This window comes from Kitasatospora sp. NPDC056531, assembly GCF_042794375.1.
Lineage (GTDB): Bacteria > Actinomycetota > Actinomycetes > Streptomycetales > Streptomycetaceae > Kitasatospora.
The window spans coordinates 198,486-247,875 of sequence record NZ_JBHTTU010000003.1 but is presented as its reverse complement, the minus strand read 5'-3'; the positions used below and the strand labels follow the sequence as shown (position 1 = coordinate 247,875).

The 49,390-nt window shown below is 72.4% G+C and carries 37 protein-coding genes; 15 read left to right on the top strand and 22 right to left on the bottom strand.

Features of this window, described 5'->3' with window-relative positions; genetic code table 11:
• Positions 1-459: 459 nt before the first annotated feature.
• The 9 genes from ACFQ87_RS05805 (at position 460) to ACFQ87_RS05765 (ending at position 12,631) form a co-directional block, all read left to right on the top strand.
• Positions 460-1,449 (top strand): NAD(P)H-dependent flavin oxidoreductase, encoded by a 990-nt coding sequence (locus ACFQ87_RS05805; protein ID WP_380609318.1) that lies wholly within the window; start codon positions 460-462, stop codon positions 1,447-1,449.
• Positions 1,450-1,546: 97 nt separating this feature from the next.
• Positions 1,547-2,137: a YciI family protein gene (locus tag ACFQ87_RS05800; RefSeq protein ID WP_380609317.1), complete on the top strand. Its 591-nt coding sequence runs from the start codon at positions 1,547-1,549 to the stop codon at positions 2,135-2,137.
• 112 nt (positions 2,138-2,249) lie between these two features.
• Positions 2,250-3,680: an FAD-binding protein gene (locus ACFQ87_RS05795; protein ID WP_380609316.1), complete on the top strand. Its 1,431-nt coding sequence runs from the start codon at positions 2,250-2,252 to the stop codon at positions 3,678-3,680.
• 32 nt (positions 3,681-3,712) lie between these two features.
• Positions 3,713-4,648: a hypothetical protein gene (locus ACFQ87_RS05790; RefSeq protein ID WP_380609315.1), complete on the top strand. Its 936-nt coding sequence runs from the start codon at positions 3,713-3,715 to the stop codon at positions 4,646-4,648.
• The gene (locus ACFQ87_RS05785; RefSeq protein WP_380609314.1) at positions 4,645-5,421 is read left to right on the top strand and encodes an alpha/beta fold hydrolase; all 777 of its coding nucleotides are present in this window, start codon (positions 4,645-4,647) and stop codon (positions 5,419-5,421) included. Before ACFQ87_RS05790 ends, ACFQ87_RS05785 begins: the two co-directional genes overlap by 4 nt.
• Positions 5,422-5,787: 366 nt before the next feature.
• A complete protein-coding gene (locus ACFQ87_RS05780; RefSeq protein WP_380609313.1) occupies positions 5,788-7,569 on the top strand; it encodes an isocitrate/isopropylmalate family dehydrogenase in 1,782 nt (593 codons plus the stop codon).
• A complete protein-coding gene (locus ACFQ87_RS05775) occupies positions 7,562-8,422 on the top strand; it encodes a DUF6282 family protein (protein ID WP_380609312.1) in 861 nt (286 codons plus the stop codon). Before ACFQ87_RS05780 ends, ACFQ87_RS05775 begins: the two co-directional genes overlap by 8 nt.
• A 389-nt stretch (positions 8,423-8,811) precedes the next feature.
• Positions 8,812-11,523, top strand: a complete 2,712-nt coding sequence (gene ppc / locus ACFQ87_RS05770) for a phosphoenolpyruvate carboxylase (protein WP_380609311.1) — start codon at positions 8,812-8,814, stop codon at positions 11,521-11,523.
• 46 nt (positions 11,524-11,569) lie between these two features.
• Positions 11,570-12,631 (top strand): MBL fold metallo-hydrolase, encoded by a 1,062-nt coding sequence (locus tag ACFQ87_RS05765; protein ID WP_380609310.1) that lies wholly within the window; start codon positions 11,570-11,572, stop codon positions 12,629-12,631.
• A 6-nt stretch (positions 12,632-12,637) separates the two neighbouring features.
• Here the strand turns inward: ACFQ87_RS05765 and ACFQ87_RS05760 are convergent, their stop codons facing one another.
• On the bottom strand, positions 12,638-13,492 hold the full coding sequence (locus tag ACFQ87_RS05760; protein WP_380609309.1) for an ABC transporter permease: 855 nt from the start codon (positions 13,490-13,492) through the stop codon (positions 12,638-12,640).
• Positions 13,489-16,290, bottom strand: a complete 2,802-nt coding sequence (locus ACFQ87_RS05755; protein ID WP_380609308.1) for an alpha/beta fold hydrolase — start codon at positions 16,288-16,290, stop codon at positions 13,489-13,491. The genes ACFQ87_RS05760 and ACFQ87_RS05755 overlap by 4 nt, the downstream gene beginning before the upstream one ends.
• Positions 16,291-16,417: 127 nt before the next feature.
• On the opposite strand from ACFQ87_RS05755, the gene ACFQ87_RS05750 reads away from it, so the two are divergent.
• Entirely contained in the window at positions 16,418-17,437 is a 1,020-nt protein-coding gene (locus ACFQ87_RS05750) for a mechanosensitive ion channel family protein (protein ID WP_380609307.1), read from the top strand.
• Positions 17,438-17,551: 114 nt separating this feature from the next.
• On the opposite strand, the gene ACFQ87_RS05745 is transcribed toward ACFQ87_RS05750, so the two are convergent.
• The 4 genes from ACFQ87_RS05745 to ACFQ87_RS05730 form a co-directional block, all read right to left on the bottom strand.
• Positions 17,552-18,013: a GNAT family N-acetyltransferase gene (locus tag ACFQ87_RS05745; protein ID WP_380609306.1), complete on the bottom strand. Its 462-nt coding sequence runs from the start codon at positions 18,011-18,013 to the stop codon at positions 17,552-17,554.
• Position 18,014: 1 nt separating this feature from the next.
• Positions 18,015-18,953 carry an RluA family pseudouridine synthase gene (locus ACFQ87_RS05740; RefSeq protein WP_380609305.1) on the bottom strand — a complete coding sequence of 313 codons (939 nt, stop codon included), beginning with the start codon at positions 18,951-18,953 and terminating at the stop codon, positions 18,015-18,017.
• Positions 18,954-19,022: 69 nt separating this feature from the next.
• A complete protein-coding gene (gene lspA, locus ACFQ87_RS05735; protein WP_380609304.1) occupies positions 19,023-19,595 on the bottom strand; it encodes a signal peptidase II in 573 nt (190 codons plus the stop codon).
• A gap of 238 nt (positions 19,596-19,833) precedes the next feature.
• Entirely contained in the window at positions 19,834-20,298 is a 465-nt protein-coding gene (locus ACFQ87_RS05730) for a TraR/DksA family transcriptional regulator (RefSeq protein WP_380609303.1), read from the bottom strand.
• A 639-nt stretch (positions 20,299-20,937) separates the two neighbouring features.
• Here ACFQ87_RS05730 and ileS point away from each other — a divergent pair.
• Positions 20,938-24,069, top strand: coding sequence for an isoleucine--tRNA ligase (gene ileS, locus ACFQ87_RS05725; protein ID WP_380609302.1), 3,132 nt, complete (start codon positions 20,938-20,940; stop codon positions 24,067-24,069).
• A gap of 339 nt (positions 24,070-24,408) precedes the next feature.
• On the opposite strand, the gene ACFQ87_RS05720 is transcribed toward ileS, so the two are convergent.
• The 16 genes from ACFQ87_RS05720 to rsmH form a co-directional block, all read right to left on the bottom strand.
• Entirely contained in the window at positions 24,409-25,752 is a 1,344-nt protein-coding gene (locus ACFQ87_RS05720; RefSeq protein WP_380609301.1) for a DivIVA domain-containing protein, read from the bottom strand.
• Between the two features lie 59 nt (positions 25,753-25,811).
• A complete protein-coding gene (locus tag ACFQ87_RS05715) occupies positions 25,812-26,093 on the bottom strand; it encodes a YggT family protein (protein WP_030282903.1) in 282 nt (93 codons plus the stop codon).
• 98 nt (positions 26,094-26,191) lie between these two features.
• Complete coding sequence (locus tag ACFQ87_RS05710; protein ID WP_380609300.1) at positions 26,192-26,803, bottom strand: cell division protein SepF; 612 nt, start codon at positions 26,801-26,803, stop codon at positions 26,192-26,194.
• 303 nt (positions 26,804-27,106) lie between these two features.
• On the bottom strand, positions 27,107-27,916 hold the full coding sequence (locus tag ACFQ87_RS05705; RefSeq protein WP_380609299.1) for a YggS family pyridoxal phosphate-dependent enzyme: 810 nt from the start codon (positions 27,914-27,916) through the stop codon (positions 27,107-27,109).
• Positions 27,916-28,647: a peptidoglycan editing factor PgeF gene (gene pgeF, locus ACFQ87_RS05700; protein ID WP_380609298.1), complete on the bottom strand. Its 732-nt coding sequence runs from the start codon at positions 28,645-28,647 to the stop codon at positions 27,916-27,918. The genes ACFQ87_RS05705 and pgeF overlap by 1 nt, the downstream gene beginning before the upstream one ends.
• Entirely contained in the window at positions 28,644-29,876 is a 1,233-nt protein-coding gene (gene ftsZ / locus ACFQ87_RS05695) for a cell division protein FtsZ (protein WP_380609297.1), read from the bottom strand. Before ftsZ ends, pgeF begins: the two co-directional genes overlap by 4 nt.
• A gap of 364 nt (positions 29,877-30,240) precedes the next feature.
• Positions 30,241-31,017: a cell division protein FtsQ/DivIB gene (locus tag ACFQ87_RS05690; RefSeq protein ID WP_380609296.1), complete on the bottom strand. Its 777-nt coding sequence runs from the start codon at positions 31,015-31,017 to the stop codon at positions 30,241-30,243.
• Positions 31,010-32,116, bottom strand: a complete 1,107-nt coding sequence (gene murG / locus ACFQ87_RS05685; RefSeq protein WP_380609295.1) for an undecaprenyldiphospho-muramoylpentapeptide beta-N-acetylglucosaminyltransferase — start codon at positions 32,114-32,116, stop codon at positions 31,010-31,012. The genes ACFQ87_RS05690 and murG overlap by 8 nt, the downstream gene beginning before the upstream one ends.
• A gap of 6 nt (positions 32,117-32,122) precedes the next feature.
• Positions 32,123-33,493, bottom strand: a complete 1,371-nt coding sequence (gene ftsW / locus ACFQ87_RS05680; RefSeq protein WP_380609294.1) for a putative lipid II flippase FtsW — start codon at positions 33,491-33,493, stop codon at positions 32,123-32,125.
• Positions 33,494-33,632: 139 nt separating this feature from the next.
• A complete protein-coding gene (gene murD / locus ACFQ87_RS05675) occupies positions 33,633-35,084 on the bottom strand; it encodes a UDP-N-acetylmuramoyl-L-alanine--D-glutamate ligase (RefSeq protein ID WP_380609402.1) in 1,452 nt (483 codons plus the stop codon).
• Positions 35,084-36,145, bottom strand: coding sequence for a phospho-N-acetylmuramoyl-pentapeptide-transferase (gene mraY / locus ACFQ87_RS05670; RefSeq protein ID WP_380609401.1), 1,062 nt, complete (start codon positions 36,143-36,145; stop codon positions 35,084-35,086). Before mraY ends, murD begins: the two co-directional genes overlap by 1 nt.
• Positions 36,145-37,548, bottom strand: coding sequence for a UDP-N-acetylmuramoyl-tripeptide--D-alanyl-D-alanine ligase (gene murF / locus ACFQ87_RS05665; RefSeq protein WP_380609293.1), 1,404 nt, complete (start codon positions 37,546-37,548; stop codon positions 36,145-36,147). The genes mraY and murF overlap by 1 nt, the downstream gene beginning before the upstream one ends.
• Entirely contained in the window at positions 37,545-39,110 is a 1,566-nt protein-coding gene (locus ACFQ87_RS05660; RefSeq protein ID WP_380609292.1) for a UDP-N-acetylmuramoyl-L-alanyl-D-glutamate--2,6-diaminopimelate ligase, read from the bottom strand. Before ACFQ87_RS05660 ends, murF begins: the two co-directional genes overlap by 4 nt.
• A 93-nt stretch (positions 39,111-39,203) precedes the next feature.
• Entirely contained in the window at positions 39,204-41,423 is a 2,220-nt protein-coding gene (locus ACFQ87_RS05655) for a penicillin-binding transpeptidase domain-containing protein (RefSeq protein WP_380609291.1), read from the bottom strand.
• Entirely contained in the window at positions 41,420-41,947 is a 528-nt protein-coding gene (locus ACFQ87_RS05650) for a cell division protein FtsL (protein ID WP_380609290.1), read from the bottom strand. Before ACFQ87_RS05650 ends, ACFQ87_RS05655 begins: the two co-directional genes overlap by 4 nt.
• 126 nt (positions 41,948-42,073) lie before the next feature.
• Positions 42,074-43,048 carry a 16S rRNA (cytosine(1402)-N(4))-methyltransferase RsmH gene (gene rsmH / locus ACFQ87_RS05645; protein WP_380609289.1) on the bottom strand — a complete coding sequence of 325 codons (975 nt, stop codon included), beginning with the start codon at positions 43,046-43,048 and terminating at the stop codon, positions 42,074-42,076.
• A 539-nt stretch (positions 43,049-43,587) separates the two neighbouring features.
• Here rsmH and ACFQ87_RS05640 point away from each other — a divergent pair.
• The 4 genes from ACFQ87_RS05640 to ACFQ87_RS05625 all read left to right on the top strand — a co-directional run bounded on the left by ACFQ87_RS05640 (position 43,588) and on the right by ACFQ87_RS05625 (position 49,298).
• A complete protein-coding gene (locus ACFQ87_RS05640; protein ID WP_380609288.1) occupies positions 43,588-44,130 on the top strand; it encodes a beta-class carbonic anhydrase in 543 nt (180 codons plus the stop codon).
• A gap of 362 nt (positions 44,131-44,492) precedes the next feature.
• Complete coding sequence (locus tag ACFQ87_RS05635) at positions 44,493-45,539, top strand: AAA family ATPase (RefSeq protein ID WP_380609287.1); 1,047 nt, start codon at positions 44,493-44,495, stop codon at positions 45,537-45,539.
• Between the two features lies 1 nt (position 45,540).
• Positions 45,541-46,863, top strand: a complete 1,323-nt coding sequence (locus tag ACFQ87_RS05630) for a DUF58 domain-containing protein (RefSeq protein ID WP_380609286.1) — start codon at positions 45,541-45,543, stop codon at positions 46,861-46,863.
• The gene (locus ACFQ87_RS05625) at positions 46,860-49,298 is read left to right on the top strand and encodes a transglutaminaseTgpA domain-containing protein (RefSeq protein ID WP_380609285.1); all 2,439 of its coding nucleotides are present in this window, start codon (positions 46,860-46,862) and stop codon (positions 49,296-49,298) included. The genes ACFQ87_RS05630 and ACFQ87_RS05625 overlap by 4 nt, the downstream gene beginning before the upstream one ends.
• Positions 49,299-49,390 lie beyond the last annotated feature (92 nt).

Below are 49,390 nucleotides of genomic sequence, written 5' to 3'. Positions count from 1 at the left end.
GGGGGGGTCAACAGGGGGCGGTTGTTTTTTCCTCGCGGGGGACCCCCCCCCCCCTCGGTCCCGACCCACACCCCCCACCGACCCGGCCCCTGGCCGGCGTGTGATCCGGGTCTCCCCCTACCCGGATCACACGCCTTTTCGCGTTTCCGTCAATCCTCCGGTGTCCAGCCGGTATAGCACCGCCTTATGGCGGTCACACGGTTTACGTCTTGGACGCCGTTCGAATCCCCTGGCTAATGTCTTCACCAGAGCGCAGCACCGGGCAGCACCGGGCAATGAAGCTCGGTACGAAGCAGCTCAGTACAGCTCAGTACAACGCGGGCCCCCTTCCGAAACGGTTCCGATCCGTGGAATACCCCGGCCCCGCCGCGCGGAATTCAGCGTCGAATTCTCCGCGCCACCCGTCCTCCTCGGCCCGCCGGGCCGGGCCATGCCACCGAACCGGACCAAGGGAGCATCGTGATCTCGACCAAGCTGACGGAACTGCTCGGCATCGACCACCCGGTCGTCTGCGCCCCGATGGGCGGAGTGACCGGCGGCCGACTCGCCGGCGCCGTGACGGCTGCGGGCGGCCTCGGCCTCGTCGGCGTCAGCTACGGCGACCCGGCGTTCATCGACGAGCACCTGCCGCAGGCCGCCGAGACCGGCGGCGTCTGGGGTGTCGGGTGCGTCATGTTCACCTTCGACGAGCGGCCCGGCCTGTGGGACAAGGTGCTCGGCTACGCCCCGCCGGTCGTCGAGCTCTCCTTCGGCAGCGCCACCCAGGTGCAGAAGTACGTCGCCTCCGCGACCGAGGCCGGCTCCAAGGTCGTCGTCCAGGTGCACGACCCCGCCCAGGCCGCCATCGCCCTTCGGGCCGGGGCCCATGTGATCGTCGCCCAGGGCGCCGAGGCCGGCGGCCACCACGCCTCCCGCGCCACCCTGCCCCTGATCCCGGCCGTCCTGGACGTCACCCGGGGCCAGGTGCCGGTGGTCGCGGCCGGCGGCTTCGCGGACGGCCGCGGCCTCGCGGCGGCCCTCGCGCTCGGCGCCGACGGCGTGATGATGGGCACCCGCTTCGCCGCGACCGAGGAGTCGATGGCCTCCCCCGGCTTCAGGTCCCACCTGGTCTCCGCGAGCACCGCGGACACCGTCAACACCCGTTCCTTCGACGTCGTGCGCGGCATCCCGTGGGACCAGGTCTACACCGCCCGCGCCGTCGTCAACGACTTCACCCGCACCTGGACCGGCCGGGACGCCGAACTGGCCTCCCGCCGGGGCGAGATCGAGCCCGCATGGAACACCGCCGTCGCCCGCGACGACACCACCCAGCGCGCCATGCTCGTCGGCGAGAACCTCGACCAGATCCAGGACATCCGGCCCGCCGCCCAGGTCGTCCACAGCGTCGTGGCCGACGCGGAGCGGATCATCTCCGGGCTCTCCCGGCACCTCGGCGCCCCCACCGCCTGAGCCCGCCGCCCCTCCCCTGCCCCCCGCCGGGCCCGCACCCGGCACCTCCCCCACACCCCCCGACCACCAGATCCATCCACACAACCCGGAGAACCCGTTGATCCACGTACTGACCCTCACGTACCTGACCCCGCGTGAGACCGTCCTCGCCCACATGGCCGAGCACAAGGCCTGGCTGCGCGAGCACGGCGACCAGGGCCGCATCCTGCTCAGCGGCCCCCGCCCCGACGGCGGCGCCGTCATCATCACGGCCGACCTCGACGACATCCAGGTGCGCGAGCTCATCGAGAGCGACCCCTGGCACAAGCTGGGCATCGCCTCCTACGCCCAGCTCTCCTTCGAGGGCCGCAACGCGAGCCCCGGCGTGATCACCTCCCCGGTGCAGGACGACGGCGTCCTGCTGATCAACGTGGCCACCACCGACGACGCGGCCGCCAGCGTGGACGCGCTCGCCTCGGCCGTCGACCACGTCGCCGCCACCGCCGACGGCTTCCGCGGCTCCCGCCTGCTGACCAGCGTCGACGGCGACGCCATGGTCAACTTCGCGGCCTGGTCGAGCCGGGCGGAGTTCGACGCGATCTTCCAGGACCAGGAGTTCATGCGCCGCTACCAGGCCTTCGCCGAGACCACCACCGGCGCCAAGTTCCGGCTCTACCGCACCAGCCGGGTCATCACGCCCAACCGCTGACCCCGCACCAGCCCGCGAGGACCCCCGGAAGAACCCTCAGGCGACTCGCGAGAACCCCGCAGGAACCCCTCAGCAAACCCCGAACCTTCCACCCCGCTTGGAGGAGAAGCACATGTCCGACGCGAACACCCAGGCCCAGTACGACCTCATCGTCATCGGCTTCGGCGCCGCCGGCCTGTCCGCCGCGCTGTCCTACGCCGAGGCCGCCGAGGGCCGCGAGACCCCGGCGAAGATCGCGATCCTGGAGCGCTCCAGCGAGGAGGAGCGCGGCGGCGCCACCCGCTGGACCGGCGCGTTCCTGCGGATCAACGAGGACAAGCAGCTGGACACCGACTGGGCCGAGCACGTCAGCCGGGTCTCCGGCGGCCTCGCCGACATCGAGTACTGCCGCACCGTCGAGCGCGAGACCAAGCAGACCCTGGAGTTCGTCGAGAAGCACGGCGTCGAGATCGCCTTCGAGCACTTCCCGCTGCCGCACACCTTCGCCGCCGGCCAGCCGTCCATGGCCAAGCCGGCCAGCCCCCGCGGCGGTGGCGCCTCGATCGTCGAGCACCTGGGCTCCGCCCTGGAGAACGACCCGCGCGTCGACATCCGTTACCGGACCGAGGCGCTTCGCCTGACCACCACCGAGGACGGCACCGTCGACGGCGTCCTGGTCCGCGGCGCCGACGGCCGCACCCAGCGGCTCACCGGCCGCGCCGTCGTGCTGGCCTGCGGCGGCTTCCAGGGCAACCCGGAGATGCTCACCCGCTACGTCGGCGAGAAGGCCTGCGACCTGCCGCTGATCGCCCCCGGCATCACCAACAACCGCGGCGACGCGCTGCGGATGGCCCTGGAGCTGGGCGCCGACACCGCCGGCCAGTTCGACGGCATCCACGCCGAGCCCGTCGACACCCGCACCAACAAGGCCGACTCGGTCCTGTACGGCTTCGCCACCGGCATCTTCGTCAACCGCAAGATGGAGCGCTTCTTCGACGAGGGCCGCGACACCTGGGACAACACCTTCGAGCACGTCGGCTACGAGATCTGGAAGAACCAGGACCAGGAGGCGTACTGGATCGCCGACGCCAAGACGCTGGCCATCCCCGGCATCATGACCTCGCTGCTCAGCGACGTGCCGCCGGAGCAGGCCGACAGCCTGGAGGAGCTGGCCGGCAAGCTCGGCATCGACGCCGAGGCACTGGAGAAGACCGTCGCCGAGTTCAACGCGGCCGTCGGCCCCGGCGAGTTCGACCCGACCCGGATGGACGGCAAGGCCACCGTCGGCATCGAGCCGAAGAAGTCCAACTGGGCCACCCCGCTGGACACCGCGCCGTTCATCGGCGTCCCGGTGACCTCCGCCATCTGCTTCACCTACGGCGGCATCCGCACCGACATGGACGGCCGGGTCGTCACCCCCTCCGGCACCGCCATCCCCGGCCTGTACGCGGCGGGCGAGGCCACCGGCCTCTTCTACCACGCCTACCCGCCGGCGACCTCGGTCCTGCGCTCGCTGATCTTCGGTCGGCTCGCCGCGCACCACGCCGCCGCCCAGCAGGCCTGATCCATCCCCAATCCACTGCACCTGGAGGAACCGTGAGCATCGTCAACATCGACGTCACCCTCCGTGACGGCGGTTACCGCAACGGCTTCAACTTCCCGCTGGAATACGCGCTGAGGCACGCCAAGCTCAGCGTCGAGGCGGGCTTCGACTGGGTCGAGATCGCCTACCGCAAGGGCTCGCTGGTGCCGATCCCGAACCTCGGGCTCACCGGCCGCGGCGACGACGAGTTCATCGCCGCCGTCGCCCAGGAGGTCGGCCCGGACCGGGTCGCGATGATCCTGCACCCGAAGAACATCACCGAGCAGGACCTGCCCGCGATGTACACCGCCGGCGCCCGCTTGGTCCGCATCATCCTGCCGTCCAAGGGCTACGGGAAGGGCCTGGAGTACATACGACAGGCCAAGGAGATCGGGTACACGGTCGGCGTCAACTTCGCCCGAATAAGCCAGTGGTCGGGCCGCGGCATCGTCGAGGTGGCCACCGCCGCCACCGACGCCGGCGCGGAGTTCGTCTACCTGGCCGACTCCAACGGCAGCCTCTCCCCGGTGGACACCACCGACCTCACCACCCTGACCAAGTCGGTCACCGGCGGTCCGGTCGGCCTGCACGCCCACAACAACCTGGGCCTCGCCCTGTCCAACGCGATCAGCGCGGTCGCCGCCGGCGCCACCTGGATGGACTCCTCGATCCAGGGCATGGGCAAGGGCCCGGGCAACCTGATCGCCGAGCAGTGGCTGGCGCACCTCGACCGCACCGACCCCGAGGCCTCCGCCCGCCTCCACCTGGGCCACGCCCTGGAGTTGGCGGAGCTGCTGCTCGCCACCGTCCCGGAGGGCACCCCCTCCCTCCCGCTGCCGGACCTGGTCCTGGGCCGCTACGACCTGCCGGTCGAGCACCGCAAGGACGTGGTGGGCGGCAGCCACCACGAGGGCATCGCCACCGCGCGCACCCTCGCCACCGTCCGGTGACCACCACCGGACGCACTGTGCCGGCGGCGGTCTTCGGACCGGAGGCCGCCGCCGGCGCGGCACACGCCCTCGTCCTCGCCCCCGTCACCCCCCGCTGGGACGGCGGAGCCTTCTTCACCCCCGTCACCCGGACGCTGGCCGAGGCCGGCCTGCGGGTGACGGTGGTGGACACCCTCTCCGCCTGGGACGAGGAGATCGACTCGCTGGCCGCCCTCGCCGCCCGCTGGCGCCGACTCCTCACCCAGTACGGCCCGGTGGACCTGCTCTGCGGGAACGCCCTGGGCGGAGCGGTGGCCCAGGCGCTGCTCCCCGAGCTCCCCCCGCACACCGCGGCGCTGCTCGTCTCGGGCCCGGCCCGCAGCGACACCGTCCTCCAGGCCAGGCTCACCGAGATCGCCGACCTGGCCGCCACCGGCCGCTCCGGCGAGGCCCTGGCCCTGCTCAACCGGCGCGTCCAGCCGCACGACCGCCGTTTCGAACCGGGGGCCGACACCCCCGAACCGCACGACCCGGAGGCCGGGCGCCGCCTCACCGCCGGGATGCGGATGCTGTGCGGCATCGACCTGACCGACGCGGTGCGCGCCCACCCCGGCCCGCTGCTGCAGATCGTCGGCGGTCACTCCCAGCTGGTCGGCCACCGCCACACCGCGGCGGCCGACCACCACCGGGTGCACGTCATCCCGGGGGCCGGTATGCGCCCCCACTTCGAACGCACCGCAGAGGTGTCCGCCCTGGTCGGCACCTACCTGCGGGAGAAGGGACTCAGCACTTGACATCCCCCTCCGGTTGGCACCGGAGGATTCCAACCCTCGCGGGTCGGGCTTTCTGCTTCACAGCCGGTTGCCGACCTGGGGCTACCAGCGGAGGGACGGTGTGCCGCCCATCGGTCTTACACCAGCTCCACAGACCTGACTTCCCGCCAGCCCGGCGGTAGGCCCGGCCGGAACTTGGATATCGCCCGACCAGGCGACAGACACACTACCACCCGTACTGAAACATGTGCGGGCCGTCACTGGGTGACGGCCCGCCTGGACGGCGAATCGTCGTCACTTGTCCTGCCCCGCAGGAGATCCGTTTCTCCCCCGCAAGCGGGGACCCCCACCCCCGGCTGAAGCCGGGGATATCCACGGAGGTATCAGATGAAGAGCGTCGCGGTACTCCCCGGCGACGGCATCGGCCCCGAAGTCACCTCTGCGGCCCTCGACGTCGTGGACAAGCTCGGCCTCCCACTCGACCTGCGCTTCGGCGAGATCGGCTGGGAGTGCTGGCGCCAGGAGGGCAACCCGGTCCCCCGGCGGACCTGGAAGCTGCTGGAGGAGACCGACACCTGCCTGCTCGGCGCCATCACCAGCAAGCCGCTGCGCGAGGCCGAGGCCGAACTGCCCGCCGAACTGCGCGGCACCGGGCTCACCTTCGTCTCCCCGGTCATCCAGCTGCGCCAGCGACTGAGCCTGTACGCCAACATCCGCCCGGTCATCGACCTGGTCGACGGCCGCTTCGACTTCACGGTGATCCGCGAGAACACCGAGGGCCTGTACGCCGGCTACGACTTCCACGGCCTGGACGACGCGCTCTGGAACGTGGTCCGCGACCACCCCAACGCCCAGGCCTCCGGCCCGGATTCGAGCAGCGTCACGCTGCGGCTGCAGACCCGGTTCGGCATGGACCGGCTGCTGCGCTACGGCTTCGAGTACGCCCGCTCGCACGGCTACGACCGGCTCACCCTGGTCGACAAGCCCAACGTGCTGCGCCACAGCAGCAACCACCTGCGCGAGCGCCTGGAACTGATCGCCGGCGAGTACCCGGAGATCGAGACCGAGATCCTCAACGTCGACGCGATCGCCCTGTGGCTGGTCCGCCGGCCCGAGCGCTTCGGCGTGCTGGTCGCCGAGAACATGTTCGGCGACATCCTCTCCGACCTCGGCGCCGGCGTCATGGGCGGCCTCGGCCTCGCCCCCAGCGGCAACATCGGCGACCACGGCAGCTACTTCGAGCCGGTGCACGGCAGCGCCCCCGGCATGGCCGGGCAGAACCGCGCCAACCCGATGGCGATGGTGCTCACCGTGGCCCAGATGCTCGACCACCTGGGCCTGCCCGTTCCCGGCGGCGAACTCCGGGCCGCCGTCCGGGCGGTCGCCAAGCAGCGCACCACCGTCACGTACGACATGGGCGGCACCAGCGGCACCCGCGAGGTCGCCCTGGCGGTCGCCGAGGAGCTCACCGCGGACGTGTCCCCCGAGTCCCCCCAGGGCGTGGTGGACCGGCTCGCCCGCCTCGACACCGCCTCCGTCTCCGACGCGCTGGACAGCCTCGGCGTCGGCGGCGTGCTGGCCGGCATCGCCCCCCGGGTGCCCGGCACCCGCGCCGCCGGCCGCGCCTTCACCGTCACCTACCAGCCCGTCGACAGCACCGCGGAGGGCTTCCGCAACGCCGCCAACTACCTGGACGACGTGCCCGAGGGCTCCTTCGTGGTGGTCGACAACGCCGGCGACACCAGCTGCACCAACTGGGGCTCGCTGCTGACCAAGCTGGCCCAGCGCCGCGGCGTGCGCGGCACCGCCCTGCACGGCTCGGCCCGCGACATCGCCGAGATCCGCGCCGCCGGGTACCCGCTGTTCAGCACCGGCGCCACCATGGTCAGCGGCAAGAACCGGGTGGAACTCGCCGCCACCGGCCGGGACGTCGTCATCGGCGCGGTCACCGTGCGGCCCGGCGACATCGTCGTCGCCGACGACAACGGCGCCCTGGTGGTCCCCGCCGAACACGCCGCCGAGGTCGCCGAGCGGGCCGAGCGCGTCGAGCGGACCGAGAGCGCCATCGCCGAGGCCGTCGACGCCGGCCTACGGCTCGACGAGGCCCGCCGCCGGTACGGCTACGCCAAGCCCTGGGACGACGGCGGCGCCCAGCAGTCCCATGCGTGACCCGGCGGGGAGCGTGGTGGTGGACCTCCACTACCACGCCGGCCCCGACCTCTACCGCCGCCGCCTCACCTCCCTCGGCGCGGGCCGGGCCTACCAGGACGTCGGCGGGTGGGTGGTGCTCAAGAGCCACCTCAGCTCCACCGCCGCGCGCGCCTGGGAGGCCCGACAGGAGGGGCTGCCGGTCTCCGGCACCCTCGTCCTCAACGAGCTGGCCGGCGGCGTCCGGCCCCGGGCCGTGGAGCAGGCGGTCTACGCCCACGGCCCGGACAGCCCGGCCCGCCTGGTCGTCCACCTGCCCACCCTGGTCGGCCACACCCACTGCTCACCGCTGCGCCGCACCCCGTTCCATCCCCTGCTCGACCCCGAACGGTGGCGGACCCGCCCGGTCCTCGACGACAACGGCCGGCTGCGCCGGGACGTGCGCGAGGTGCTCCGGGCGGCCCGCGACCTGCCGGTCGCGGTGGCCACCGGGCACAGCGACCGGGAGGCGGTGCTGCGCATCGTGGACGAGGCGGTCCGGCTCGACCTGCCGCGGCTGCTCCTCACCCACGCGACCCACCCCATGTCGGGCTTCACCCCCGACAACCTGACCGACCTGTCCCAGGTACCCGGCCTGTACGTCGAGATCACCGCGCTGACCCTGTTGCTGGGCCACCGCGACGCCGGGCACCTGAGCGAGCTGGTGCACGCCCACCCCCGGGTGCTGTTCAGCTCCGACCTCGGACAGCCCGACCAGCCGGACGTGAAGGAATGGCTGGACCTGAGCGCGCAGTGGTTCCGGGACGCCGGCCTGACGAACCGGGAGATCCGGGCCATCACCTGGGCCAACCCGGTGAACCTGCTGACGCCGTGAACGGACCTGCACCACTCCCCGATCAGGAGCAGTCTTGACATCTCCCCCAGCTGGAGCAGGGGGATTCTCCCCTCGCGGGTCGAGCTTTCTGCTTCACAGCCCGTTGCCGACCTGGGTTACCAGCGAGGGACGGTGTGCCGCCCATCGGTCTTACACAAGCTCCACAGACCTGACTTCCCGCCCGCCCGGCGGTAGACCCGGCCAGCTTGGTTATCGCCGACCGCGCTCACCCATCGTACAGGATCCACTACGGCTGGTGGTGCGACGGTTCTCCTTGACGGCGAATCGCCGCTTCCTACCCGTCCCCCAGTCTTCGGCCGGGGGCACCCCCATCTCGGGAAGTCCGTTTCCTCCCCCGGCCAAGCCAGGGGTATCCACGGAGGTATCAGATGAACGCCCGTACCGACCATGCCGCGCTGCACGCGGACCTCCGACACCTCGCGGACCTGCTCGACGAGACCCTGGTCCGTCAGGAGGGCCCCGAGCTGCTCGGCCTGGTCGAGCAGGTCCGCCTGCTCAGCCGCACCGACGGAGAGGCCACCGCCGAACTGCTGCGCGGCATCGGGCCGGCGACCGCGGCCAACCTGGTCCGCGCCCTCGCCACCTATTTCCACCTGGCCAACGTCGCCGAACAGGTGCACCGCGGCCGCGAACTGCGCGCCGTCCGGGAACGGGCCGGCGCCGCCCTCGCCCGCGTCGTGCAGCAGGCGGCGAGGGAGGCGCCGGAGGCCCTGAGCCGGGCGGTCGAGCACCTGAACGTCCGCCCGGTCTTCACCGCCCACCCCACGGAGGCGGCCCGCCGCTCGGTCCTCACCAAGCTGCGCCGGATCGCCGAACTGCTGGAGACCCCGGTCCCCGAGGCGGACCGCCGCCGCCACGACGCGCGGCTCGCCGAGACCATCGACCTGATGTGGCAGACCGACGAGCTGCGGGTGGTCCGCCCCGAGCCCACCGACGAGGCACGCAACGCCGTCTACTACCTGGACGAGCTGCACGCCAACGCGGTCGGCGACGTCCTGGAGGACCTCGCCGCCGAGCTGGACCGGGTCGGCGTCCGGCTGCCCGACGGCACCCGGCCGCTGACCTTCGGCACCTGGATCGGCGGCGACCGCGACGGCAACCCCAACGTCACCCCGGAGGTCACCTGGGACGTCCTGATCCTCCAGCACGAGCACGGCATCAACGACGCCCTGGCGATGGTCGACGAGCTGCGCGGCCTGCTCTCCAACTCCATCCGCTACACCGGCGCCACCGACGAGCTGCTCGGCTCGCTGGAGCACGACCTGGCCCGCCTGCCCGAGATCAGCCCCCGCTACAAGCGGCTCAACTCCGAGGAGCCGTACCGCCTCAAGGTCACGGCGATCCGCCAGAAGCTGGTGAACACCAAGCACCGGCTCGCCGAGGGCGGCACCCACGAGGACGGCCGCGACTACCTCGGCACCGCCGAACTGCTGCGCGACCTCACCCTGGTGCAGACCTCGCTGCGCGAGCACCGCGGCGGCCTGTTCGCCGAGGGCCGGCTGGGCCGCACGATCCGCACCCTCGCCGCCTTCGGCCTGCAACTGGCCACCATGGACGTGCGCGAGCACGCCGACGCCCACCACCACGCCCTCGGCCAGCTCTTCGACCGGCTCGACGAGGAGTCCTGGCGCTACGCCGACATGCCCCGCGACTACCGGCAGCGGCTGCTCGCCAAGGAGCTCACCTCCCGCCGGCTGCTCGGCCCGGCGCAGCTGGACCAGGCCGGGGAGAAGAGCCTCGGGGTCTTCCACACCGTCCGCCGGGCCCTGGACTCCTTCGGGCCCGAGGTCATCGAGTCGTACATCATCTCGATGTGCCAGGGCGCCGACGACGTCTTCGCCGCGACCGTGCTGGCCCGCGAGGCCGGCCTGGTCGACCTGCACGCCGGCATCGCCAAGATCGGCATCGTGCCGCTGCTGGAGACCACCGACGAGCTGAAGGCCGCCGACACGATCCTGGAGGACATGCTCTCCGACCCGTCCTACCGGGCCCTGGTCGCCCTGCGCGGGGACGTCCAGGAGGTCATGCTCGGCTACTCCGACTCCTCGAAGTTCGGCGGCATCACCACCTCGCAGTGGGAGATCCACCGGGCCCAGCGCCGACTGCGCGACGTCGCCCACCGCTACGGGGTGCGGCTGCGCCTCTTCCACGGCCGCGGCGGCACCGTCGGCCGCGGCGGCGGCCCCTCGCACGACGCGATCCTCGCCCAGCCCTGGGGCACCCTGGAGGGCGAGATCAAGGTCACCGAGCAGGGCGAGGTGATCAGCGACAAGTACCTGGTGCCGTCGCTGGCCCGGGAGAACCTGGAGCTGACGGTCGCCGCCACGCTGCAGGCCTCCGCGCTGCACACCGCCCCGCGCCAGGCCCCCGAGGAACTGGCCCGCTGGGACGCCGCGATGGACGCGGTCTCCGACGCCGCGCACGCGGCCTACCGCGTGCTGGTGGACGACCCGGACCTGCCCGCCTACTTCCTGGCCTCCACCCCGGTCGACCAACTCGCCGACCTGCACCTGGGTTCGCGGCCCTCACGCCGCCCCGACTCCGGCACCGGCCTGGACGGTCTGCGGGCCATCCCCTGGGTGTTCGGCTGGACGCAGTCCCGGCAGATCGTGCCGGGCTGGTACGGCGTCGGCTCCGGGCTGAAGGCGCTGCGCGAGGCGGGCCTCGGCGGCGTCCTGGAGGAGATGCACGAACAGTGGCACTTCTTCCGCAACTTCGTCTCCAACGTGGAGATGACACTGGCCAAGACGGACCTGCGGATCGCCCGGCACTACGTGGAGACGCTCGTGCCCGCTGAGCTCCAGCACGTCTTCGCGGCGATCGAGGCCGAGCACGACCTGACCGTCAGCGAGCTGCTGCGGATCACCGGCGAGCGCGAACTCCTGGACTCCCAACCGGTGTTGAAGCAGACCTTCGAGATCCGCGACGCCTACCTCGACCCGATCTCCTACCTCCAGGTCGCCCTGCTCAAGCGCCAACGGGACGCGGCCGCCGCGGGCGAGGAGCCGGACCGCATGCTCTGCCGGGCCCTGCTGCTGACCGTCAACGGGGTCGCCGCCGGCCTGCGCAACACCGGCTGATCCCCGCCACCCCCACGAACCCGCCCCCGCACGAGAAGGCCCAGCCATGACCGAACCACCCGAGCACCAGGGCGCCCCCTCCCGGCGCGGCGTGCTGCGCACCGCCGTCGTCGCCGGCGCGGCCCTGGCCGTCCCGCTCGCCGGCGGACTCCCCCAGGCCGAAGCCCGGGAGCGGACACCGGCCCGAGAGGCGTCGCAGCCCGACCACCACCGGATCGGCTCGCTCGGCGACCAGTCCGCCGTCCGCACCTTCACCCTGGGCGACGTCCGGCTCACCTATGTCGTCGACGCCGCCATGGAGTTGGACCGCACCGGCTTCCTGCCCGCCGTCCCCTCCTCCTACTGGGCGGAGCACCCCGAGGAGGTCGCCCCCTCCGGCCGGATCGCCACCTCGGCGGGCGGCGTCCTGGTCGAGCGGGGCCACCGCCGGCTGCTGATCGACGTGGGCCTCGGAGCCAACACGCTCCCGGCGTCGCTCGGTGTCTCCCGCGGCGGAGCACTGCTGCGCACCCTCCGGGCGCTGCGGGTGCGGCCGGAGACCATCGACACCGTGGCCTTCACCCACCTGCACACCGACCACACCGGCATGGGCTTCGTCACCGCGCCGGGCCGGGCGCCGCGCAAGGCGTTCCCGCGCGCCGGCTACCTGGTGGCCGGGGCCGAGTGGGAGCCGTTCTGGGAGCACCAGGTCAAGGTCGGGGCGCCGTCCTGGGACAGCTTCATGGTGCCGATGTCGAAGGTGCTGCGCCGCTTCGACGACGGCGCCCAGGTGTGGCCCGGCGTCACCGCGCTGATCACCCCCGGCCACAGCCCCGGCCACACCACCTTCGTCGTCTCGGCCGGCGGCGGGCGGCGGATCCTGGTGTTCGGCGACGCCTTCCACACCCCGGCCCAGGTGGCCCACCCCGAGTGGCCGTCCGGACCGGACACCAACGTCGACAAGGTGCTGAAGGCCCGCCGGACCCTGCTGGCCGAGCTGCGCAAGCCGCACACCTACGGCTTCGCGTTCCACTTCGGCGACCAGGCGTTCGGCCGGGTCGGGGAGGACGGCCGCTGGCACCCGGTGCCCGCCCGGGCCCTGCTGCCCACCCCGATCCAGTTGCCGTAGCAGGTGTTACGACACCACGTCCTTGCGCGCGAACCCGCGGAACGCCAGCGCCAGCAGCACCACCGCGTACGAGAGCGACAGCGAGACGCCCTGCAGCATGCCGCCCCACTCCAACTGCGGCTGCAGGGCGTCCGCCCACGCGTACTGCCAGTGCGCCGGCAGCCACTCCCGCAGGTCGCCGAGCGCGGTGACGGCGTCCAGCACCCCGGTGATGATCGAGATGAACACCGCCCCGCCGACCGCCCCCAGCGGCGCGTCCGTCGCCGTCGACAGCCAGAAGGCCAGCGCGGCGATCACCAGCTCACTCAGGAACACGAACGCCACCGCGAGCGCGATCCGGGGCAGCGCCTGCCCGGCCGGCAGACTCGCCCCGGCGGGCAGCTTCAGGTCGCCCCAGCCGTACGCGGCGGTGCCGACGGCCAGCCCGATCGCGGGCAGCATCACCACCGCCGCCGCCGAGAACGCCAGCCCGACCGCGAACTTGCGGGCCAGCAGCCGGGCCCTGGGCACCGGCGCGGCCAGCAGGTAGCGCAGCGAGGACCAGCTGGCCTCCGAGGCCACCGTGTCCCCGCAGAACAGCGCGACCGGGATCACCAGCATGAACCCGGTGCCCACGAACAGCATGGTGACGGCGAAGTTGGCCCCGGAGGCGGTGGCCAGATCGATGAAGGTGGTCCGGTCCGGACGCCCCGGGGTGCCGCCGATCTGGAACGCGGCCAGGATGACGAACGGCATCACCGCCAGCACCCCGCCGATCACCAGCGTGCGGCGCCGGCGCAGCTGCCGCATTGCCTCCACCCGCAGCGGCAGGGTCCGGCCCGCCCGGTACCCCTCGGCATGGTCCGTCGAGACGACGCTCACGCCGCACCTCCGATCAACGACAGGAACGCGTCCTCCAGGCGCCGCTGCGGTCCGGCGCTCTCCACCGGCACCCCCAGCCGCACCAGCTCCGCCAGCAGCTCGCTCGCCGCGAGCCCGTCCAGCCGGACCAGCAGCCCGCCCTCGACGGCCTCCGCCGAACCGACCCCGGCCAGCCCGCCGACCTTGGCGACCACCGACTCGGGGTCGCAGGAGGCGGCGACACCGATCATCAGCAGCTCACCGGCACCGACGATCTCCCCGACCGGCCCGGCCGTCACCAGCTGCCCGCGGTCCATCACCACCAGGTCCGTGCAGCTCTGCTCGACCTCGGCCAGCAGGTGGCTGGACACGATGACGGTCCGTCCGCCGGCCGCGTAGCGGATCATCACCTCGCGCATCTCGCGGATCTGCGGCGGGTCCAGCCCGTTGGTCGGCTCGTCCAGGATCAGCAGGTCCGGCATCCCGAGCATCGCCTGCGCGATGGCCAGGCGCTGCCGCATGCCCTGCGAGTACGTCCGCACCGCGCGGTCCAGCGCCTCGCCGAGCCCGGCGATCGCCAGCGCCTCGCCGAAGCGGGCGTCCTCCTCCGGCCGTCCGGTGGCCTGCCAGTACAGGCGCAGGTTGGCCCGGCCGGTCAGGTGCGGCAGGAAGCCCGCGCCCTCGACGAAGGCCCCGACCCGCGAGAGCACCGGCGCCCCGGGCCGCACCAGGTGCCCGAAGATCCGGATCTCCCCGGCGTCCGGCCGGATCAGGCCCATCAGCATCCGCAGCGTGGTGGTCTTGCCCGCGCCGTTCGGCCCGAGCAGGCCGAGCACCTGGCCCTGCTCCACCCGCAGGCTCAGGTCCCGTACGGCGTACCGGTCCTGCGCACCCTTGTAGCGCTTGCTCAGTCCGCTGATCTGCAACGGCACCCCGGCCAGCTCCGGATCGAACCCGGGCCCGGCGGCCGCCGAACGCCGACGGCGCAGCACGGGCACCAGCACCAGCGCGGCGGCCACCACCACGGCCGCCACCGGCAGCAGCCAGGTCCGCGTGGGCAGCGGCGCCGCCTCGGTGACCAGCTCCTCGTCGGTCGGCACGGTGAGCGCCCCGGCCGGCGCGACCCGGTAGGTGGCCGGCTCGACCGGCGAGGCGTACGCCAGGTCGGTGGACGCCAGCACCAGCCGCACCCGGTGCCCGGCCGGGAAGGTGTGGTCCACGGCGGGCAGCTGGACGGTCACCGTCTTGCCCGCGTCGGCCCCGGTCACCCGCAGCGGGGCCGCGAGTTGCTGCGGCAGCACCGACTTGCCGTCCGGCCCGACGTCGTACAGCTTCGCGAACAGCACCGCGTCCGGCCGGTCCGCCGTCACCGTCACCGGCACGGTCGGCTGCCCGGTCAGGTGCAGCGGCGTGTCCAGCGGCGCCGAGTCGAAGGCGGCGTTCTGCCCCGGGAAGTCCAGCGACAGCCCGGCCCCGAGCGAGGCCGCCTGGCTCAGCGCGCCGATCCCCGGCAGCGTCGAGATCCCCGGCGGCGCCCCGCCGGGCGGGTTGGCGAGCGACTTCTCCCCGCCCGCCAGCTCGATCGAGCGGGTGCCGGTCCCGCCCAGCCCCGGGTACCGGTCGGCGGAGGCCCCGCGCAGCACGGCCTGGAAGCCGGTGGAGTCCACGCCCCCGGTCCGGGTCACCCGGAAGGCCGGCCCGGTGTCGTTGCCATGCCCGCTCGAGCCGGGATTCTCCGAGCCGCGATTCTTCAAGAAGTGGTCGAACCAGGCCGTCACCCGCTCGTCCACCCGGGCGCTGGTGTCCGTCCCGCCGTCGTGCCCGCCCGCGAACCAGTCCACCGAGACCGGCGCGCCGTTGGCCGCCACGGCCTTAGCGATCTTGTCCCCCTGGTCCAGCGGGAACAGCGAGTCCTGCTGCCCCTGCACCACCAGGGTGGGCGCCTTGAGCTGCGCCGCCACCGAGGACGGGCTCGACTTCTCCAGCAGCGCGACGGCCTCCGGATCGGCGTGCCCGGCGGTGGCGACCCGGTCGTACATCTGGCAGAGCGAGTCCAGGAACCGCCCGCAGCCCACCTGCCCGTCCGCCTGCGGCTTGGCCCCGGCCCCGCCGCGCGGCGCCCCGCCGGAGGGCCCGAGGTCCCCGGCCGCGCCGGTGGTGAAGAAGATCCCGGCCCACAGCTTCTTGAACACGCCGTCCACCGCGCCCGAGCCCTGCACGCCCTGCGGGAACAGCGCGTCGGCCAGGTTCCACCAGGTGATCTGGGTGGCGACGGCGTCGATCCGGTGGTCGTACGCGGAGGCCAGCAGCGAGATCGCCCCGCCGTACGAGGCGCCGGTGATGCCCACCCGGGGGTCGCCGGGCCCGTCGAGCTGCACCTCGGGCCGCTGGGCCAGCCAGTCCACCAGGTGCTTGACGTCCTCGACCTCGCGGTCGGGCGCGTTCAGCCCGATCTTCCCGCCCGAGTTCCCGAAGCCGCGCGCCGACCAGGTCAGCACCGCGTACCCCTGCCGGGCCAGCTGCTGGGCGCGCTCCCGTTCGCCGTCCTTGGAGCCGCCGAAGCCGTGCGCCAACAGGACCGCCGGCCGCGGGCTGCTGCCGGTGGTGAAGAACGAGGTGTCCAGCTGGACCTGCTGAGCGCTACCGGGGGTCTCCGGCATGCTGAGGAAACGATCCTCCTGGTAGACCGCCTGCTCGCCGCCCGACGCCACCGTACCGATCCCGGCGACCGCCACCAGGGCCACCGCCCCGGCCAGCACCTTGCGCCGCACCGACCTGCCGCGGCCGCGCCAGCGACGCCATGCCCCACCGAACTCCATGGGGGCTGATCGTATCCGCCGCCCGGGTAGGCGTCCGATAAAGCCACCATCCCTTTTCGTCCGGTTCAGCCCGGTAAGCGACGGTATCGTACGGCTCACCTGGCTCTCCCCACCCCGAGAAGGTCCCGTGTTCTGGCCGCTGATCACCCTGCTCGCCACAGTCGCCGCCACCCTGGCGATCGGCTGGATCGTCGACCAGGCCCTCCAACGGATCAGCGCCGGCCACCCCGACGCCCCGCTCTGGTCACTGCTCCGCCGCTGCCGGATCCCGCTCCAGCTCACCGTCGTCACAACCCTGCTGCTCGCCGCCGACCCGCTCAAGCGGATCCTCCACTTCAAGGACGACGAGGGCGCACACCACCTGGTCCTGCTGCTCCTGCTCGCCTCGCTCGGCTGGCTCACCGTCCGGGTGGTGGCCGCCGTCCTGGAGGCCGTACTCAGCCGCTACGAGACGGTCACCGGCGACCCGGCCCGGGTGCAGCGGGTGCACACCCAGATCAGCATGCTGCGCCGGGTGGTCAGCGCGGCGATCGTCGTGGTCACCGCCGCCGTGATGCTGCTGACCTTCTCCGCCATGCGCACCGTCGGCGCCAGCCTGCTCGCCTCGGCCGGCATCATCGGCATCGTGGCCGGCATCGCCGCCCAGAGCACCCTGGGCAACTTCTTCGCCGGCCTGCAGATCGCCTTCGGCGACACCGTCCGGATCGGCGACACCGTGGTGGTGGACGGCCAGCAGGGCACCGTCGAGGAGATCACCCTCTCCTACCTGGTGGTCCGGCTCTGGGACTACCGCCGGCTGATCGTCCCGGTCTCCTACTTCGTCAACAAGCCCTTCGAGAACTGGACCCGCCGCGACCCCGGCCTGCTCGCCGCCGTGCTGCTCCACCTCGACCACACCACCCCGGTCGACGAGCTGCGCACCGCCCTGCACACCCAGCTGGAGCGGCACCCCCTCTGGGACGGCACCGAGTGGGCCCTCAACGTCACCGACACCACCCCCAGCACCATCGTCGTCCGCGCCACCATGACCGCCCGCACCCCCGACGACGCCGCCCAACTCCGCTTCGACATCCGCGAACACCTCATCGCCCACCTACGCGACCACCGCCCCCAGGCGCTCCCCCGCCTGCGCACCACCGACAGCTGACACCCCGCGCACCCCTCCCCCCTCTCCCCGGAAAAAGAATTCCCCGCGCCCCGAAAGGGGCGCGGGGAACCGCGCGAAGCGGAAGGCCGAGGCCCGCACGAGCCCCCCGACCGCCTACAGAACCCGAGTCATCGTCCGATGCGGGATCCCCGCGTCGTCGTACACCGGCCCCTCCGCCACGTACCCCAGCCGCTCGTAGAACCCGAGCGCCTGCACCTGCGCGTGCAGCTCGACCTCGACGGCCCCACGCTCAAGCCCCGCCGCCTCGATCGCCCGCACCAGCTCGGCCCCGAGCCCGGTCCCCCGCGCGGCGGCGAGGACCGCGAGCCGCCCGAGCAGCACCCGCCCCTCGACGCCCCCGGTCAGCTTCAGCGCGTGCTCACCGAAGATCAGCCGCCCGGTCCCCATCGCGACCCCGTCGGCCCCGACAGCCAGCAGGTGCACCGAGGTCCCGTCGTACTCGTCGTACTCCAGCTCCTCCGGCACGTTCTGCTCGACGATGAACACCTCACGCCGGACCTCCCGCACCAGCGCCAGGTCCGCCTCCCCCTCGGCGACCCGGATCGAGGCCGGCACGTCAGCTCTCCGCCGCGATGATGTCCAGCGCCTTCCGCAGGTCCTCCGGGTACTCGCTGCTGAACTCGACCCACTGCCCGTCCGCCGGGTGCTCGAAGCCGAGCGAGACGGCGTGCAGCCACTGCCGGGTCAGCCCGAGCCGCTTCGCCAGCGTCGGGTCGGCGCCGTACGTCAGGTCACCGACGCAGGGGTGCCGCAGCGCGGACATGTGGACGCGGATCTGGTGAGTGCGGCCGGTCTCCAGCTTGATGGCGAGCAGCGAGGCCGCCCGGTACGCCTCGATCAGGTCGTAGTGGGTGATCGACGCCTTGCCGTCACGCGTCACGGCCCACTTCCAGTCCGAGCTGGGGTGCCGCCCGATCGGCGCGTCCACCGTGCCGCTCATCGGGTCCGGGTGCCCCTGGACCAGGGTGTGGTACCGCTTCTCGGTGATCCGGTCGTGGAACTGCCGCTTGAGGTCGGTGTACGCCCGCTCGGACTTGGCGACCACCATCAGCCCCGAGGTGCCGACGTCGAGCCGGTGCACGATGCCCTGCCGCTCGGCGGCACCCGAGGTGGAGATCCGGTAGCCCGCCGCGGCGAGCCCGCCGATGACGGTGGGCCCGGTCCAGCCGGGGCTCGGGTGCGCGGCGACGCCGACCGGCTTGTCGACCAGCACGATGTCCTCGTCGTCGTGGACGATCCGCATGCCCTCGACCGGCTCGGCCACGATCTGCACCGGGGCGGCGGGGGCGGGGATCTCGACCTCCAGCCAGGAGCCGGCGGTCACCCGGTCCGACTTGCCGGCCACGGCGCCGTCGAGCGTCACCTTGCCCTCGGCGGCCAACTCGGCGGCCTTGGTCCGGGAGAAGCCGAACATCCGGGCGAGGGCGGCGTCGAGGCGCTCACCCTCCAGGCCGTCGGGTACGGGGAGGCTGCGGATCTGCGCTGCGGTACTCACCCGTACGAGTATGCCGGAAACGCGGCCCAGCCCCTCCCGCCGGCGGTCCCGACCGGGAGGGGCAGGTCCCTACTCGTCGCCCTTGCCCGTCTGCTGGTGGACGGTCCCGTCCGGGTTGCTGCCCTTGAACGAGAGCAGCACCACGAGGATCCCGCCGCAGACGATCGCCGAGTCGGCGAGGTTGAACACCGCGAAGTGCTGGACGGAGATGAAGTCCACGACGTGCCCGCGGAAGACGCCCGGCGCACGGAACAGCCGGTCGGTGAGGTTGCCGAGCGCCCCGCCGAGCAGCAGCCCGAGGGCGATCGCCCACGGGAGGCTGTACAGCCGGCGGGCGATCCGCCAGATCACCACGATGACGGCCGAGGCGATCATCGTGAAGACGACGGTCAGCGCCTGCCCCATGCCGAAGGCCGCGCCGGAGTTGCGGATCACCTGGAGGGTGACGACGTCGCCGATCACCTTGATCGCGGCGTGGTTCTCCAGCTTGGCGACGACCAGCAGCTTGCTGCCGAGGTCGATCAGGAAGGCGAGCACCGCGACGACCAGCAGCACGCCGACCCGTCGCCGGCCCTTGGGCTTCTCGACCGCCGTCCCGCCGTCGGACGAAGCCGCCTCCGCGGGGTCGGTGGGATCGGCCACGGCCACCTCCACGGCATCGGCGGGGTTCGGGACGGCCTCGTCCCGGGTCTGGGGGGAACCTTGCGTACTGATGATCCGCTCCGCTGCCGATGGAGCTCCCCCGGGCAGGAGGCGGGGGAGGGTGGTGGGCCGATGCCGCCCTGGAATCCGTCGAGGAACCGCTCCGGACACGTCAGGCGACGTTACGGGGTCGAGCGTACGGCAAGCCCGACCCCCCGCGTCGCCCCGGCGGCCCGGTTCAGCGGCGTTCCTGCTTGGCCTTGCACTGGACGCAGAGCGTCGCCCGGGGGAACGCCTGCATCCGGGCCTTGCCGATGGCCTGGCCGCAGGATTCGCAGATGCCGAAGCCGACGCCTTCGAGCCGCTCCAGGGCGCGCTCCGTCTGGGCGAGGCTGTCCCGGGCGTTGTTGGCGAGCGCCAGCTCGCTCTCCCGCGAGATGTTCTTCGTACCGGCGTCCACCTGGTCGTCACCGGCTCCGTCGTTGGAGTCACGCATCAGGCCGGCGATGGCGGCGTCGGCGGCGTCGATCTCGCCGCGCAGCCGCTCCAGGTCGCTGATCAGCTCGTCGTGGAGCTCGTGGACCTCCGCCGAGGTCCACGGTTCCTCGCCGGGTCGGACCGGCAGGGTGGCCGGGTCGACGGATTCGGCTCCGCGCGGCGCGGTGACGATGTCGGTGCTGTTCTGAGGTGCGGTAGTGGTCACGGTCCCCTCCCCTGGATCGGCCGCCAAGGCCTTGCGTGCCCGCTTGGTGGCGGTACCCGCGCCGGATGCCTTCTCAGCCATGGCTTCGACCCCATCTACGAACGAATCGAGCCGCCGGTTCCCGGCGGCTTCCAGTGCCGGAACGATAATCCCGATCAAAACCGGTCACAACATGACATACCGGCGCCTCGCGATGATCCCACCCAGGCAGCCGCCCCAACCGCCACGCCCCGCGCGCTGACAGACTTGTGCCCACCTCACCCCCGCCTAACCACCCCCGCCGACCAGCCCGTCCATGCCCGAAACCACCCCTGCGGAAACGGTTTGGACAAACCGACTCGCCCGGCCGATACACTGGGCCTGCAAGGCGCAGATGGGACGAGTACCGACGTACGCAGCCACCAGCGACCCGGGGACGGTGCGAGCCCGGGGGTGTGCACGACGGGAAGATCACCCCGGAGCCGCCGGAAGAACGGCCACCGCACAGTCCGCGGCGGTCCACTAGACCCGGCAGCAAGCCCAAACAAGAGGGCCGCAACGCAGCACCGCGGCCAAGGAGGGTGGTACCGCGGGGCGGCCAGGCCGTCTCGTCCCTCCGGAGGATCCAGTCCCAGCATCCGCCGGAGGTAGACGCCCGCGATGAGCAGCTCCTACAACCCCGTCCCGGCGCAGGTGGACCTGCCTGCCCTGGAGCACCAGATCCTGTCGTTCTGGCAGGACAACAAGATCTTCCAGCGCAGCCTGGAGCAGTCCGAGGGCCGCCCCGAGTGGGTGTTCTACGAGGGCCCGCCGACCGCCAACGGCATGCCCGGCGCCCACCACATCGAGGCCCGCGTCTTCAAGGACGTCTTCCCGCGCTACCGGACGATGAAGGGCTACCACGTCGCCCGCAAGGCCGGCTGGGACTGCCACGGCCTGCCGGTCGAGCTGGCCGTCGAGAAGGAGCTGGGCTTCTCCGGCAAGCAGGACATCGAGAAGTACGGCATCGCCGAGTTCAACGCCAAGTGCCGCGAGTCGGTGACCCGCCACACCGACGAGTTCTCCAGGCTCACCACCCGCATGGGGTACTGGGTCGACCTCGACGAGGCCTACCGGACGATGGACCCGTCGTACGTCCAGTCCGTGTGGTGGTCGCTCAAGCAGATCTTCGACAAGGGCCTGCTGGTCCAGGACCACCGGGTCGCCCCCTGGTGTCCGCGCTGCGGCACCGGCCTGTCCGACCACGAGCTGGCCCAGGGCTACGAGACCGTGGTCGACCCCTCGGTCTACGTCCGCTTCCCGCTCACCGGCGGCCCGCTGGCCGGCCAGGCGGCCCTGCTCGCCTGGACCACCACCCCGTGGACCCTGGTCTCCAACACCGCCCTCGCGGTCAACCCGACGGTCACCTACGTGGTGGCCACCGACGGCAACGAGAAGCTGGTCGTCGCCGAGCCGCTGCTCGCCAAGGCCCTCGGCGAGGGCTGGGAGCCCACCGGCGAGTCCTTCACCGGCATCGAGATGGAGCACTGGAACTACCAGCGCCCGTTCGAACTGGTCGAGATGGAGAACGCCAACTTCGTCCTCAACGCCGACTACGTCACCACCGAGGACGGCACCGGTGTCGTCCACCAGGCGCCCGCCTTCGGTGCGGACGACCTCGCGACCTGCCGCAAGTACGGCCTGCCGGTGGTCAACCCGGTGCTCGCCGACGGCACCTTCGCCCCCGAGGTCCCGCTGGTCGGCGGCCAGTTCTTCAAGAAGGCCGACGAGGCCCTGGTCGCGGACCTGAAGGAGCGCGGCCTGCTCTTCCGCCACGTGCCGTACGAGCACAGCTACCCGCACTGCTGGCGCTGCCACACCGCGCTGCTCTACTACGCGCAGCCGTCCTGGTACATCCGGACCACCGCCGTCAAGGACGCGCTGATCCGCGAGAACGAGGCCACCAACTGGTTCCCGGAGACGGTCAAGCACGGCCGCTTCGGCGACTGGCTGAACAACAACATCGACTGGGCGCTCAGCCGCAACCGCTACTGGGGCACCCCGCTGCCGATCTGGCGCTGTGAGGAGGGCCACCTGACCTGCGTCGGCTCGCTGGCCGAGCTGACCGAGCTCACCGGCACCGACCAGAGCGGCCTCGACCCGCACCGCCCGTTCATCGACGAGGTGACCTTCGCCTGCCGCGACTGCGGCGGCACCGCCACCCGCGTGCCCGAGGTCATCGACGCCTGGTACGACTCGGGTTCGATGCCCTTCGCCCAGTACGGCTACCCGTACCAGAACAAGGAGCTGTTCGAGAAGCGCTACCCGGCGCAGTTCATCTCCGAGGCGATCGACCAGACCCGCGGCTGGTTCTACACGCTGATGGCGGTCGGCACCCTGGTGTTCGACAAGAACAGCTACGAGAACGTCGTCTGCCTGGGCCACATCCTGGCCGAGGACGGCCGCAAGATGTCCAAGCACCTGGGCAACACCCTGGAGCCGATCCCGTTGATGGACCAGCACGGCGCCGACGCCGTGCGCTGGTTCATGGCGGCCGGCGGCTCGCCCTGGTCGGCCCGCCGGGTCGGCCACGGCACCATCCAGGAGGTGGTCCGCAAGACCCTCCTCACCTACTGGAACACCGTCGCCTTCCAGGCCCTGTACGCCCGCACCTCGAACTGGGCCCCCTCGGCGAGCGACCCGGCCCCGGCCGACCGCCCGCAGCTGGACCGCTGGGTGCTCTCCGAGTTGAACACCCTGGTCCGCGAGGTCGACGCGGCCCTCGAGGCGTACGACACCCAGCGCGCCGGCAAGCTGCTCTCCGGCTTCGTCGACGACCTCTCCAACTGGTACGTCCGCCGCGGCCGCCGCCGCTTCTGGCAGGGCGACGCCGCCGCGCTCGCCACCCTGCACGAGGCGCTGGAGACGGTCACCCGCCTGATGGCCCCGCTCACCCCGTTCATCACCGAGCGGGTCTGGCAGGACCTGGTCGTCCCGGTCACCCCGGACGCCCCGGCCTCGATCCACCTGGCCACCTGGCCGGAGGCCGACGAGAGCCTGATCGACACCGAGCTCTCCCGGCACATGGCGCTGGTCCGCCGCCTGGTCGAGCTGGGCCGGGCCACGCGCGCCGAGTCCGGCGTCAAGACCCGTCAGCCGCTCTCCCGCGCGCTGGTCGCCGCCCAGGGCTGGGAGGAGCTGCCCGCCGACCTGCGCGCGCAGATCGCCGAGGAGCTCAACGTCTCCACCCTGGAGTCGCTGGCCGAAGTCGGGGGCTCGCTGGTCGACACCACCGCCAAGGCCAACTTCCGCGCGCTGGGCAAGCGCTTCGGCAAGGGCGTGCAGGACGTCGCCAAGGCGGTCGCCGCCACCGACGCCGCCCGCCTGGCCGCCGAACTGCGCGCCGACGGCACGACCAGCGTCGAGCTCGACGGCGAGACGATCACCCTGTCGCCCGACGAGGTGATCATCACCGAGACCCCGCGCGAGGGCTGGGCCGTCGCCAACGAGTCCGGCGCCACCGTCGCCCTCGACCTGGCCATCACCCCGGAGCTCAAGCGCCTCGGCATCGCCCGCGACGCCATCCGCCAGATCCAGGAGGCCCGCAAGAACTCCGGCCTCGACGTCGCCGACCGCATCGTCCTCCGCTGGCGCGCCACCGCCGAGGAGACCGCCGAGGCCATCGCCGAACACGGCCCCCTCGTCGCCGAGGAGGTCCTCGCCACCGACTTCGCCGCCGGCACGGCCGACTGGGCCTCCGAAACCTTCACCGACGAATCCCTCGGCCTCGCCTTCCAACTCCGCAAGGCCTGACCCCCACCCGGAACCGCCGCCCCGCTCCCGAGCCGGGCGGCGGTTCCGCTTTGTCCGCCCTCAACACCCCCGGCACCCTCCCCGCACCCCACGCCTCCCCCGCACCCCGCGCGCCCCGCGCGCCCTCCGTCCCCCTCCTCCCCCGCGCGCTCCCCATCTCCCGTCCCCGCGCCCCGACAGGGGCGCGGGGAACTGCGCGCAGCGGAAGCCCCCCTCCCGCACCCTCAAGCCCCTCCCCCGCTCCGGCCCTCCCCGTCCCCCGTCCCAACGCAAAAAGGGCGCCCCCTCCCCGACCCGAAGGTCAGAAAGGGGACGCCCTCGAAGAGCCCTGCTACAACCTCAGTTGTCGCCGTCCTCGTCGATCAGGAAGCCCCGCATCGGCGCCGGAGCCTGCTGCATCGGCTGCGGCGGCTGCGGCCGGACGGCCGCCATCGGCTGGGTCATCCCGGCCGGCTGCATCTGCGGAGCCCCGCTGTTGCCACCGGCAGCCTGCCCGCCGAAGCTCGGCGCCGGCGGGTTCCCGCCGAAGGAGCTCTGCCCGCCGAACGACGGCGAGCTGCCACCGAAGGCCGGCTGGTTCCCACCGAACGACGGTGCACCGGAGGTCATCGCACCGGCACCGGCCGGAGCCATCGACGACGCCGCCGGCGGCAGCGAAGCGGTGGCGGGGATCCGCGGCGGGGCGAGCGAGTCGTCGGCCTGCGACTCCAGCTGACGCAGCTGGGTCTCCAGGTACGACTTCAGACGCGTCCGGTACTCACGCTCGAACGCCCGCAGGTCCTCGACCTTGCGCTCCAGCGTGGCCCGCGCGGACTCCAGCGACCCCATCGCGACGCGGTGCTTCTCCTGCGCGTCCCGTTCCAGGGCGTCGGCCTTGGCCCGGGCGTCGCGCTCGAGGCCCTCGGCCCGGCTGCGCGCCTCGCCGACGATCTTGTTGGCCTCGGAACGGGCCTCGGAGATCGCCTGGTCGGCGGTCTGCTGGGCGAGCGCCAGCACGCGGGCGGCGCTGTCGCCGCCGGGGCCCTGCTGCTGCATCGGGCCGCCCATCGGGCCACCCATCTGCTGCGGCGGGCCGCCCATGGGGCCGCCCATCGGCTGCATCTGCTGCTGGCCCATGCCCTGGCCCATCGGGTTGCCCATCTGCTGCGGGCCACCGGGACCGCCCATGGGCTGGAGCATCTGACCGCCCATCGGCTGGACCAGCTGCTGCTGGCCGCCCATGGTCTGGTTCATCTGCTGCTGCGGGCCGCCCATCTGATGGGGGCCACCCGGACCGGCCGGGAGCTGCGGGGCGCCGGAGGGCAGGCCGAGGGGCTGGTTGCCCATCTGCTGCTGCTGGGGACCACCCGGGCCCATCTGCTGCGGGCCACCGGGACCCATCTGCTGCGGGCCGCCCGGGCCCTGCTGGCCGGGGATCGGCGGGCCGGATATGGCGGCCGGGACGGGAGCGGCCGGACGCTGCGCGTCCTGCGGCGGCTCCTTCCGCATGTTGGCCTGGTTCTGCGCGGCGGCGCGAGTCGCGGCGGCCAGCTTGGCCCGCAGGTCCTCGTTCTCCCGGAGGAGGCGGGTCAGCTCCGCCTCGACCTCGTCGAGGAAGGCATCGACCTCGTCCTCGTCATAGCCTTCACGCAGGCGGACGGTCGTGAACTGCTTGTTCCGAACGTCCTCGGGGGTCAATGGCATCTCTTCACCTCAACGTGATCGTCGGCACACCGGCATCCTGTCGCATCGCTCACCTACGACTAGGGGTGCACAAGCGAGATCAGGACATACACAATGATCATCAGTACGAAGAAGGACAGGTCGAGCGCCACGCCCCCGAAACGCAACGGCGGGATGAACCGCCGAAGAAGCTTGAGCGGCGGATCCGTGACAGTGTACGTGGCCTCCAGGACCAGGACCATGGCCTTGCCGGGCCGCCACGAACGCGCGAACTGGAAGACCCAGTCCATGACCAGTCGCACGAGCAGGAACACCAAGAAGACGGTCAGGGCGTAGTAGAGCACCGCCCACACGATGTCCATCGCGTTTCCCTCTCCCCGGTCCCGGGCCCTAGGGCCTGCCGCTCGTCACCTGTCGCCAACCACTGTCGATCAGATCCACACGTAAAGTCGTGGCCGGGTCAGCTCTGGTTGAAGAACCCACCCTCGGCGATCCGAGCCTTGTCCTCCGCCGTGACATCGACGTTAGCAGGCGACAGCAGGAACACCTTCTGTGTCACGCGCTCGATACTGCCGTGCAGACCGAAGACGAGTCCAGCGGCGAAGTCTACGAGCCGCTTCGCATCGGTGTCGTCCATCTCGGTCAGATTCATGATCACGGGGGTACCGCCACGGAACTGTTCCCCGATGGTACGGGCCTCGTTGTAGGTCCGCGGGTGCAGCGTGGTGATGCGGTAGGGCTCTCGTTCGTTCACTACCTTGGGCATGATCACCGGGGCGCTCTTCTCCAGATTGTGGCGGCGTTCGGGTGTGATGGACGACACGGGAGCCATCCTCGGGGTCTCCTGCCGGATCGGCACCGCCGCCGGGACCGGTTGCGGGGTGATCGAGGAGACCGCGGCGGGTGCTGCTGCGGGGGCGGCCGGCCGGGGAATATCCTCGGTCCGCTGCCCGGTACGGATCGGCTCGGGGTCCGCGTCGTAGTCGTCGTCGGGGTCGTACCCCTGGCCGTCGTACGTCTCGTCCTCCACGAGGCCGAGGTAGACCGCCATCTTGCGCATCGCGCCGGCCATGCTCCTGTCTCCTCCGCTCATGGCCACCTCGCTGACGCTCGGTGGCTGCTTCGCGAAACGCGCACCTTCCGATGGTCGCTCGCTTCGCTCGCTCCATGCGGACCACCGGCTCCGACTCGACGGCCGGGCCACGGCCCTGCCTGCGGATTCCGCAGTCCGCCCACGACGGCCCGTCAAGGCGACGCGCCGTCAGAGTTCGTGGGTAGGGGCCGCGGAGCTGCGATCCACGGTTCGCTAGCGCTCCGGAGAGCTGCTAGATTCTGTCCTATTTTGTCCTGCAGTCTGATCTACTACCCGGTGACGTTACCCGAGGGGTGACCTCACTCCGAGTACCGCCGTTCCGACGCGCACATGTGTCGCCCCGGCGGCAATCGCCTGCTCAAGGTCGCCGCTCATCCCTGCGGAGACCATGGTGGCAGCCGGATGGGCCGCCCGTACGGCGGTTGCGATTTCCGCCAGCCGGTCGAAGGCGCGCACCGGGTCGCCGGCCAGTGGACCGGCCAGCGGAGCGACGGTCATCACACCGTCCAGTCGCAACCCGGGCGTGTCGGCGATCGCGTCGGTGAGTTCCGCGACGTCCTCCGGGGCGACCCCGGCGCGGTGCGCGCCCTCACCGTGCTCCTTGTCCAGCGCCACCTGCACCAGGCAACCCAGCTCCGGGCGCTCGGACTTCAGCACCGCCGCCGAGAGCGACCCGACCAGCCGCAGCCGGTCCACCGAGTGCACGTGGTTCGCGTACCCGACGACCGAGCGGACCTTGTTGGTCTGCAACTGTCCGACGAAGTGCCAGTCAAGAGGAAGGTTTCTGCACTGCTCCGCCTTGGGTGCGGCGTCCTGGTCGCGGTTCTCCGCGACGTCCGTCACCCCCAGTCCGGCCAGCAGCGCGGTGTCCTCGGCCGGGTAGGTCTTGGTGACGACGATCAGGGTGACGTCCTCGCGCGGGCGCCCGGCGGCCGCACAGGCGTCCACGATCCGACGCTCGACCACGTCGAGGTTGGTCCCCAGTTCCTCGAACCGGGCCCGCTGACCGTCCGTCAGGGCCTCCAGCCAGCTACTGCCCGGAAAGAAGGGGCCAGGACCCCCCGGGAACGGCCCGTAGATGTCGTTCGTCATCAGTGATCAGAGCCCAACCAGACGTAGCTCGCGAGCCGGCCCGTGCGCTGGTCGCGGCGATAGGAGAAGTGATCGGCGGATTCGAGGGTGCAGACCGGTGATCGCACCAGCTCGGCGACCCCCACCGCGGCCAGCTGGGCCGCGACCCCCTCCGGCACGTCCAGGGCCGGAGTGCCCCACGAGGTCTCGGCGAAGGCCGCCGGGACCGCCTCGGCGACCTCGGCGCGCAGCCGGGCCGGCACCTCGTAGCAGCGGCCGCAGACCGCGGGGCCGGTGGCGGCGGTGATCCGCGCCGGCTCGGCCCCCAGTTCGACCATCGCCTTGACGACCGCGGGCACCACCCCGGCCGCCAGCCCGGGCCGGCCCGCGTGGGCCGCGCCCACCACACCCGCCACCGGGTCGGCCAGCAGCACCGGGGTGCAGTCCGCGGTCAGCACCGCGAGCGCGAGCGGCCGGTCGGTGACCACCGCGTCCACCGTGGGGGCCTCCCCCAGCGGCTGGCGCCCCGTCACCACGGCCACCTCGGCGCCGTGCACCTGGTTCATCCACACCACGTCGGCCGGGTTCAACCCCAGCTCCCGGGCGGCGATCGCCCGGTTCTCCCGGACGGCCTCCGGGTCGTCCCCCACGGCACCGCCGAGGTTGAGCTCCCCGTACGGCGAAGTGCTCACCCCGCCCCACCTGTCGGTGAAGGCGAAGTGAGCACCCGCGTGTACCGCGTGATCGATCACTTAAGGAAGTCCGGGACGTCGAGCTCCTCGGCCGGGCTCTCCACGAACGGCTGCCGGACCGGCTGCACCTGCGGCGGCACCGGGGCGGCGGCGGTCGTGGTGGCCTGGGTCTCGGCCGGACGCGACGGGGTGGCCGGGGTCTCCCCCTCCGAACGGGACGTCACCGAACCGATGCTCCCGTAGGAGGGACGGCCGGCCGGGCGCTCCGGGGCGGCCGGCGGGGTGGCCGGGGCCGCGGGGGTGGTGGACTTGACCACCGGGTCGCGGACGATGGCCGGCGGCTGGCCACCGTCGAAGCCGGCCGCGATGACGGTGACCCGCACCTCGTCGCCGAGCGCGTCGTCGATGACCGCACCGAAGATGATGTTGGCCTCGGGGTGGGCGGCCTCACTGACCAGCTGGGCCGACTCGTTGATCTCGAACAGGCCGAGGTCGGAGCCGCCCGAGATGGACAGCAGCACGCCGCGGGCACCGTCGATCGAGGCCTCCAGCAGTGGCGAGGAGATCGCCATCACGGCGGCCGCCTTGGCGCGGTCCTCACCTCGGGCCGAGCCGATGCCCATGAGCGCCGAACCGGCGTCCGACATGACGGACTTGACGTCGGCGAAGTCGAGGTTGATCAGACCCGGGGTGGTGATCAGGTCGGTGATGCCCTGGACACCCGAGAGCAGGACCTGGTCCGCGGACCGGAACGCGTCGAGCACGCTGACCTGGCGGTCCGAGATGGACAGCAGTCGGTCGTTGGGGATCACGATGAGGGTGTCGACCTCTTCGCGCAGGGCGGCGATGCCGTCCTCGGCCTGGTTGGCCCGGCGACGTCCCTCGAAGGTGAAGGGGCGGGTGACCACGCCGATGGTCAGGGCGCCCAGCGAGCGGGCGATGTTGGCGACGACGGGCGCGCCGCCCGTGCCCGTGCCACCACCCTCACCGGCGGTCACGAAGACCATGTCGGCCCCCTTGAGGACCTCCTCGATCTCCTCACGGTGGTCCTCGGCGGCCTTGCGGCCGACCTCGGGATTGGCGCCGGCGCCGAGGCCCCGGGTGAGTTCACGGCCCACATCGAGCTTGACGTCGGCGTCGCTCATGAGGAGGGCCTGCGCATCGGTGTTGATCGCGATGAACTCGACGCCCTTGAGACCGACCTCGATCATCCGGTTGATGGCGTTGACACCACCGCCGCCGATACCGACGACCTTGATGACTGCGAGGTAGTTCTGCGGTGCTGCCACGTCGAAGGCCTCTCGCCTCGAGATTCCGGGTCGGCCCGGCCCGGGCGAGGGGCCGTACCGACGGATGTCGATGGGTAGGGAGCCTGGTTTCTGACTGAATGTCCGAAATGCCGACCGCCGACCCCAACCCTAAACTTGACCTTTAGGGTTAGTCCTGTGCCTCCGTCACATCACCAAGGGACACAGTCTGGTGACACAGGACACTAGGTGGCTCCGGGCACGCGTTTCAACGAACACGCCGAGCTTCCCTTTTTCTTTTGAGCCTATGTGATCATCGGCCGGCAATGGAAACCGGGGTGACCACCAAGGGTCGGGCCGACACTTCGAGGCGTCAACCCCTCCCTCGGGCACAGAATCTAGCGGATCACCCGGACACCGCCGGCGCCGCCGGCGCACTCACGTCGAAGTTGGCGCCCTTCTGGGCCATCAGCGCCTGCAGCACCCGGGCCTTGCGGTCGTTCTGCTCCGGGCTCCCCCAACGCACCGTCGCACCCCCGCTGAGCTGCAGTTCGATGTCGTCGTAGGAGTGCACGAGAACCGATCCGGCCCGCTTGGCGATCTCCGGCGGAAGCCCGGCGGCCACCGCCACCGCGCCCTGCACCAGCTGCGCGCGGGAGATCACCCCGGCCACGTCCTTCGCCTGCTGACTGAGCCGCAGCTCCACCACCGGCACGCCCTCCGGCGGGGCCGCCTCGGTGGCGAAGCTCACGCCGGTGACATCCACCTGGGTGAACTGGCCGTCCTCCCCCTTGACGGCGGCCACGGCGGTCCGCTGCACCACCTTGACCTGCAGGGTGTGCGGCCAGCCCCGCCACACCTCGGCCTTGGCCACCCGGGGGATCGCCTCCACCCGGTGCCTGACCTCGTCCAGGTCCACCCGGGCCAGCGGGCCGCCGGCCAGCCCGCCGACCGCGTCACGGACCTGGTCCGACGTCAGCTTCTCGTCCTTCGTGCCCTGGACGGCGACATCGCGCACGTCCAGCACCGGGGAGTAGAACACCAGCCAGGCCAGCCCGCCCAGCACCGCGGCGACGAGCACGCTCAGCACCACGATGCCCCGCCGGGAGAGCCGGAGGCGGGGAGCGGACTCCTCCCCCTCCAGCTCCTCGTCCAGAGGGTCGGCTAGCCGACCGTCAGCCACGGCGCCGGCCGCCCCGATGGGCCTGGATCGCCTCGTACACCATGCCGACCAGCAGGTCGTCGGCGTCCCGGCGGCCGAACTCGGCCGCGGCCCGGCTCATGTCCCACAGCCGCTGGGGGTCGGTGAGCACCGGCAGCACGTTCTGCAGCACCCAGTCCGCGGTCAGCTCGGCGTCGTCCACCAGCAGACCGCCGCCGGCCTTGACCATCGGCTGGGCGTTCAGCCGCTGCTCGCCGTTGCCGATCGGCAGCGGCACGAAGGCGGCGGGCAGGCCGACCGCGGCCAGCTCGGCCACCGTCATGGCGCCGGCCCGGCAGAGCATCAGGTCGGCGGCCGCGTAGGCGAGGTCCATCCGGTCGATGTACGGCACCGGGCGGTACGGCGGCATCCCGGGGACGTCCGCGACCTGCGGCAGCTCGTTCTTCGGGCCGACCGCGTGCAGGATCTGCACGCCGTACTGCTGGAGCCGCGGGGCGATCGCGGTGACCGTTTCGTTCAGCCGGCGCGCGCCCTGGGAGCCGCCGGAGACCAACAGGGTGGGCAGCCGCTGGTCGAGGCCGAAGTACTGGCGGGCCTCCGGCCGGGTGGCGTTGCGGTCCAGGGTGGCGATGGTCCGGCGCAGCGGGATGCCGATGTACCGGGAGTCGCGCAGCTTGCTGTCCGGGGTGGAGACGGCGACGAAGTCGGTGTAGCGGGCACCGATCTTGTTGGCCAGGCCCGGGCGGGCGTTGGCCTCGTGCACCACGATCGGCACGCCGGCCCGCTTGGCGGCCAGGTAGGCGGGCATCGCGACGTAACCGCCGAAGCCGACGACGGCGTCGGCGTTGACCCGCTCGATGATCTCCTGGGCGGCCCGGACGGTGCCGCGCAGCCGGCCGGGGACGGTGATCAGCTCGGGGGTGGGCTTGCGGGGCAGCGGGACGGCCGGAATGAGCTCCAGCTGGTAGCCGCGCTCGGGCACCAGCCGGGTCTCCAGACCCTTCTCGGTGCCCAGGGCGGTGATCCCGATGGACGGGTCGTGCCTGCGGAGGGCGTCCGCGAGGGCCATGGCCGGCTCGATGTGACCGGCGGTCCCCCCGCCGGCGAGTACGACATGCACCGAAATTCACCGCTCCCTGCGTGCCGGCCCGGGGGCCGGGCGCGCTGTGGTTCGTCGTCGTGGCAGCACCCGGGCCAGTCGCTTCCTGATCCGGGAGTTCTTGCTCCGGGCGGCCAGGGCCGCCTTCGCGCCCGAGGAGCTGCGTGCCAGGCACAGCAGCACTCCGATCGCGGACATGGCCGACAGCATGGCGGAACCGCCGTAGGAGAACAGCGGGAGCGGGACGCCCGCGATGGGCAGCAGTCCCAGCGCCGACCCCAGGTTGATCATGGCCTGCGCCATGATCCAGGTGGTGGCGGCTCCCGCGGCGTACCTGACGAAGGGGTCCTTCGTACCGATGGCCACACGGATACCCGCGTAGCCTAGTGCCGCGAAGAGACCGATCACCGACAGCGTCCCCACCAGGCCCAGTTCCTCGCCGGTCGCGGCGAAGATGAAGTCGGTGTGCGCCTCTGGCAGCTGGCCCCACTTCTCCACGCCGGCGCCGAGGCCGGTGCCGAAGCCGCCGCCGAGCGCGAACGAGTACACGCCGTGCAGGGCCTGGAAGCAGGCGCCCTCCGGATCGAGCTTGGTGACGCCGATGCAGCCCAGGCGCTCGGCCCGGTGCGGGACGGTGATCACCAGCGCGGTGCAGACCACGACCGCCACCCCGAGGGTGGCCACGAACAGCCGCAGCGGCGCGCCGACCATCCAGAGCAGCGCGAACACCATGGCCACCAGGATCATCGAGGTGCCCATGTCGCCGCCGATCATGATCAGCGCGAGCAGCAGCAGGGCCCCCGGCACCAGCGGCACCAGCAGGTGCTTCCACGAGGTGAGGGTGCCGGCCTTCTGCTTGCGGGCGAGCAGGTCGGCGCCCCAGAGCACCAGCGCGAGCTTGGCGAACTCGGAGGGCTGGAACTGGAAGAACCCGAAGTCCAGCCAGTTCTGGTTGCCGTTGATCCGCACCCCGACGCCGGGCACGGCGACCAGCGCGAGCGCGCCGATCACCCCGAACATCACGGGATAGACGATCACCCGCAGCACCGCCACCGGGACGGAGGCGAAGCCGACCAGCAGGACCAGGCCGAGGATGGCCGCGATCAGCTGCTTGAGGAAGTAGTACTGCGCCGTGTGGTGCTGGTTCAGGGCCAGGATCTGCGAGGCCGAGAAGACCATCATCAGGCCCAGCACCACCAGCAGCAGCGTGGTGCCGACGGTCAGCAGGTACGGCGTGAGCGGCCGGTCCAGCCAGTACCGTACGCGGGCCCGGAAGGCCTGCAGGCGGCCCAGCGGACCGGCCGACTTGTACTTGGTCGTGGTGGCGGAGATCACTCGCCACGGCTCGGCGGCATCCTGCTTGGAAACGCCGGAATCCGCCCTGCCCTGCCCCGCCACCGCTCCCCGCTCTCCTTCGACTGCGGCTCCTTCGCCTCCGGGCCGCTCGGACCCGACGCCGACGGTCGTCGCTCCGATGCCCCTCGTTTCCTCGGGGCCTCCTCGCTCCTCCCTTTCGGCGTCGGCGCGGCCCTTCGGCTCACTCGCCGAGGTTCGCCAGCTCCCGGACGGCCGCCGCGAACAGGTCGCCGCGCTCGCCGTAGTTGGTGAACATGTCCATCGAGGCGCAGGCCGGGGCCAGCAAGACCGTGTCACCCGATCGGGCGAGCGACGCGGCCGTGCGGACCACCTCGGTCATCGCCATCGCGCCAGTGTGGCCCTCGGCCGCCTCGATCACCGGCACATCCGGAGCGTGTCGCTCCAGCGCCTCGCGGATCAGCGCCCGGTCCTGGCCGATCAGCACGACCGCGCGCAGCCGCTCGGCCGCGCCCTGGACCAGGTCGTCGAAGGTCGCGCCCTTGGCCAGGCCGCCGGCGATCCAGACGATCGGCCGGTAGGCGGCCAGCGAGGCCGCCGCGGCGTGGGTGTTGGTGGCCTTGGAGTCGTCGATGTACGTGACCTCGCGGACCACGCCGACCTCGGCGATCCGGTGGGCGTCCGGGCGGAAGGCCCGCAGGCCCTCCCGGACGGCCTTCGGCTCGACCCCGTAGGCCCGGGCCAGCGCCGCCGCGGCGAGCGCGTTGGCGATGTTGTGCGGGGCCGGCGGGTTGACGTCCTCGACGGAGCCCAGCTCGGCCGCGTTCTTGGTCCGGTCCTCGACGAAGGCGCGGTCCACCAGCAGGCCGTCCACCACGCCGAAGTTCGACGGGCCCGGCGCGCCGAGGCCGAAGCCGATCGCCCGGCAGCCCTCCTCGACGTCGGCCTCGCGGACCAGCGCCTCGGTGGCCGGGTCGGCCAGGTTGTACACGCAGGCGACCACGTTGCCCTCGTAGATCCGGCCCTTGTCGGCGGCGTACGCCTCCATCGAGCCGTGCCAGTCGAGGTGGTCGGGTGCCAGGTTGAGCACCGCCGCCGAGTACGGGCGCAGCGAGGGCGCCCAGTGCAGCTGGTAGCTGGAGAGCTCGACGGCGAGCACGTCGTACGGCTCCTCGGCGAGCACCGCGTCCAGCACCGAGACCCCGACGTTGCCGACGGCGGCGGTGCGCTTGCCGGCCGCGGTGAGGATCGAGGCGAGCATCTGGACGGTGGTGGTCTTGCCGTTGGTGCCGGTGACGGCCAGCCAGGGGGCGGGCTCCCCGGTGCCCGGCAGCGGCTTGCGCAGCCGCCAGGCCAGCTCGACGTCGCCCCAGACCGGGACGCCAGCCGCCTCGGCGGCGGCGAACAGCGGGCTGTCGGGGGCCCAGCCGGGCGAAGTGACGATCAGCCGGGTGCCCTCGGGCAGGCTCGCGCCGTCGCCCAGGCGCACCGTGACGCCCAGCGCCTCCAGCTCGGCGGCACGGGCCTTGAGGCCCTCGCCGCTGCCGCCGTCCACCACGGTGACGCTCGCGCCGAGCCCGTTCAGGACGCGCGCGGCGCTGATGCCCGAGACGCCGAGGCCGGCGACCACCACGGGCAGGTCATTGAACTGCGACTCGATCATCTGGGGATTCATCATCCGGTCCGGTATCCCGCGTAGAAGAGGCCGAGGCCGACGGCCACGCACAGGCCCTGGATGATCCAGAAGCGGACCACGACCAGGACCTCGCTCCAGCCCTTGAGTTCGAAGTGGTGTTGCAGTGGTGCCATCTTGAAGACGCGCTTGCCGGTCATCCGGAAGGAGCCGACCTGGATGATCACCGACAGGGTGATGATCATGAAGAGGCCGCCGAGCAGGATCAGCAGCAGCTCGGTGCGGGAGCAGATCGCCAGGCCGGCCAGGGCGCCGCCGAGGGCGAGCGAGCCGGTGTCACCCATGAAGATCTTGGCGGGCGAGGTGTTCCACCACAGGAAGCCGAAGCAGGAGCCCATCAGAGCGGCGGCCACCACCGCGAGGTCCAGTGGGTCGCGGACGTCGTAGCAGGCGCCGGTGGCGGAGATGAAGTAGGCACAGCTCTGGGTGTACTCCCAGACGCCGATGAAGGTGTAGGCGCCGAAGGCCATCACCGAGGCGCCGGTGGCGAGGCCGTCCAGGCCGTCCGTCAGGTTCACGCCGTTGGAGGTCGCCGCGATCATGAAGTACGCGAAGATGACGAACAGCACCGGGCCGATCGCCCACTTGAAGTCGCGCACGAAGGACAGCGACTGGGAGGCCGGGCTGAGCCCGCGGTCGTCGTGGAACTGCAGCGCCAGGACGGCGAACACCAGACCGACGATGGACTGTCCGGCCAGCTTCGCCTTGGCCCGCAGGCCCAGCGAGCGGCGCTTGACCACCTTGATGTAGTCGTCCAGGAAGCCGACCAGGCCGAGGCCCGTGGTCAGGAAGAGCACCAGCAGCCCGGAGGCGGTCGGGGTGTCGCCCGTTATCGCCTTCGTCCCGAAGTACGCGATCAGGGTCGCCAGGATGAAGGCGATGCCGCCCATGGTGGGCGTGCCCTTCTTGCTGTGGTGCGCCTTGGGGCCGTCGTCACGGATGTACTGGCCGTAACCCTGCCGGGCGAGCAGCTTGATCAGGGCGGGCGTGCCGACCAGCGAGAGGATCAGGCCGATCATCCCGGAGAAGAGGATCTGCTTCATCATCGGGCAGCACCGTCCGTAAGGAGCGCCTCGGCCACCTTCTCCAACCCCACCGAACGGGACGCCTTCACCAGGACCACATCCCCCGGCCGCAGCTGACTGCGCAGCAGCTCGACCGCCGCGTCCGCGTCGGACACCAGCACCGACTCCTCACCCCACGAACCTTCGTTCCTCGCGCCGAGTTCCATGCAGGCCGCCTCGCGTCCGCCGACCGCCACCAGCTTGGTGACGTCCAGCCGGACGGCGAGCCGCCCGATGGCGTCGTGCTCGGCCAGGCTGTCCTCGCCGAGCTCCCGCATCTCGCCGAGCACCGCCCAGGTGCGGCGGCGCTCCGGACCGCGGCCACCCATCGAGACCAGCGCCCGCAGCGCGGCCCGCATCGAGTCGGGGTTCGCGTTGTAGGCGTCGTTGACGACGGTGACACCATCGGCCCGGTCGACGACCTCCATGCGCCAGCGGGACAGCGCACCCGCCTCGCCCAGGGCTGCCGCGGTGTCGTCGACGGTCATCCCGAGCTCCATCGCCACCGCGGCGGCGGCGAGGGCGTTCGAGACGTGGTGCTCACCGTACAGGCGCAGCTGCACGGGAGCGGAACCGGCCGGGGTGGTGAGCGTGAACGATGGCCGTCCGGTGGCGTCCAGGCGAACGTCGGTCGCCCGGACGTGGGCCTCCGGGGACTCCCCGAAGAAGACCACCTTCGCCCTGGTCCGGGAGGCCATCGCGCGCACCAGCCGGTCGTCCGCGTTGAGGATCGCGGCACCCTCGGCGGGCAGCGCCTCGACCAGCTCGCCCTTGGCCTCGGCGATCGCCTCCTGGGAGCCGAACTCGCCGACGTGGGCGGTGCCGACGTTGAGGACCAGGCCGATCCGGGGCGGGGTGATCGAGGTGAGGTACTCGATGTCGCCCTTGTGCCGGGCCCCCATCTCCATGACCAGGTGCCGGGTGCCGGCCTCGACCCGCAGCGCGGTCATCGGGTGGCCGATCTCGTTGTTGAGCGAGCCGGGCGGGAAGACGGTCTCGCCGTGGCGCTGGAGCAGCTGGGCGATCAGGTCCTTGGTGCTGGTCTTGCCGGCCGAGCCGGTCAGCGCGACCACGGCGGTGCCCTCGGCGCGGGCGACCACGGTGCGGGCCAGCTTGCCGAGGGCGTCCACCACACTGTCGACCAGGACGGCGGGCACGCCGACCGGGCGGGAGGCCAGCACCGCGACGGCGCCGGCCCCGACCGCCGTGGCGGCGTAGTCGTGGCCGTCCACCTGCTCGCCGACGAAGGCCGCGAACAGGCCGCCGGGGCACACCTTCCGCGAGTCGACCTCGACCGGGCCGGTGACCAGGACGTCCGGGTCCGCGCCGTCCAGGGTGCCGCCGACCGCGGCGGCCACCTCGGCGAGGGTCAGTGCGATCACTGCTGCTCTACTCCTCGGTCGCCCCCGGCGGCCGTGGTCCGCGCGATGGATTCGCGCAGCACCTCCCGGTCGTCGAAGGGGCGGATCTCGTCTCGTACGTACTGGCCGAGCTCGTGGCCCTTGCCGGCCACCAGCACGGTGTCCCCCGCCCGGGCGCGGGCGACGGCGAGCTGGATCGCCTCGGCCCGGTCGGGGACGACCAGGACGGCCCCGCGCTCGGCCTCGGGCACCGCGGCGGCGCCGGTCAGCATGGTGGCGAGGATCGCCAGCGGGTCCTCGCTGCGCGGGTTATCGCTGGTCAGCAGGGCGGTGTCGGCGAGGCGGGCGGCGATGGCGCCCATCGGGCCGCGCTTGTGCGGGTCGCGGTCGCCGCCGCAGCCGACGACCACGTGCAGGCGGCCCTTGGTGACCTCGCGCAGCGAGGCGAGGACGGCCTGCAGGGCGTCCGGCTTGTGGGCGTAGTCCACGACCGCGACGAACGGCTGTCCGGCGTCCACCCGCTCCAGTCGGCCCGGCACGCCGGGGACGGCGGCGACGCCGGCCACGGCCCGCTCCAGCGGCAGTCCGGCGGCGACCAGCACGGTGATCGCGGCGACCGCGTTGGAGACGTTGAACGGGCCGGGCAGCGGCGCGACCGCGTCGGCCTCGGCACCGTCCGGGCCGAGCAGCCGGAAGGTGGAGCTCACCGGGCCGAGCTGGACGTCCACGGCCCGCCAGTCGGCCTCGGCGGCGCCGGCGGCCGAGAAGGTCGTCACCGGGATCTTGGCCTCGGCAGCGAGCCGGCGGCCGTACTCGTCGTCCAGGTTGACCACGCCGTGGCGGGACTTGCCGGGCTGGAAGAGTCGGGCCTTCGCCTGGAAGTAGTCCTCCATGTCCGGGTGGAAGTCGAGGTGCTCGGGGGTGAGGTTGTTGAACAGCGCGACGTCGTACGCCACCCCGTCGGTGCGGCCGAAGACCAGGGCGTGGCTGGAGACCTCCATGGTCACCGCGTCCGCGCCGCGCTCGGCCATCACGCCGAGGATCGCGTGCAGGTCGGTGGCCTCGGGGGTGGTGCGCTCGCTCTTGATCCGCTCCTCGCCGACCCGCATCTCCACGGTGCCGATCACGCCGGGGCTGCGCCCGGCGCCGCGCAGACCGCCCTCGACCAGGTACGAGGTGGTGGTCTTGCCGTTGGTGCCGGTCAGCCCGATCATCAGCAGCCGCTCGGACGGGCGGCCGTAGACGATCGCGGCCAGCTCGCCCATCCGGGCCCGCGGCCGGTCGACGACCAGCAGCGGCAGACCGGTGGGGGCGGCCAGCTCGGCGCCCGCGGGGTCGGTGAGCACGGCCACCGCGCCGGCGTCCGCGGCCTTGGCCGCGAAGGCCGCGCCGTGGTGGTTGGCGCCCGGGAAGGCCACGTACACGTCGCCCGGGCGCACCGCGCGGGAGTCGTGGGTGACGCCGGTGACGGCGCCGCCCTCGACGGGCGGCAGGCCCAGCTGAGCGGCCAGCTCGGCGAGCGACAGGGCGGCGGTCCCGGTCGGGCGGGGCGGACTCACGGTGGTTTGATCGGGTTTCGGCACGCCGGGAAGGCTATCCGCCGAAGGGTGCCCAGGGCCAAACCGGGCCTTCTCGGCGTCGCCGGCCGCACCGGCCCGCTGGTTGCTCATCCGCGCTCACGGCTTCCACTCGACGGGCAGGTTGGGCGCCTGGCTGCCGCTCGGCGGGACCTGCATGGTCTTCAGGGTGAACTCCATCACCTGCTTGAACACCGGCCCGCACAGCTGGCCGCCGAAGTGGCCGTTGACCGGGCCCTGGAGGGTGCAGGAGACGGTGTAGCGGGGGGCGTCGGCGGGGGCGAAGCCGATGAAGGAGGCGGTGTAGCCGTCGTAGCCGACCCCGTTGGCGGCCCCCCGGTTGGCGGTACCGGTCTTGCCGGCGACCCGGTAGCCGGGGATGGCGGCCTTGCCGCCGGTGCCCTGCTCGTCGTCGACGACCGACTCCAACATCGAGGTGAGGGTCTTGGCGGTCTGCTCGCTGACCACCCGGGTCTGCTCGCCCGGCGGGGTCGGGGTGAACTTGCCGTCCGGCCCGGTGGTGCCCTGGACGATGCTGGGCGCGACCCGCACCCCGCCGTTGGCGATGGTCGAGTACACCGAGGTGGCCTGCAGCGCGTTCATCTGCAGCGGGCCCTGGCCGAAGGAGATGTTGTACTTCTCCGAGGCGACCAGGTCCTCCGGCTTCTTGAGCATCCCCGGGGTCTCCCCGGGGAAGTTCAGGCCGGTCGGCTGGGCCACGCCGAACTTGCGCATGTAGCCGTCCAGTACCTGGTTGGCCTTCAGCTGGTCGCCGTCGCCGAGGGTCTCGATCGCCTCGATGGTGCCGATGTTGGAGGACTTGGCCAGCACCCCGGCCAGGGTCAGGTACCAGTCGCCGTGCTCGATGTCGTCCTTGAACTGCTGGCCGGCCCGGACCAGCCGGTTCGGCACGGTGACCTTGGTGTCCCAGTTGGCCTTGCCGGAGTCCAGGACGGCGGCCAGGCTCATCAGCTTGGCGGTGCTGCCCGGCTCGTACGCGTCGACCAGGGCCGGGTTGCCCATCTGGGACTGCTTGGAGAGGCTCAGGTCGTTCGGGTTGAAGCCGGGCGCGGTGGCCATCGCGAGGACCTGACCGGTCTTCACGTCCTGGACCACCACGTAGCCCTTCTCCGCGCCGGAGTTGGCCACCTGGTCGGTGATCGCCCGCTGGGCGGCCCACTGGATGTCCCGGTTGATGGTCAGCTTGACGTCGCTGCCGGGCACCGCCTCGTCCATCGAGCCCCCGGCGGTGGGCACCAGCCGCCCGCCCGCCTGGGCGTAGCTGCTGTGGCCGTCCTTGCCGGCCAGCAGCTTCTGGTACTGCAGCTCCAGGCCGCCCGCGCCTGCGCCCTCGCCGTTGACGAAGCCGACCAGGTTGGCGGCCAGGCCGTCCGCCGGGTAGACCCGCTTCTGGGTCTCCTGGTTGAACACCCCGGCCAGCGGGTTGGCGCACTCGTTGTCCACCCGGGTGCGTCCGCCCTGGTCGGCGGGCTTGCCGAGCAGCTTCTTCTGGGCCAGGCAGGTGCGCGAGCCGGCCTGCTTCTCCAGGGTCGACTTCAGGTCGCTGATCTGGTTCTTGGCGGCCGGGGTCTGCTGGGCGGCGAGCCGCTTGTAGCGGGTCTTGGGTGCGTGCAGGTCGGCGGCGAGCTTCTCCTTGGACACACCGATGATCGGCGACAGCAGGGCGGCCGCCTGCTCCGGCGCGTCCGGGATGCCGGTCGCCCCCGGGGTGAACATCGCCGGGTCGGCGGTGATGTCGTACGCGTCGACGGTGGCCGCCAGCGCGACCCCGTCGGAGGACGTTATCGAACCGCGCTCGGCGGTGATCGGGATGTTCAGGTAGCGGTTGGTGTTGGCGTCGGCGGCCAGCGCGTCGGCGTCCACCAGCTGGAGCTGCACCAGACGCCCGGCGAAGACCGAGAACACCAGGGACAGCGCCACGGTGATCACCCGCAGCCGGCGCTTCGGCTCGGCCAGCTTCAGCGCCTTGGGGCGCTGCGGCGGGCGGGTCTTCGGACGCGGCCGCACCGCCGCCTGGCTACGGGCCGGCGGACGGCCCTCGGGGCGGCGCTGCTGCGGCGCGCGCGGGGTACGGGCGGCAGCGGCCTTGGCGGGCTGGGCCTTGGCCGACTGGCCGCGCGCGGGCTGGCCCTTGACGGGCTGCGGCTTCGCGGCCTGCGGCTTGACGGGCTGCGACTTCGCGGCCTGGCCCTTCGCCGGCTGGCTGCGGCCCGCGGCGGGCCGGGGCGCACCGCTGCGCGGCGGCTGACGACGGCCCGAACCTGAGCCGGAGCCCGACGGCTGACGAGGAGTGGTCACCGGTTGCCACCCCCGTGCGGCGCGGGCGAGACCGGGTTGAGCTGGATCACCGAGTCACCGGCCGAGGCCGCCGGGGTCGGCGTCGGCGGGGCCGTAGCCGGGGTGGTCGGCTGGGCGCTCGGCTGCGCCGTGGGCCGCGCCGAAGGCGCCGGGGCGCCCTGCGCAGCCGGGGAGGCCTTCACCGGCCACGGATCGACCGTCGACTTCTTCACCGGCGGGCTGTCCTGCGCCGGTCCGGGCGTGCCGATCACCTTGCCTCCGTTCGGCACGTCCAGGAAGGCCATCCCCCCGGCCGGGACCATGCCCAGCTCGCCGGCCCGCTTGGCCAGCGCGTCCGGGGCCGAGCTCTGGTCGATCTCGTGCTGGAGGCTCTGCTGCTCGTCGGTCGCCTTGGTGGTCTGCTTCTGCAGCCGGGACAGCTCGAAGGACCCTTCGTTGAGCGCGGTGTTCAGCGCCAGCAGCCCGAACAGACCGCCGGCCAGCAACACCACCACGAGCACCGCGAACGGCGTGCGCCCCCGCACGGGGCGCCGCCCCGGCCGGACCGTGATGCGTGCCCTGCCCTGTCCGGGGAGTCCTCCCCGCCCCGCCCGGACCTCACCGGCCACCGGCCCCACCGCTTTCCTCCGCCCTTCGGACCCCGCCGGGGCTCAGCCCCGCTTGCTTCGGTCCCTGATCCTCTCCGCCACCCGCAGTCGCACGGGCGCGGCGCGCCGGTTCTCCTCGATCTCCTGCTCGGTGGCCAGCTCGGCACCTCGGGTGATCAGTTTGAGCCAGGGCTGGTGCTCCTCCGGGATGAACGGGAGCCCCGGCGGGGCGGTGCTGGTCGCCCCGGCGGCGAAGTACTGCTTCACCAGCCGGTCCTCCAGCGACTGGTACGACATCACGACCATCCGGCCGCCGAGCGCCAGGACGTCCAGCGCCCCCGGGATCGCCCGGTCCAGGACCTCCAGCTCGCCGTTGACCTCGATCCGCAGTGCCTGGAACGTCCGCTTGGCCGGGTTCCCGCCGGTCCGACGGGTCGCCGCCGGAATGGCGTTGCGCACCAACTCGACCAGACGCGCGCTGTTGGTGAACGGTTCCTTGGCCCGCTCCCGCAGGATGACCGAGGCGATCTTCCCGGCGAACCGCTCCTCGCCGTACACCTTGAGGATCCGGGCGAGGTCGCCGTGGCTGTAGGTGTTCAGCACCTCCGCCGCGCTGATCCCCCGGGTCTGGTCCATCCGCATGTCCAGCGGCGCGTCCTGGGCGTACGCGAAACCGCGGTCCGCTTCGTCCAACTGCATCGAGGAGACGCCGAGGTCGAACAGGATGCCGTCCACCTCGTCGATGCCCAGGCGCTCCAGCACCTCGGGGATCTCGTCGTACACCGCGTGTACCAGGGTGGCCCGGTCACCGAACGGGGCCAGCCGCTCGCCGGACAGCTTCAGCGCCTGCGGGTCGCGGTCCACCGCGATCAGCCGGACCTCCGGGAACTGGGTGAGCAGCGCCTCACTGTGCCCGCCGAGTCCGAGGGTGGCGTCCACCACCACGGCACCGGGGCGCGAGATCGCGGGGGCGAGGGCGTCCATGCACCGCTGCAGCATCACCGGAACGTGCTTGGGACCCGGTTCGTTGGTGGTCATGCGCGGTGGCGCCCTTCCTCGGTGCGGAGCAGCCCGATCTCCGGGAGCTCCGACCATTCTCGCCCACCGTCCCCCGGCACGACGACGCGGCCCGTGGTCCCCGCCCGCTCAAGGGGAAGGTCGTGACCGCCCGGCGCCGGGGAAGGTGCGCCAGGTGGGCACGGAGCGGGTGGAGGCCACGAGCCGCATCGACCGGGCCACACCGGCCGACAAGGCCCGGTTGACGGGCTCCGGCGGGTGTGCTCCACTGCGCCGCAACTCTATCGCGCGGGCCCCGGCAGTCAATGGTCCGCTCCGGCGCACCACCCGGGCGGCGGTACGGATCACCGCAGGTCGCGGCCGTCGGGGCGGTCCGGTGGAGGCCCCGGCTGGCGAGCCGCGACGAGCGCCGCGCGCCCCCGTCGAGCGACCGGGTACGAACCCACTCCGGGACCAGCCCGGACAAACCCTCCCGTTGTCGCTATGCACTCGATCACAGCGGCCGGTTCTGTAGCTCTCGACCCCACCGCGGGGCCCGGAATCGCACTAACGTCGCCACCATGACAGTGACCCCCGACCGGCCCACGCCGAACGCCGCTGCCGACACCACCCGACCCGTCATCATCGACCGTTTCGTGACGGCCAACCGCGAGTACGCGGTGACCTTCCGGGACGGCGGCATGGACGCCCGCCCGGTGCAGAAGATCGCCGTGGTGGCCTGTATGGACGCCCGCCTCGACCTGTTCGCGGCGCTCGGCCTCGAACTGGGCGACGCACACGTCATCCGCAACGCGGGCGGCGTCGTCACCGACGACACCATCCGCTCCCTGACCATCAGCCAGCGCGCCCTCGGCACCCGCTCGATCGCGCTGATCCACCACACCGGCTGCGGCCTGCTCGGACTCACCGAGGACTTTCGCCGCGAGCTGGAGCTGGAGGTCGGCCAGCGCCCGCAGTGGGCGGTGGAGTCCTTCGTCGACCTGGACGGCGACGTCCGCCAGTCCATGCAGCGGGTGCGTACCTCCCCGTTCCTGCTGCACACCGACGACGTGCGCGGCTTCGTCTTCGACGTCCACACCGGACTGCTGCGCGAGATCGTCTGATACCCGCGCTCTCTCGGGCCCCCGCCCCGAGCCGAAGGGGCGCGCCGGTGCCGAAAGGGAGAAGCGACCAGCGAGGTACGAGCGCCGGAGCGCCGACCGTCGGCACCGGGTCAGAGCGCCCCGGAGGCGAGCGGGCGAGTCACAGGGCATTCGGGGACAGCCGAATGGTGACTTCGGGCCACCGCCCGGGGGAGAATGCGCCTGCCGGTCGGACCCCGAACCACCTGGGGCGGCCGGGCCGCAGGCCGCTACCCCGGCGCCGGATCCGCCGTCGGAACCGCCCCCGGGACGGCCGCGTCAAGCATGGGGTGGGGGTCCGGCCTCGGGTGAGGCGGGCACAGGGTGCCAGGGAGCGTAAACGGGTGACGAGCTACAACGACCAGGCCGGTCTCGGCAGTCCTGCGGGGGGCGAACAGAGGGCGAACGGGTACCGCCAGGTCGGACTCCCCGAGCTCGCCGCAGTCGTGGACCGCGTCCGCGCCAACATCGAGAGCGTGATCGAGGGCAAGCCGGAGGCCGTCCGGATCGCCCTGACCGTCCTGCTCGCCGAGGGCCACCTGCTGCTGGAGGACGTGCCCGGCGTCGGCAAGACCATGCTGGCCAAGGCACTCGCCCGCTCGGTCGACTGCACCGTGCGCCGCATCCAGTTCACGCCCGACCTGCTGCCCTCGGACGTCACCGGCACCAACATCTACGACCAGCAGCGGCACGACTTCGAGTTCCGCCCGGGGGCGATCTTCGCCCAGATCGTGGTCGGCGACGAGATCAACCGCGCCTCGCCCAAGACCCAGTCCGCGCTGCTGGAGTCCATGGAGGAGCGCCAGGTCACCATCGACGGCACCAGCTACGAGCTGCCCTCGCCGTTCATGGTCGTGGCCACCCAGAACCCGGTCGAGATGGAGGGCACCTACCCCCTCCCGGAGGCCCAGCGGGACCGCTTCATGGCCCGGATCTCGATCGGCTACCCCAGCCCCGAGGCCGAGTTCGCGATGCTCGACGTGCACGCCGGCGCCAGCCCGCTGGCCGACCTCCAGCCGGTCGCGCACGCCACCGACATCCTCAAGCTGGTCGACCTGGTCCGCACCGTGCACATCGCCGACCCGGTCCGCCGCTACGCCGTCGACCTGGTCGCCGCCACCCGCACCAGCCCCGAGCTGCGCCTGGGCGCCTCGCCGCGCGCCACCCTGCACCTGGTCCGGGCCGCCCGCGCCGCCGCCGCGCTGGACGGACGCGACTACGTCACCCCGGACGACATCCAGCGCCTGGCCGTCCCGGTCCTCGCGCACCGCCTGATGCCGACCGCCGAGACCCAGCTCAGCCGCCGTACCTCCGAGCAGATCGTGGCCGACCTGGTCGCCCGGCTGCCGCTGCCGCGTCCGCAGGGCGGCCCGGCCGTCCGGAGGGGCTGAGGTGGCCTCATCCGATCAGACGGGTGGACTGCGGGCCGGACTGCGCGGCCTCACCACCCGCGGCCGCTCCTTCCTCGCGGCCGGACTGACCGCGGTGGTCTGCGCCTACCTGCTCAACCAGGACGCCCTGCTGCGGGTCGGCGTGCTGCTCGCCGCGCTGCCGCTGGCCGCCGCCCTGGTGGTCGCCAACACCCGCTACCGGGTGGCCAGCGGCCGCCGACTCAGCCCGCACCGGGCGATCGCCGGCCAGGAGGCCCGGGTCCACCTGCGGGTCGACAACGTCTCCCGGGTGCCCACCGGCCTGCTGCTCCTGGAGGACACGGTCCCGTACGTGCTCGGGCCGCGCCCGCGCTTCGTGCTGGACCGGGTCGAGCCGCGCGGCTTCCGCGAGGTCTCCTACCGGGTCCGCTCCGACCTGCGCGGCCGCTACCCGCTCGGGCCGCTGCAGCTGCGGCTGTCCGACCCGTTCGGGATGTGCGAGGTCAACCGTGCCTTCACCGCCTCCGACGTGCTCACCGTCGTCCCGCAGGTCCAGGCGCTGCCACAGGTGCGGCTCAGCGGCGAGTGGATCGGCCAGGGCGAGAGCCACACCCGCACCCTCGCGCTGGCCGGCGACGACGACGTGATCCTGCGCGAGTACCGGCCCGGAGACGACCTGCGCCGGGTGCACTGGCGCTCCACCGCCCGGTACGGCGAGCTGATGGTGCGCCGAGAGGAACAGCCGCAGAAGGCCCGGGCCACCGTCCTGCTGGACACCCGCGAGGTAGGCCACCGCGGCAGCGGCCCGGCCTCCTCCTTCGAGTGGGCGGTCAGCTGCGCCGCCTCCGTCGCCGTGCACCTGCTGGAGCGCGGCTACCAGACCCAACTGCTGACCGACACCGGCCAGTGGGTGCCCGGCCCCGGCACCGGCGGCAACAACGTCGCCGCCGACACCTCCGGGCTGATCCTGGACGCCCTCGCGGTCGCCGACCTCTCCGACGGCGGCGGGCTCTCCCGCGCCGAGGAGCCGCTGCGGGCCGGCGGCGAGGGCCTGCTGGTCGCCGTCATCGGCGCGCTGGACGAGGCGCAGACCGCCCGACTGGCACGGCTGCGCAGCCGTACCGGCGGGGCGATCGCCTTCCTGCTCGACACCGACACCTGGGCCGGCCTGCGGATGCTCGCCCCGAACACCGGCGGCGACGAGTTCCGCAAGCGGGTCCGGCAGCTGCGCGAGGCCGGCTGGACGGTCCTGCCGGTGCGCGCCGGGGACTCCGTACCGGACCTGTGGCGGGCCTCCGAGGGCGCCAAGACCACCGCCCCCTACCGAGAAGAGGCCGGCGCGTGACCACCCGGGCCAAACTGACCGTGTACTCGGCGCTGGCCACCACCCTCGCCGCGCTGTGCATGCTCCCGCTGCTCACCACCCGGAGCTGGCTCACCCACGCCGTCCTGGTGATCGCCGTGATCGCGGCGGTCGGAGCGGGCCTGCGCCGCTCCCCGCTGTTCCGCTGGACGGTGCCGGTCGCGCAGCTGCTGGTACTGCTCCTGCTGATGCTGATCGGATTCGCCGGCTCCGGGATGACCGGCGGCGTGCTGCCCGGCCCGAACGCGATGCGGGTGCTGAGCCGGGTCCTCTCCTCCGGCATCGACGACATCACGCAGTACGCCATCCCGGCGCCTCCGACGGCCGGACTGCGGCTGATCCTGGTTTCCTCGGTCGGCCTGATCGCCGTCCTGGTGGACACCGTCGCGGTGACCTACCGGCGCTCCGCGCTGGCCGGGCTGCCGCTGCTGGCGCTGTACTCGATCGGCAACGGCCTGGCCGGGGACCACGGCAGCTGGGTCTGGTTCGGTCTGGCCGCGGCCGGATACCTGATGCTGCTGTTCGCCGAGGGCCAGGACCGGGTCTCCCGCTGGGGCCGGGTCTTCCGCGGCGGCGCGCGCGGCACGGTCGGCTCCAGCCGGGTCAGCCCGGGCGGCCAGCAGGTCGGCGTCCTGGCGCTGGCCCTGGCGATACTGCTGCCGGTCTTCCTGCCGCGCTGGGACTTGGGGCTGCTGGACTCCAACTCCGGCGGGTCCTCCGGCAAGGGCACCTCTGGCAGCGTGACGACCAGCCTCGACCCGCTGGTCAGCCTGGAGGCCGCGGTCACCAAACCGACCGACAACGAGCTGCTCAGCTACACCCTGGACAGCGACCTGGCCGACCAGATCTACCTGCGCACCGGCTCCCTGGACCAGTTCGACGGCACCAACTGGAAGCTCAGCAGCCCCGTCGTCAGCGACCTCCCGGCCACCCTGCCCTCCCCCGAGGGCCTGCGCAGCACCGACGTCCCCCGGATCGAGGGCGACTTCCAGGTGAGCGACCGGTTGGAGAAGAGCTGGCTGCCGATGCCGTACCCGGCCGCCTCCGTCCAGCTCCCCAACCGCGGCGACTGGAAGCTCGACCCGATGACCCGCACCGTGGTGCCGACCAACGACAAGGCGATCCGCGGCCTGCACTACCAGGTCACCTCGCTGGACCTGCGGCCCACCGCCGCCGAGCTGCGCGCCGCGCCGCTCGCCCCGCAGGACATCCGGGACCACTACACCGCCCTGCCCACCGACCTGCCACCGGTGGTCGCCGAGCAGGCCAAGTCCGTCACCGCCAAGGCTCAGAACGACTACGACCGGGCGACGGCGCTGGTGAGCTGGTTCACCGGCCCGCAGTTCAAGTACGACACCAACGTCGCGGGCGGCACCGGCAGCGACGCGATCGCGGTCTTCCTGCGCGACCGCCGGGGCTTCTGCGTGCACTTCGCCTCCACCATGGCGGCGATGGCCCGGGTGCTGAAGATCCCGTCCCGGGTCGCGGTCGGCTTCACCCCCGGCGACAGCAAGGGCGGCAACGTCTACTCGGTCACCGGCCGGATGTACCACGCCTGGCCCGAGTTGTACTTCTCCGGCTACGGCTGGATGCGCTTCGAGCCGACCCCGAGCCGCGGTGTCCCGACCCACTACCAGGAGGCGTCCAGCGCCCCGACCACGGCGCCCACCCAGCAGCCGACCGCCGCCGCGTCGAGTGCGGCCGCCCTCCCGGCGCCGACCAGCAGCTCGGGCTGCACCGCCAAGCAGCGCCAGCTGGGTGACTGCGGCGCCAAGAACAAGGCCGTCGACAAGGCCGACGAGCAGTCCTGGCTGCTCTCCCCGCAGGTGCTCGGCGCCCTGGCCGCGGTACTGGTGGTGATCGCACTGCTGCTCGCCCCGATGCTCTGGCGCACGGCCCTGCGCCGCCGCCGGCTCGGCGGCGGCGGACGGCGCCGCCCCGGCGGGGACGGTCCGCTCGAACTGACCGACGCCCAGGTGCTGGCCGCCTGGGACGAGCTGGTCGACTCCGCCTGGGACCTCGGAATTCCCCCGGACGAGTCACGCACCCCGCGCTCGGCCGCCCGGAGGATCACCGAGACGGCGGAGCTGGACGCGGACGCGGCGGCGGCCGCCGGGCGCCTGGCGCTGGCCACCGAGCGGGTGCTCTACGCCCCGGCCGGGCAGGTCACCACGGCTGCGCTGGCCGCCGACGTCCGCACCGCCCGGCACGGCCTGTGGGTCGGCGCCGGCCGGATGGACCGGGCCCGGGCGCTGCTGCTGCCGCCGTCCTCGGCGCAGCTGTGGTGGCGGATCTCCGACGCGGTGCGGGCGGCCCGTACGGGCGTCGGCACCCGGGTCGGCCGGGCCGTCGAGGCGGTCACCGGGCCGGTGCGGCGGGTGTTCACCCGGCGCAAGCGGTCCACCCCTCGGTCCTGAGCCGTCCTGAACCGGCAATGAGCCGGGGCGGGGGGGGGGACGGACGCCCCCCCCGCCCGACCTTCCTTTTCTCCTTCTTCTCCTTCCACCTT

Coding starts and splice junctions, on each gene's coding strand:
- ACFQ87_RS05795 (WP_380609316.1), top strand. CDS start 2,250: ATGTCCGACGCGAACACCCAGGCCCAGTACGACCTCATCGTCATCGGC.
- ACFQ87_RS05780 (WP_380609313.1), top strand. CDS start 5,788: ATGAAGAGCGTCGCGGTACTCCCCGGCGACGGCATCGGCCCCGAAGTC.
- ACFQ87_RS05775 (WP_380609312.1), top strand. CDS start 7,562: ATGCGTGACCCGGCGGGGAGCGTGGTGGTGGACCTCCACTACCACGCC.
- ppc (WP_380609311.1), top strand. CDS start 8,812: ATGAACGCCCGTACCGACCATGCCGCGCTGCACGCGGACCTCCGACAC.
- ACFQ87_RS05765 (WP_380609310.1), top strand. CDS start 11,570: ATGACCGAACCACCCGAGCACCAGGGCGCCCCCTCCCGGCGCGGCGTG.
- ACFQ87_RS05755 (WP_380609308.1), bottom strand. CDS start 16,290: ATGGAGTTCGGTGGGGCATGGCGTCGCTGGCGCGGCCGCGGCAGGTCG.
- ileS (WP_380609302.1), top strand. CDS start 20,938: ATGAGCAGCTCCTACAACCCCGTCCCGGCGCAGGTGGACCTGCCTGCC.
- ACFQ87_RS05720 (WP_380609301.1), bottom strand. CDS start 25,752: ATGCCATTGACCCCCGAGGACGTTCGGAACAAGCAGTTCACGACCGTC.
- ACFQ87_RS05715 (WP_030282903.1), bottom strand. CDS start 26,093: ATGGACATCGTGTGGGCGGTGCTCTACTACGCCCTGACCGTCTTCTTG.
- ACFQ87_RS05710 (WP_380609300.1), bottom strand. CDS start 26,803: ATGGCCGGCGCGATGCGCAAGATGGCGGTCTACCTCGGCCTCGTGGAG.
- ACFQ87_RS05705 (WP_380609299.1), bottom strand. CDS start 27,916: ATGACGAACGACATCTACGGGCCGTTCCCGGGGGGTCCTGGCCCCTTC.
- murD (WP_380609402.1), bottom strand. CDS start 35,084: ATGAATCCCCAGATGATCGAGTCGCAGTTCAATGACCTGCCCGTGGTG.
- mraY (WP_380609401.1), bottom strand. CDS start 36,145: ATGAAGCAGATCCTCTTCTCCGGGATGATCGGCCTGATCCTCTCGCTG.
- rsmH (WP_380609289.1), bottom strand. CDS start 43,048: ATGACCACCAACGAACCGGGTCCCAAGCACGTTCCGGTGATGCTGCAG.
- ACFQ87_RS05640 (WP_380609288.1), top strand. CDS start 43,588: ATGACAGTGACCCCCGACCGGCCCACGCCGAACGCCGCTGCCGACACC.